The organism is Pseudomonas sp. JUb42, from assembly GCF_024807945.1.
Lineage (GTDB): Bacteria > Pseudomonadota > Gammaproteobacteria > Pseudomonadales > Pseudomonadaceae > Aquipseudomonas.
In genome coordinates this window covers 575,499-633,169 of sequence record NZ_JANUFD010000001.1, presented here as the reverse complement: position 1 = coordinate 633,169, position 57,671 = coordinate 575,499, and the positions used below count along the sequence as shown (strand labels likewise).

The 57,671-nt window shown below is 58.6% G+C and carries 52 protein-coding genes (1 of these 52 only partly in view); 18 read left to right on the top strand and 34 right to left on the bottom strand.

Annotated features, from left to right (window positions below; all coding sequences use genetic code 11):
* Window positions 1–690 carry the 5' portion of an elongation factor P maturation arginine rhamnosyltransferase EarP gene (gene earP / locus M2401_RS02985; protein WP_259099424.1) on the bottom strand. Its footprint begins 444 nt before the window's first position, so only the first 690 of its 1,134 coding nucleotides appear in the window; it begins with the start codon at window positions 688–690; the stop codon falls past the left edge of the window.
* Between the two features lie 108 nt (window positions 691–798).
* On the opposite strand from earP, the gene M2401_RS02980 reads away from it, so the two are divergent.
* The 6 genes from M2401_RS02980 (at window position 799) to M2401_RS02955 (ending at window position 4,703) form a co-directional block, all read left to right on the top strand.
* Window positions 799–1,191 carry a hypothetical protein gene (locus M2401_RS02980; protein WP_259099422.1) on the top strand — a complete coding sequence of 131 codons (393 nt, stop codon included), beginning with the start codon at window positions 799–801 and terminating at the stop codon, window positions 1,189–1,191.
* A gap of 3 nt (window positions 1,192–1,194) precedes the next feature.
* On the top strand, window positions 1,195–1,677 hold the full coding sequence (locus M2401_RS02975) for a GreA/GreB family elongation factor (RefSeq protein WP_259099419.1): 483 nt from the start codon (window positions 1,195–1,197) through the stop codon (window positions 1,675–1,677).
* 123 nt (window positions 1,678–1,800) lie between these two features.
* Entirely contained in the window at window positions 1,801–2,004 is a 204-nt protein-coding gene (locus M2401_RS02970) for a hypothetical protein (protein ID WP_259099418.1), read from the top strand.
* A gap of 159 nt (window positions 2,005–2,163) precedes the next feature.
* Window positions 2,164–2,715 (top strand): DUF1003 domain-containing protein, encoded by a 552-nt coding sequence (locus tag M2401_RS02965; RefSeq protein ID WP_259099416.1) that lies wholly within the window; start codon window positions 2,164–2,166, stop codon window positions 2,713–2,715.
* A gap of 290 nt (window positions 2,716–3,005) precedes the next feature.
* Window positions 3,006–3,545, top strand: coding sequence for a PaaI family thioesterase (locus M2401_RS02960; protein WP_259099415.1), 540 nt, complete (start codon window positions 3,006–3,008; stop codon window positions 3,543–3,545).
* Window positions 3,546–3,572: 27 nt separating this feature from the next.
* Complete coding sequence (locus M2401_RS02955) at window positions 3,573–4,703, top strand: thiolase family protein (RefSeq protein WP_259099414.1); 1,131 nt, start codon at window positions 3,573–3,575, stop codon at window positions 4,701–4,703.
* Between the two features lie 281 nt (window positions 4,704–4,984).
* On the opposite strand, the gene M2401_RS02950 is transcribed toward M2401_RS02955, so the two are convergent.
* The 3 genes from M2401_RS02950 to M2401_RS02940 form a co-directional block, all read right to left on the bottom strand.
* Window positions 4,985–6,481 carry an anion permease gene (locus M2401_RS02950; RefSeq protein WP_259099413.1) on the bottom strand — a complete coding sequence of 499 codons (1,497 nt, stop codon included), beginning with the start codon at window positions 6,479–6,481 and terminating at the stop codon, window positions 4,985–4,987.
* A 90-nt stretch (window positions 6,482–6,571) separates the two neighbouring features.
* A complete protein-coding gene (locus M2401_RS02945; protein WP_259099412.1) occupies window positions 6,572–7,894 on the bottom strand; it encodes an ATP-binding protein in 1,323 nt (440 codons plus the stop codon).
* Window positions 7,891–8,589 carry a response regulator gene (locus tag M2401_RS02940; protein WP_259099410.1) on the bottom strand — a complete coding sequence of 233 codons (699 nt, stop codon included), beginning with the start codon at window positions 8,587–8,589 and terminating at the stop codon, window positions 7,891–7,893. The genes M2401_RS02945 and M2401_RS02940 overlap by 4 nt, the downstream gene beginning before the upstream one ends.
* A gap of 160 nt (window positions 8,590–8,749) precedes the next feature.
* Between M2401_RS02940 and dsbD the strand changes: the two genes are divergently transcribed.
* The 4 genes from dsbD (at window position 8,750) to M2401_RS02920 (ending at window position 12,820) form a co-directional block, all read left to right on the top strand.
* Window positions 8,750–10,504, top strand: coding sequence for a protein-disulfide reductase DsbD (gene dsbD, locus M2401_RS02935; protein WP_259099408.1), 1,755 nt, complete (start codon window positions 8,750–8,752; stop codon window positions 10,502–10,504).
* Window positions 10,504–11,346 carry a TlpA disulfide reductase family protein gene (locus tag M2401_RS02930; RefSeq protein ID WP_259099405.1) on the top strand — a complete coding sequence of 281 codons (843 nt, stop codon included), beginning with the start codon at window positions 10,504–10,506 and terminating at the stop codon, window positions 11,344–11,346. The genes dsbD and M2401_RS02930 overlap by 1 nt, the downstream gene beginning before the upstream one ends.
* Window positions 11,343–12,116, top strand: coding sequence for a thiol:disulfide interchange protein DsbG (gene dsbG / locus M2401_RS02925; protein ID WP_259099402.1), 774 nt, complete (start codon window positions 11,343–11,345; stop codon window positions 12,114–12,116). The genes M2401_RS02930 and dsbG overlap by 4 nt, the downstream gene beginning before the upstream one ends.
* Before the next feature lie 137 nt (window positions 12,117–12,253).
* Window positions 12,254–12,820, top strand: a complete 567-nt coding sequence (locus tag M2401_RS02920; RefSeq protein WP_259099400.1) for a TetR/AcrR family transcriptional regulator — start codon at window positions 12,254–12,256, stop codon at window positions 12,818–12,820.
* Between the two features lie 22 nt (window positions 12,821–12,842).
* Here the strand turns inward: M2401_RS02920 and fabF are convergent, their stop codons facing one another.
* The 20 genes from fabF to mtnA form a co-directional block, all read right to left on the bottom strand.
* Complete coding sequence (gene fabF, locus M2401_RS02915) at window positions 12,843–14,117, bottom strand: beta-ketoacyl-ACP synthase II (protein WP_259099399.1); 1,275 nt, start codon at window positions 14,115–14,117, stop codon at window positions 12,843–12,845.
* 212 nt (window positions 14,118–14,329) lie between these two features.
* Entirely contained in the window at window positions 14,330–14,662 is a 333-nt protein-coding gene (locus tag M2401_RS02910) for a helix-hairpin-helix domain-containing protein (RefSeq protein ID WP_259099397.1), read from the bottom strand.
* Window positions 14,663–14,820: 158 nt separating this feature from the next.
* Entirely contained in the window at window positions 14,821–16,815 is a 1,995-nt protein-coding gene (locus M2401_RS02905; RefSeq protein WP_259099395.1) for a nucleoside-diphosphate sugar epimerase/dehydratase, read from the bottom strand.
* Window positions 16,816–16,932: 117 nt separating this feature from the next.
* Window positions 16,933–17,949, bottom strand: coding sequence for a glycosyltransferase family 4 protein (locus tag M2401_RS02900; protein WP_259099393.1), 1,017 nt, complete (start codon window positions 17,947–17,949; stop codon window positions 16,933–16,935).
* Window positions 17,942–18,922, bottom strand: a complete 981-nt coding sequence (locus M2401_RS02895; protein WP_259099897.1) for an SDR family oxidoreductase — start codon at window positions 18,920–18,922, stop codon at window positions 17,942–17,944. The genes M2401_RS02900 and M2401_RS02895 overlap by 8 nt, the downstream gene beginning before the upstream one ends.
* Before the next feature lie 52 nt (window positions 18,923–18,974).
* Window positions 18,975–20,096: a glycosyltransferase family 4 protein gene (locus M2401_RS02890; protein ID WP_259099392.1), complete on the bottom strand. Its 1,122-nt coding sequence runs from the start codon at window positions 20,094–20,096 to the stop codon at window positions 18,975–18,977.
* 26 nt (window positions 20,097–20,122) lie between these two features.
* Window positions 20,123–21,211: a glycosyltransferase gene (locus tag M2401_RS02885; protein ID WP_259099390.1), complete on the bottom strand. Its 1,089-nt coding sequence runs from the start codon at window positions 21,209–21,211 to the stop codon at window positions 20,123–20,125.
* Window positions 21,212–21,301: 90 nt separating this feature from the next.
* The gene (locus tag M2401_RS02880) at window positions 21,302–22,555 is read right to left on the bottom strand and encodes an oligosaccharide flippase family protein (RefSeq protein ID WP_259099896.1); all 1,254 of its coding nucleotides are present in this window, start codon (window positions 22,553–22,555) and stop codon (window positions 21,302–21,304) included.
* A 1-nt stretch (window position 22,556) separates the two neighbouring features.
* Window positions 22,557–23,777, bottom strand: coding sequence for an O-antigen ligase (locus M2401_RS02875; RefSeq protein ID WP_259099388.1), 1,221 nt, complete (start codon window positions 23,775–23,777; stop codon window positions 22,557–22,559).
* Window positions 23,778–24,216: 439 nt separating this feature from the next.
* Window positions 24,217–24,459 carry a LapA family protein gene (locus M2401_RS02870; protein ID WP_259099387.1) on the bottom strand — a complete coding sequence of 81 codons (243 nt, stop codon included), beginning with the start codon at window positions 24,457–24,459 and terminating at the stop codon, window positions 24,217–24,219.
* Window positions 24,460–24,480: 21 nt separating this feature from the next.
* Complete coding sequence (gene ihfB, locus M2401_RS02865) at window positions 24,481–24,777, bottom strand: integration host factor subunit beta (RefSeq protein ID WP_003369729.1); 297 nt, start codon at window positions 24,775–24,777, stop codon at window positions 24,481–24,483.
* Window positions 24,778–25,048: 271 nt separating this feature from the next.
* Entirely contained in the window at window positions 25,049–26,005 is a 957-nt protein-coding gene (locus M2401_RS02860) for an NAD-dependent epimerase/dehydratase family protein (RefSeq protein WP_259099367.1), read from the bottom strand.
* Window positions 26,006–26,212: 207 nt separating this feature from the next.
* The gene (gene rpsA, locus M2401_RS02855) at window positions 26,213–27,898 is read right to left on the bottom strand and encodes a 30S ribosomal protein S1 (protein WP_259099365.1); all 1,686 of its coding nucleotides are present in this window, start codon (window positions 27,896–27,898) and stop codon (window positions 26,213–26,215) included.
* A gap of 122 nt (window positions 27,899–28,020) precedes the next feature.
* Window positions 28,021–28,707 (bottom strand): (d)CMP kinase, encoded by a 687-nt coding sequence (cmk, locus tag M2401_RS02850; protein WP_259099363.1) that lies wholly within the window; start codon window positions 28,705–28,707, stop codon window positions 28,021–28,023.
* The gene (locus M2401_RS02845) at window positions 28,704–30,914 is read right to left on the bottom strand and encodes a bifunctional prephenate dehydrogenase/3-phosphoshikimate 1-carboxyvinyltransferase (RefSeq protein WP_259099361.1); all 2,211 of its coding nucleotides are present in this window, start codon (window positions 30,912–30,914) and stop codon (window positions 28,704–28,706) included. The genes cmk and M2401_RS02845 overlap by 4 nt, the downstream gene beginning before the upstream one ends.
* A 28-nt stretch (window positions 30,915–30,942) precedes the next feature.
* Window positions 30,943–32,055, bottom strand: coding sequence for a histidinol-phosphate transaminase (hisC, locus tag M2401_RS02840; RefSeq protein WP_259099360.1), 1,113 nt, complete (start codon window positions 32,053–32,055; stop codon window positions 30,943–30,945).
* A gap of 12 nt (window positions 32,056–32,067) precedes the next feature.
* Window positions 32,068–33,162: a prephenate dehydratase gene (gene pheA / locus M2401_RS02835; RefSeq protein ID WP_259099358.1), complete on the bottom strand. Its 1,095-nt coding sequence runs from the start codon at window positions 33,160–33,162 to the stop codon at window positions 32,068–32,070.
* Window positions 33,162–34,247, bottom strand: a complete 1,086-nt coding sequence (serC, locus tag M2401_RS02830) for a 3-phosphoserine/phosphohydroxythreonine transaminase (RefSeq protein WP_259099357.1) — start codon at window positions 34,245–34,247, stop codon at window positions 33,162–33,164. The genes pheA and serC overlap by 1 nt, the downstream gene beginning before the upstream one ends.
* A gap of 105 nt (window positions 34,248–34,352) precedes the next feature.
* Window positions 34,353–37,130 carry a DNA gyrase subunit A gene (gyrA, locus tag M2401_RS02825; protein WP_259099355.1) on the bottom strand — a complete coding sequence of 926 codons (2,778 nt, stop codon included), beginning with the start codon at window positions 37,128–37,130 and terminating at the stop codon, window positions 34,353–34,355.
* A 296-nt stretch (window positions 37,131–37,426) separates the two neighbouring features.
* Complete coding sequence (mtnA, locus tag M2401_RS02820) at window positions 37,427–38,503, bottom strand: S-methyl-5-thioribose-1-phosphate isomerase (RefSeq protein WP_259099353.1); 1,077 nt, start codon at window positions 38,501–38,503, stop codon at window positions 37,427–37,429.
* 303 nt (window positions 38,504–38,806) lie between these two features.
* Here mtnA and M2401_RS02815 point away from each other — a divergent pair, with 303 nt between their 5' ends.
* The 5 genes from M2401_RS02815 (at window position 38,807) to M2401_RS02795 (ending at window position 43,639) form a co-directional block, all read left to right on the top strand.
* Window positions 38,807–40,159: a TRZ/ATZ family hydrolase gene (locus M2401_RS02815; protein ID WP_259099352.1), complete on the top strand. Its 1,353-nt coding sequence runs from the start codon at window positions 38,807–38,809 to the stop codon at window positions 40,157–40,159.
* A 42-nt stretch (window positions 40,160–40,201) separates the two neighbouring features.
* Window positions 40,202–40,900, top strand: coding sequence for a bifunctional 2-polyprenyl-6-hydroxyphenol methylase/3-demethylubiquinol 3-O-methyltransferase UbiG (gene ubiG, locus M2401_RS02810; RefSeq protein ID WP_259099350.1), 699 nt, complete (start codon window positions 40,202–40,204; stop codon window positions 40,898–40,900).
* A 4-nt stretch (window positions 40,901–40,904) separates the two neighbouring features.
* Entirely contained in the window at window positions 40,905–41,576 is a 672-nt protein-coding gene (gene mupP / locus M2401_RS02805) for an N-acetylmuramic acid 6-phosphate phosphatase MupP (RefSeq protein WP_259099349.1), read from the top strand.
* A gap of 178 nt (window positions 41,577–41,754) precedes the next feature.
* Window positions 41,755–42,495 (top strand): YciK family oxidoreductase, encoded by a 741-nt coding sequence (locus M2401_RS02800; protein WP_259099347.1) that lies wholly within the window; start codon window positions 41,755–41,757, stop codon window positions 42,493–42,495.
* 217 nt (window positions 42,496–42,712) lie between these two features.
* Window positions 42,713–43,639, top strand: a complete 927-nt coding sequence (locus M2401_RS02795; protein WP_259099345.1) for a GGDEF domain-containing protein — start codon at window positions 42,713–42,715, stop codon at window positions 43,637–43,639.
* A 3-nt stretch (window positions 43,640–43,642) separates the two neighbouring features.
* Here the strand turns inward: M2401_RS02795 and M2401_RS02790 are convergent, their stop codons facing one another.
* The 6 genes from M2401_RS02790 to M2401_RS02765 form a co-directional block, all read right to left on the bottom strand.
* Complete coding sequence (locus M2401_RS02790; RefSeq protein WP_259099343.1) at window positions 43,643–46,105, bottom strand: EAL domain-containing protein; 2,463 nt, start codon at window positions 46,103–46,105, stop codon at window positions 43,643–43,645.
* Window positions 46,106–46,254: 149 nt separating this feature from the next.
* A complete protein-coding gene (locus M2401_RS02785; protein ID WP_409033865.1) occupies window positions 46,255–48,111 on the bottom strand; it encodes an ABC transporter ATP-binding protein in 1,857 nt (618 codons plus the stop codon).
* Window positions 48,059–48,661 carry a DsbA family protein gene (locus M2401_RS02780; RefSeq protein ID WP_259099894.1) on the bottom strand — a complete coding sequence of 201 codons (603 nt, stop codon included), beginning with the start codon at window positions 48,659–48,661 and terminating at the stop codon, window positions 48,059–48,061. Before M2401_RS02780 ends, M2401_RS02785 begins: the two co-directional genes overlap by 53 nt.
* Before the next feature lie 36 nt (window positions 48,662–48,697).
* Window positions 48,698–49,648: a rhodanese-related sulfurtransferase gene (locus M2401_RS02775; protein WP_259099339.1), complete on the bottom strand. Its 951-nt coding sequence runs from the start codon at window positions 49,646–49,648 to the stop codon at window positions 48,698–48,700.
* Between the two features lie 124 nt (window positions 49,649–49,772).
* Window positions 49,773–50,066, bottom strand: coding sequence for a BolA family transcriptional regulator (locus tag M2401_RS02770; RefSeq protein ID WP_259099338.1), 294 nt, complete (start codon window positions 50,064–50,066; stop codon window positions 49,773–49,775).
* 16 nt (window positions 50,067–50,082) lie between these two features.
* The gene (locus M2401_RS02765; protein WP_259099336.1) at window positions 50,083–50,607 is read right to left on the bottom strand and encodes a DUF2059 domain-containing protein; all 525 of its coding nucleotides are present in this window, start codon (window positions 50,605–50,607) and stop codon (window positions 50,083–50,085) included.
* Between the two features lie 173 nt (window positions 50,608–50,780).
* Here M2401_RS02765 and M2401_RS02760 point away from each other — a divergent pair, with 173 nt between their 5' ends.
* Entirely contained in the window at window positions 50,781–52,175 is a 1,395-nt protein-coding gene (locus M2401_RS02760; protein ID WP_259099334.1) for a class II fumarate hydratase, read from the top strand.
* Between the two features lie 110 nt (window positions 52,176–52,285).
* Here M2401_RS02760 and M2401_RS02755 read toward each other — a convergent pair whose 3' ends face one another.
* Both M2401_RS02755 and M2401_RS02750 read right to left on the bottom strand, forming a co-directional pair.
* Complete coding sequence (locus M2401_RS02755) at window positions 52,286–52,900, bottom strand: tRNA-uridine aminocarboxypropyltransferase (protein ID WP_259099333.1); 615 nt, start codon at window positions 52,898–52,900, stop codon at window positions 52,286–52,288.
* A gap of 11 nt (window positions 52,901–52,911) precedes the next feature.
* Window positions 52,912–53,805: a LysR family transcriptional regulator gene (locus M2401_RS02750; RefSeq protein WP_259099330.1), complete on the bottom strand. Its 894-nt coding sequence runs from the start codon at window positions 53,803–53,805 to the stop codon at window positions 52,912–52,914.
* 183 nt (window positions 53,806–53,988) lie between these two features.
* Here M2401_RS02750 and speB point away from each other — a divergent pair, with 183 nt between their 5' ends.
* Window positions 53,989–54,939 carry an agmatinase gene (gene speB / locus M2401_RS02745; protein WP_259099329.1) on the top strand — a complete coding sequence of 317 codons (951 nt, stop codon included), beginning with the start codon at window positions 53,989–53,991 and terminating at the stop codon, window positions 54,937–54,939.
* 334 nt (window positions 54,940–55,273) lie between these two features.
* Entirely contained in the window at window positions 55,274–55,621 is a 348-nt protein-coding gene (locus M2401_RS02740) for a hypothetical protein (RefSeq protein WP_259099326.1), read from the top strand.
* 3 nt (window positions 55,622–55,624) lie between these two features.
* Here M2401_RS02740 and M2401_RS02735 read toward each other — a convergent pair whose 3' ends face one another.
* Window positions 55,625–55,747 carry a PA1414 family protein gene (locus M2401_RS02735; protein ID WP_259099324.1) on the bottom strand — a complete coding sequence of 41 codons (123 nt, stop codon included), beginning with the start codon at window positions 55,745–55,747 and terminating at the stop codon, window positions 55,625–55,627.
* Window positions 55,748–55,953: 206 nt separating this feature from the next.
* Window positions 55,954–57,405 carry an NCS1 family nucleobase:cation symporter-1 gene (locus M2401_RS02730; RefSeq protein ID WP_259099322.1) on the bottom strand — a complete coding sequence of 484 codons (1,452 nt, stop codon included), beginning with the start codon at window positions 57,403–57,405 and terminating at the stop codon, window positions 55,954–55,956.
* Between the last annotated feature and the right edge of the window lie 266 nt (window positions 57,406–57,671).

Below are 57,671 nucleotides of genomic sequence, written 5' to 3'. Positions count from 1 at the left end.
ACCCAGCCAGCGCTGCAGATCGCCGAGGATCCGCCCCTCGGGCACGATCAGATGGGTGGCGCGCGGATCTTTCACCAGTAAATCTAGCCAGGTGCCCAGAGCAGGGTTTTCATAGGCGAACAGCGAAATTACCCGCGCTCCAGCGTCAGGCACAACACCCAGGCCCAGCAGGAAATTTCGCTGCATTGCCGCGTCCAGCTGAAATGCCTGACGCTGCTCGACCAATGTCCGCTCGCGCAGCAGGCCACCGGTCGTCGGAAGAAAACCGGGGAAGAAGAAGACCTTCTTCAACCCATTGGATTGCGGTGATGGCAGCCCATGGCAACCGGAAACCCAGGCCTCGGCGCTGAGATATTCCAGATTCAGCCACAGCGGCCGCACAGGTCGTTGCAGCATGGCCTCCATATAGGCAGGTGGCAGGCGACAGGCAAAGGCCTCGATCACTACGTCGGCACAGTCCGTCGCGGTCCAGTCCGGCGACCAGCGGCAAACGCTGACACCGTCCTGCCATTGCTGCGCCGCCTCGGCATCAGCCCCCGGACACAAGCGGGCAAACGCCGTCAGGTCGTCGATCCACAGGCGCACGGCCAGATCGTGCTCGGCGACCAATTGCCGGGCCAAGCGCCAGGTCACGCCGACGTCACCGAAGTTGTCGACCACCGAACAAAACACATCCCAAGAAGCTTTCATCCAGGGCTCCTCGTGAAAAATGCCGATTGTCCGTCAGAACAACCCGCAGCCACCAGCCTTATGCTCGTGCGACAATCCGCTTCAACTGCCAACACCAGGAATGCCGCCATGCCGTCCACAAGCCGTCGCGAGCTGAATGTTGCCGTCCCGCCACTGAAACTGATCGGCTGCATCGCCGTCGGTATCTGGCTCGGATTCCTAGCCGTACTGCTGACCTGCGCCCTGCTGTACAAGGCCCTGCCCGCCGCGCAGACCCAGGTCGTGACGAACGCCGTCAGCCAGTTGAGCAAGCCACCGGCACCGCCGCCCGAGCCCGCCAACAGCATGTTCGAGAAATACGAGCAGAACCTGCGTGAGAGCGAAGCCCGCCAGGCCCGCGAGCAGGCCCAGGCCGAGCAGCAAAAAAGCTTCAACGGCCCCAAGTGCAATTTCTGGTTACAGCAGGACCGCACCGCGCCCAGTGAAAAAAGCCGGGCCAATGTCAGTCAGTTCTGCGGATAGACCATGAGCAAGCAAGCCGTTCATCAGTTGATTATCGAAAAACTCAAGGTCGATCTGGACGTCGCCCAGCGTGCCGCCCAGACCGCTTACGAGACTGCAACCCACGAAGAAAATATCGCCGAAAACAAGTACGACACCCTGGGCCTTGAGGCCTCGTATCTGGCGGCGGGCCAGGCACGACGGGTCGAGGAAATCCGCCAGGCGCTGCTGGCCTGGCAACAACTGGGCCTCAAGCCGTTCGATGAGCAGCGCGGCATCCAGAACGGCGACCTGATCACCCTCGAAGACGACGACGGCCACCCCCGCCGCCTGTTCCTCGGCCCCGACGGCGCCGGGCTGAAAGTCCATCTCGACGAGAGCCTGATCACCGTGATCACTGCCCGTGCGCCCTTGGGGCAAAACCTGCTGGGCAAGTTCGAAGGCGATGTCATCGATATCAGCGTCAACGGCAGTCGACAATCCTATGAGGTGACACAGATAGTGTGACCGGCTCTTCATTTGCAGGGTTGCCCGGCTCAAGTTTTTGTGGGTAAGGTGCCGTTGTCGCAAAACAATGGTGACAGGGACTACAGAGCCAGCATTAGGGACTCACAACCAAGGAGATTTTTCATGACAAACGTCATCACCTTTCCTGACGCTCATGAACGAGATCGCCTCAAGTCGAGTGAGCAAGGGTTGCGGTACCTGAACAAGAAAGAGCGGCAACTGATCGATCAGCTGCGTTTGACCAGCCATGCCGGGCGGCAGTACGTCTACGACTACGCCAGCATCATGCAGGTTTCCAGACCGTTGCACCCCGACCCCATCGATTGAAGGCCTGACGGCCACTCTCGATACGCGGTTGCGTCATCTCTCCCTGCCGGGCGGGGACACTTGACTGCGTCCCGCGCATGAAGCTTTTGTCAGCCGGTATCAAGGACGCTGCTGCGAGCCTTATAGTGGCCGCTTGTCCTTGAGCCTTTGGTAACCGTCATGAGCGCCGCAACGCCAGATCCCAGCCAGTCCCCTCGCTCGACCAAGACCGTCGTTGATCATTTGCGCTTCCATAAAGGCCATGCCCATCTGACGCCCACGTTCGGCAATGACGCCTTTGCCCTTAAAGCCGAAGCATTTGCCCGCTTCTTCGGCACACCGACCTTCCTCGGCGCACAAACCCTGCTGGTACTGCTCTGGGTCGGCGCCAACCTGAGCGGGCTGGTCAAGTTCGATCTCTACCCCTTCATCCTGCTGAACCTGGCTTTCAGCCTGCAATCGGCCTACGCCGCCCCACTGATCCTGCTGGCACAAACCCGCCAGGCCGCCCGGGACAAGGCCAATGCCGATGCTGATGCGCAACACCGCGAAGCCTTGGCCGTGGCCAACCAAGAGCGCCTGGCCATTGCCGAGCAGAACTCTGCGCAGATGCTCCAGTTGCTGGAGCAGAACACCCGCCTGACCGAGATGACCAAGTCCCTGACAGAACGCATCGAAACCCTGACCCTGGATATGCACAAGCATTTCGTCAAAAGAGATGGTTCGTGCTGAGGTTGTTTAACTCAATGCTCTGAAGAGACGAACTGTGGGAGCGAATTCATTCGCGAAAAAGATCGAACATCCGCCAAATCCTTATCGCCTGAATTGCCGTCTTCGCGAATGAATTCGCTCCCACAATAATTGGCCCTGGCTAAATCCCCTTTTCTTCCATTGCGGCATGCACGCATGTCGTCGGACATTCATCACTTTTATATTGCACCCATAATAAAAAAAGATAAATTATGCTCATAATCTGAACAGACTCCATCCCTTGCCCAGCAACCCGATAGGAAGACCCGCGCATGCAAACCCTCGACCGGGAAGAAAAGCTCGCCCTGTGGCTTGAAGAAGAACGTCTGATGCGCGCCCGCCTGGGCAAGCCGGGGACTATCACCCTGGCTGAAGTGGCTCGACTGGACCCCAAGGAGTACCTCGACGGTATCGGCCGTGGCGAATATCCCTCGCCGCCCATCGGTGACTTACTGGACTTCATCCCCCTGCACTGGACGCCCGGTCTGTTCGTTTTCCAGGGCACCCCGGATGCGCGGCATTACAACCCTCTGGGCAGCGTCCATGGCGGCTACGCGGCAACGTTGCTGGATTCGTGCATGGGCTGCGCCATCCACACTCAACTCAAGCAGGGCCAGGGCTACACCACTCTGGATCTGCGCATCAGCTATGTCCGCGCCATGGGCGAGAGCACCGGGCCCGTGCGGGCCGAGGGCAAAGTCGTGCACCTGGGCCGCTCCACCGCCCTGGCCGAAGGCCGATTGTACGATGTCGATGGCCGGCTTTATGCCACCGGCACCACCACCTGCATGATTCTGGATATGAACAGATAACCCCCGGACATCCCCTGGAGAACCGCCATGCAATCGATCGTTATCGCTGGTTTCGCCCGCTCGCCTTTCCATTTCGCGAAAAAGGGCGGCCTGATCAATCTGCGCCCGGATGACCTGGCGGCCCAGGTGCTGCGCGGGCTGGTGGATAAGCTCGACCTCGACCCGGCCACCCTCGAAGACGTGATCATGGGCTGCGCCTATCCGGAAGCGGAACAGGGCATGAATATCGCCCGTATTGCCAGCTTGCGCGCCGGTTTTCCCAATACCCTGGGCGGCGCGACCATCAATCGCTTCTGCGGCTCGTCCATGAGCTCGGTACATTACGCCGCCGGGCAGATCCTTCTCGGCGCAGGCGAGGCCTTTCTCTGTGCCGGGGTCGAGTCCATGACCCGGGTACCCATGGGCGGCTTCAATATCTCGCCCAACCCGACCCTGATGCAGGACATGCCCGAGGCGTACATGCCCATGGGCTTTACTGCCGAAGAGGTCGCCAAGCGCTTCGCTATCGGTCGCGTCGAGCAGGAAGCCATGGCCGTGCAGTCCCACGCCAAAGCCGCCAGCGCCCGTGACGCCGGGCTGTTCGTCGATGAAATCGTGCCGATCATCACCCCCGATGGCCTGGTCAGTGAAGACGGCTGCATCCGCCCCGGCACCAGCGCTGAAGGCCTGCGTGGCTTGAAACCAGCCTTTGGCGGTACCGTCACTGCGGGCACTGCCTCGCCCCTGACTGATGGCAGCGCAGCGGTATTGGTCTGCACCGAGGACTTTGCCCGCAATCATGGCATGAATATCCTCGCGCGGATCAAGGCCGTCGCCGTGGCCGGTTGCCCGCCGGAAATCATGGGCATGGGCCCGGTCTACGCCACGCGCAAAGTCCTGCAACGTGCTGGCCTGAGCATCGACGATATCGACCTGGTGGAACTTAACGAAGCCTTCGCCAGCCAGTCCCTGGCCTGCGTGCAGGAGTTGCAACTGGATATGGCCAGGGTCAACCTCGACGGCGGCGCCATGGCCATGGGTCATCCACTGGGCGCGACTGGCGCACGCATTACCGGCAAGGCGGCATCACTGCTCAAGCGTACCGGCGGGCGTTTTGCCATTGCGACCCAGTGCATTGCCGGGGGACAGGGTATTGCGACCTTGCTTGAGGCGGTTTAAATAATTGCAGACACCTCTATATCTGTAGGAGTGGCAGCGGTGTCCCTGACGTCGAGCGGTCGAGCAACAAACACTTGGCAAGGGCAGGAGCCAATCTGGTGGGAGCGAATTCATTCGCGAAGAGGCCAGTGCATTCGACGCATTTGTGTCGTCTGACATATCGCTTTCGCGAATGAATTCGCTCCCACTGGATTTTGGCCATTAAGCAAGTTTTGCGTTGTTTGATAAGTCCGCCTTGAGTTGCGAGATCGTACTCCCGGCTAAAGCCGGTTCTATGGGGCTTACATCCACCCCAACCATTTCCAGTAAGTCAACGCAAAGCCCAGCATCGACAGATAACCGATCACCGTCACCGGTATGCCGATCCTGGCGAACTGACGGGCGGTGAAGGTTTCAGTACCCAGGCAAACCATGTTCTGCGGTGCGTTGATCGGCAGGATAAACCCGTAGCTGACGGCAAACCCCAGCAGCATGGTCATGCCCAGGCGATTGAAATCGCCGGGCAGGGTCTGCAGCACCGCAATCAGGATCGGCAGCATCGCCGAAGTCAGCGCCGTGGCACTGGCGAACCCTAGGTGAATGAGGATCAGGAAAGCGCCAAGAATGGCAAATACCCCCACCTGCCCCACTTGATCCAGCCCGGTATGGGCCACCACCTGGCCGCCCAGCCATTGCCCGGCATGGGTAGTCAGCAGCGCAGTACCCAGGCTGATACCGACACCGAAGACAATCACCGTGCCCCAGGGAATGCGCGACTGCACATCTTTCCAGGTCATCACCCCCCAACGCGGCAACAACAGCACCACTAGTCCGGCGTAGGTAGTGGAGGTAGTGTCGAAGCTATGCAGCTTGCCTTCAGTGGCCCATAACAGCAGCAGCGCCACTGAGACCGTCAGCAGACGTTTCTGCGCGCCGCTCATGGGGCCGAGATCGTTGAGGGATTGCTGGACCGCCTCTTTGCCACCGGCAATGCTGTCGCTCTCCGGCGGCAGCAACTTGAGCACCAACACGACCAGCACCACAGACATGAAGATCGCCCAGGGCGCCCCCGCCACCAGCCAGTCGATCCAGCTGACCCGCTGCCCGAGCATCTTGTCCATGAAGCCGGCTGTCAGCAGGTTCTGCGCGGCGGCGGTCTGGATGCCGACGTTCCAGATACTGGTGCCCTGGGCCACGATAATCATGATCGCGGCAGCGATATTGGAACGCTTGTCGACGCCAAAAGCCGCAATCACTCCCATCATGATCGGCACCACGCAGGCACTGCGCGCGGTGGCGCTGGGCACTACCAGGCTGAGCAGGATAGTGACGGCGACTGCACCGATCATGATGCGCCGGGTACTGGTGCCAATACGGGCCAGGGTCAGCAGGGCGATGCGTCGATCCAGCCCGGTATGGGTCATGGCCGCAGCAATGAACAGCGCCCCCGCCACCAGGGCCAGGGCTGAATTGGAGAAACCAGTCAACGCCATGGTAATGGCCGCGGATGAGCCGTAGATCACCGCAGGATCCTGCAGAGTCGGGGCAGTGCCCAGCAGGAATGCCATGAGCGAGGTAATCATGATCGCACTGGCTTCGTAGGAAACAGCTTCGGTAATCCAGACCACCACCGCAAACGCCAGAATCGCCAGCATGCGCTGGGCTGCCACCGGCAACTCCTGTGGCAATGGCAGGAACAGCACCACCACCAACGCGACAACGGCAATCAGCAGGCCAATGGGCACCTTGGCTCGCGAGGGTGGCTCGGCGGGCAAGACATCGGGGGTATTGGTCTTCACGCTGGCAACTCCTGCACGTTTTATCGCTTGGCGTTGCAGGTTAAGCGGATACCCCCTCCGCCCTGTTGATACGTGTCAAGCACAAGGCTTTCAAGGCTGTTTGCGCAGCGGCAGACACAGCGTCACTCGCAGGCCGTCAGGCTGACTGTCGAAGGTCAGCGAGCCATCGCAACGCTGGACAATCGCCTGCACGATCGCCAGGCCAAGGCCGGAGCCGACACCCTGCCCCTGACGCCAGAAGCGCCGAGTCAGATGCTGCAAGTGCTGCTCAGGAATGCCGGGGCCATGGTCGCGTACGCTGAAGCAGGCCTGGCCGGAAGCAGTGCTCAAGCTCAGCTCGACAGCAGTCTGTGCCGGGGTGTGACGCAGGGCGTTTTCCAATAGGTTACGCAGAGCGGCGATCGCCAGTACCGAAGGTATCTCCAGCATCTGCGTCGACAACGGCTGGGCAACGTGCAGGGCGATGCCCGCTTCGTCCTGGCAGGTATCGTGAATTGCCAGGCGCGCGGCGTCTTCAGCAGTGCATTGCACACCGTCGTCAAACGAAAGGCTGCCTTCGACCCTGGCCAGCAACAGCAGCTGTTCCAGGGTGTGGTGCAGACGGTCCGCACCCTCTTCGGCGTGGGCCAGGGAGCGGTCCCGGGCTTCGCCTTCAGTCATGCGCGCTACTTGCAGATGGGTCTTGATCGCGGTCAACGGGCTGCGCAACTCATGGGCGGCATCGCCGGTCAGGCGCCGCTCCCGCTCCAGGGTCTGGGCGATGCGCTGAAACAGTTGGTTCTGGGTATCCAGCAACGGCTGCAACTCACTGGGCAGCCCCGCGACGTGCAGCGGCTCCACCGAATCGGCACGCCGCCGTTTGAGGGCATCGCGCATGCGGTGCAGCGGCGCCAGCCCCTTGCCGATGCCCAGCCAGAGCAGACCCAGGCTGCCCAACAAGGCGGCTAGTACCGGCAAGGAAGCGGCCAGCAGCACCGAGTTACGCAGTTGATCGCGCTCGGCCTGACGGTCCGCCGTAGTAATGCGCAAGTCGCCAACAACCAGGGTGTAACTGCGCCAGTGCTCACCATCGATCAGTCGGTCGGAAAAACCGGCGTCTTCGCCACTGAGGCTCTGCTCGGGAGACGAGTGATTGCGCGCCAGCAGCTCGCCACGCAACGAATTGACCTGGCAGGCCATGCTACTGACGATGCCGAGTTTTTCCGCACTCAAGGGCGTGTCACCGGCCTGGCCGGGCATGGGCAGTTGCGCCAGCATGCCGCCAACCATTCGCGCCGAGGCGGTCAGGCGCTGGTCGAGGGACTCCATCATCTGATCGCGCAGATCGCAGAGCATCCAGATGCCCGCCGTCAGCCAGATCACCACGAACGCCGAGCCAAGGGTCAGACTCAGGCGCACCCGCAGACTGGTCATCGCTGCCCCTCGCCGCTGGCGCCGTCATCGTCACCCTGGGCGGCACCCAGGCGGTAACCGAGGCCGCGCACGGTCTCGACAATGTTATTGCCCAACTTGCGCCGCAGATGGTGGATATGCACGTTCAAGGCATTGCTTTCCACTTCGTCGCCAAAACCGTAGACGCTGTCCTTGAGTTGCTCGCCGGACAGTACGCGGCCGCGATTATGCAGCAAGGCATGCAGCAACGACTGCTCGCGCCGGGACAGGTCCACCACCTGTCCGGCAAGCAGGGTTTCACGGCTGCTCGGGTCGTAACTGAGGGCGCCATGCTCGATCAGGTTGGTGCTGCGCCCGGCCATGCGCCGGATCAGCGTATGCAGGCGGGCGCTGAGCTCACGCAGATCAAAGGGCTTGAGCAAGTAATCGTCGGCACCGGCCTGCAGGCCGTCGACGCGGTCGGTCACGCTGTCCCGCGCAGTGAGGATCAGCACCGGCAACTCAACGCCCTGCTGACGCAATTGGCGCAGTAGCTTGAGGCCATCTTCGTCGGGCAGACCCAGGTCCAGAACCATCACATCGAAATGCGCCGCCTGCAAGATCGCCCGTGCCGCCGACGCCGTCGCCACGCGGTCGACGGTCAGGCCCTGGGCATTGAGCCCGGCGACAATACCGCTGGCAATCAAGTCATCGTCTTCACAGAGCAATACGTGCATGGCAGAACCCGGAACAAAGAGACAGAGTGGAACGCAACTGGATTAAGGCGCGATTATGACTCATGGCCCGCAGGCACGTGGGTCTGGGATACTGGATGTTAATAAACGGTTAATCTCCTTGTCTCACCCTCTTCGGGACTCTGCTCAATAAGGCTGCTCCATGCGTCGTCTGCTGCTGTTGCTGTTCATCTTTCTGCCCCTGCTGGCCCAGGCAGCCCTGCCGGGCAACGATCCTTTCGCCAAGAAGCCCGACTTCCTCACGGTGGACCAGGCTTTCATCCTCACCACCGAGCGCGCAGACAACGGCGATATGGTGGTCAACTGGCGGATCGCTGACGGTTATTACCTGTATCAGCAACGTCTGAAATTCGATGGTCTCAGTCCGGCGGACAAACCGGTCCTGCCCCAGGGCGACGACCACGAAGACGAGTTCTTCGGCAAACAGCAGGTCTACCGGGAAAGTGTCGAAGTGCGTATTCCCGCTGCCGTGACCGGCCAGGTCAAGCTGGGCTGGCAGGGTTGCGCCGATGCCGGCCTGTGTTATCCGCCGCAGAGCAAGGTGCTCGATCTGGGCAGCGGCAAGAGCGCCACGGCGACGGTTGAACAAAGCGTCGGCCAGGCTCCGGATCAGGCCCTCGCTGGCACCCTGCAACAACGCTCCCTTGGCTTGAGCCTGCTGGCGTTCTTCGGCCTCGGCCTGTTGCTGGCCTTCACCCCGTGCTCGCTGCCGATGCTGCCGATTCTCGCAGGGGTAGTGGTAGGCAGCGGCGCTCGCCCTCGGCGCGGTTTCGCCCTGGCCAGCAGCTACGTGCTGAGCATGGCGCTGGTCTATGCCGGGTTGGGCGTGGTTGCGGCGCTGCTGGGCGGCAACTTGCAGGCAGTGCTGCAACAGCCCTGGCTGCTGGGCAGTTTTGCGGCGTTGTTCGTGCTGCTGTCCCTGCCCATGTTCGGCTTCTTCGAACTGCAATTGCCGGGTTTCCTGCGTGATCGTCTGGAACAGGCTGGACGTCAGCGTCAGGGCGGCAGTCTGCTGGGTGCTGCTGTGCTGGGCGCGCTGTCGGGGTTGATGGTCGGCCCCTGCATGACCGCACCGCTGGCAGGCGCGCTGCTCTACATCGCCCAGAGCGGCAACGCTGTGCACGGTGGTCTGGTGCTGTTTGCCCTGGGCCTGGGAATTGGCCTGCCGTTGCTGCTGGTGGTCACCCTGGGCAACCGTTTCCTGCCCAAACCGGGTGCCTGGATGGATATCGTCAAGGGCGTGTTCGGCATGTTGCTGCTGGCCACGGCGCTGATCATCGCCAGGCCGCTGCTGGCCGAAGCGCTGTGGGTCGGGCTCTGGGGTGGATTACTGCTGATCGTCGCCTTCAGCGCCATTGTCCAGGCCCGTCAACTGCGCCACGGCGCCATGATCTTCGGCCCCGGCGGCCTGATCCTCGGCATCTGGGGCGTACTGATGCTGATCGGTGCCGCTGGCGGCGCCGATGATCCCTGGCAGCCGCTGAAGGTCTATCGCGCTGGCTCCGCAGTCAGCAATGAGAACCATCAAGACGCCTTTATCACCGTCAGCGATCCCCAGGCCCTGCAGCGTGAACTGGATACGGCGCAAAGCCAGGGTCAGTGGGTATTGATCGACTATTACGCGGACTGGTGCGTGTCCTGCAAGATCATGGAAAAACAGGTTTTCGCCAAACCTGACGTACTCGGCGCACTGAATGGCGTGCGCCTGTTGCGTCTGGACGTCACCGCCGACAACGCAGCCAGCCGCGAGCTGCTCGGTCGCTACAAGGTCCCAGGGCCGCCGAGCCTGTTGTGGATCGGCCCTGACGGCCAGGAGCGTCGCGACCGTCGGATTACCGGCGAAGTCGGTGCAACAGCCTTCATCCAGCAGTGGCAGGCGACCCGGGAGCGCGGCTGATGCTCAGCATTGCCATCGGCCCCTTTGCCCTGGCGGTCAACCATCTGCTGTTGCTGCTGGCTCTGGGCCTGGCCTCGGTCGTTGCCTGGTGGAGCGCTCGACGCAGTGGCGCGAACAATCCGGAATCGGTGCAGTTCAGCCTGTTTTTGCTCGGCCTGCTGGTCGCCCGTGTGGCCTTTGTAATCGCCTATTGGTCGCAGTATCGCGACAGCCCCTGGCAGGCCGTGGATATCCGCGATGGCGGCTTTCTCGCCTGGGTCGGCGTGCTGACCATCATCGTTGGCGGCGCTCTGTACGGCTGGCAGCGGGCCAGGTCAAGACGGCCACTGGCGCTGGGCCTGGGTAGCGGCCTGCTGTTCTGGCTGCTCAGCCAGTTGGCGCTGTCTTTCTATCAGCAGGGCGCGGCACTGCCGGACCTCACCTTGCGCAACGCGAATGGCGAGCCCGTGCGTCTGGCCGACTACAAGGGCCGCCCGCTGGTGATCAATCTCTGGGCCACCTGGTGCCCGCCCTGTCGCCGGGAAATGCCGGTTTTACACGCCGCGCAGCAGCAACGCGACGATGTGGTGTTCCTCTTCGTCAATCAGGCCGAGAGCCCCAAGACCGTCGCCGATTTTCTCGATACCCAAGGCCTGGCACTGGATCACGTCTTGTTCGACGACGGCGAACTGGCCCAGCAGGTAGGCGCCATGGCCCTGCCGAGCACACTTTTCTATACCGCCGAGGGGCGCCTGCAAGGCAGCCACCTGGGTGAACTGTCCAATGCCAGCCTGACCCGCGCGCTAGAAAGCGTGACGGGGTCGGCCGCCGCTGTTTCCGCCTCTCCAAGGACCACTCCATGACGCTGACCCGTATTCTGTCGACTCTGGCCCTGGCTGCCATCACCCTGCAAAGCCCGTTATTACGCGCAGCAGAAGAGCTACCGGCACCGATCAAGGCGCTGCAAGCCAAGGGCGCGCATATCGTCAGCAGCTTCGACGCGCCCGGCGGCCTGCGCGGTTACGCCGCCGAGTACAACAAACAAGCGATTGCCCTGTACCTGACCGCCGATGGCGAGCATGTATTGGCGGGCAATCTGTACGACGCCAAAGGCCAGGACCTGAGCCGCGCACCTTTGGAGAAACTGGTATACGAACCGATGTCCAAGGAGATCTGGGCAAAGCTTGAGAAAACCACCTGGATCGCCGACGGCAGCCAGACCGCACCGAAGATCGTCTATCTTTTCAGCGACGCCAACTGCCCGTACTGCAATATGTTCTGGGAACAGGCGCGGCCCTGGGTCAAGGCTGGCAAAGTGCAACTGCGCCACATCATGGTCGGTATCATTCGTGAAGACAGCGCCGCCAAGGCCGCTGCCCTGCTCGCCGACAAGAACCCGGAAGTCGCCCTTACCAAACACGAAGCGGCAGGTCGCGGCAGCACACTGAAGCCCCTGGCCAAGATCCCGGCGGATATCCAGGCCAAGCTCGATGGCAACATGGAGTTGATGAACCAGATGGGCCTGTCCGCCACACCGTCGATCTTCTATCTCGATGACAAGGGCCAGATGCAACAGATCCAGGGCGCGCCCCAGGGCAAGGCATTGGAAGAAATGCTCGGGCCCAAGCCCTGAGTACCGACAGGGCCGAATTCGCACGGCACTAGCTGACCAATGGCAGGCAATGCAGAAAATGAATACTGCATTGCCCCTGTTTTCCATGTGAGAATGTCGCTCAACATTTTACGAATTCTTGCAGGAAGACTCATCGCATGCGTTACGCGGAAGATCATAAAGCCCAGACTCATCAACGTATTCTGCAGGAAGCTTCGGCCCGTTTTCGCCGTGACGGCATTGGCGCGACCGGCCTGCAACCCTTGATGAAAGCACTGGGCCTGACCCATGGCGGTTTTTATGCCCACTTCAAATCCAAGGACGAACTGGTCGAAAAAGCGCTGCGCTGCGCTGTCGATCAATCCAAGGAACGCACCGCGCAGACTCTCGACAAGGAAGACAGCCTCAGCGCCTTTCTCGATATGTACCTGTCCCCGACTCACCGCGACAGTCCGGAAAAAGGCTGCCCGTTGCCGACCATGTGCGCCGAACTCGGCCAGCGTGGCGAACCCAGTGCAATCACTGATGAAATGCTCAAGGTGCGTATCGCCGCACTGGAGAAGACCATGGCCGACAAGCCCGACGCCGATGCCCGCAGCCTGGTCATGATGTCGACCATGATCGGCGCCCTGACCATGGCCCGCAGTGTTCAGGACAAAGCATTCTCGGAGCAGATTCTGAACACCACCCGGGAGTGGCTGAAACAGGACTTCAACAAAGCCTGATCCAGCCCCCCCGGTCATCCCGTCAAGGGTGCCAGCGACGCAACAGCACGCTGGCATTGACCCCGCCAAAGCCGAAGCCGTTGGACAGGGCGTATTCGATATCCATCGGCCGCGCTGCGCCATGCACGATATCCACGCCCTGCGCCGATTCATCCGGATTTTCCAGATTCAGGGTGGCCGGAGCAATCTGGTCACGAATCGCCAGTGCGGTGAAAATCGCCTCGATCCCCCCTGCGGCGCCAAGCAAGTGACCGGTGGCCGATTTGGTCGACGTCACGGCAATCGCGTTCTGCTCGCCAAACACCGATTTGATCGCTGCCAACTCGCCCTTGTCACCGACTTGGGTGGACGTCGCATGAGCGTTGAGGTGCTGGATTTCAGCAGGTTGAATGCCGGCCTGACGGATCGCCGTCTGCATCGCCCGTCGTGCACCGCTGCCGTCTTCCGGCCCGGCGGTCAGGTGGTAGGCGTCGGCGCTGGTGCCGTAGCCGACGAGTTCAACGATAGGTTGCGCGCCGCGGGCCAGTGCATGTTCCAGGGACTCGATGACCAGGATCCCCGCGCCCTCGCCCATGACGAAGCCGTCGCGATCACGATCAAACGGCCGCGAGGCCCGCGCCGGAGTTTCGTTGAAGTCGCTCGACAGCGCCCGGGCTGCAGCAAAACCACCGAGGCTGACGCGATCGATGGCCGCTTCTGCCCCGCCACAAATGGCGATGTCCGCCTCGCCGCACTGAATCAACCGCGCTGCGTCGCCAATGGCTTGCACACCAGCGGCGCACGCCGTTACCGGCGCGCCCAGAGGCCCTTTGAAGCCGTGCTGGATCGAGACATGACCTGCGGCCAGATTGACCAGAAACGACGGGATAGTGAACGGCGACAGACGCCGTGGCCCGCGGGTATCCACTGTGCGTACCGCGTCGGCAATGGCACCGAAACCGCCAATACCGGAAGCAATGATCGTCGCCGTCCGCTCCTTGGCTTCGTCGCTTTCAGGGGCCCAGCCAGCCTGGGCAATGGCTTCTTTGGCCGCTGCCAGGGCAAACAGAATGAAGCGGTCCATCTTTTTCTGCTCTTTGGGCGCCACCGCCGCATCGGCATCGAAACCGGCTTCGGCATCATCCGCGAGCAAAGGCACCGGGCCGCCGACCTTGCCAGGGAGGTCAGCAACAGTTTCTTCCGGTAGTTGGACAATCCCTGAACGGCCTGCCAACAGGCGCTGCCAGACAGCTTCTACGCCACTGCCCAATGGCGTCACCAGACCCATTCCAGTGACTACGATTCGACGTCCACTCACTTGCAACTCTCCTGGGCCATAGCGGCCTACGGGTATAAACTCATAATATTACGACAATAATTTAATTAAATACTATGTCGATGAGCCCATCCTGTGTCAAGGCTGATGACATTTCATCGATCGGATCGGTGTGTGAACCATAGGCGAAAAACGCCCTGAACGAACAAGGCCGATCAAATGATCGGCCTTGCCCAGGAACGAATGAAGCGCTGTCAGTTGATGGATAGTTTGTCGCGATTCTTCTCCAGGATCGCCTTGCCGATGCCTTTGACTTCTAGCAACTCATCGACCGAGGTGAAAGCGCCGTTCTCCTCGCGGTAGGCCACGATGGCGGCGGCCTTGGCGGCACCAATTCCGGTGAGCCCTCGCTGCAGTGTTTCTGCGTCTGCGTTGTTGATACTGAGCTTATCGCTTGCCGGAATCAGGGCAGTCGCACTGACGGCGGAAGCGCTTGCCGGCGCTGGAGCAACCGGTGCCGCATTTACGGCAACCGTGGCGCTGCTGAGAAATGCAAACAACAGGGAGGAAATAAAAGCCTTACGCATAAATGAAGCTCCATCTATCTAATCAAGGTTTAAGTACAACTTTCCAAAGCTGCCCCTGAAAACTAGACCAAGATTAAACCCTGTCAATGAAGCTATAAGTTTCTGCTTATTTCACTTAAACCCACTTACAACCAGGCATATTAATTCACAATTAATATTCAGGACTCCTGACTGCGCTCCTGATATATCCAGTCAACAATCTCTCCATCTGGCGCATAACCATTTACGGTTTCTCGCAGCAACTGCCGGACCGTGGTGTAATCGTCTTCCTCAACCGCCGCCAATAAGCGCGACAACTGGGTTTTCAACAGATCCCAGGACAGGAAGTCTTCGTGGGCGCTCATGATCATCGGATGTTGCGTGGCGACGACATTGTCACCGATCAACAACTCCTCATAGAGTTTTTCACCTGGCCGCAAGCCACTGAACTCGATGGCGATATCACCTTGAGGATTCTTCTCCGAACGGATGCTCAAGCCGGAGAGATGCACCATTTTCTCAGCCAGTTCGACGATTTTCACCGGCTCACCCATATCCAGCACGAACACATCGCCACCCTGCCCCATGGAGCCCGCCTGGATCACCAACTGCGCCGCTTCAGGGATGGTCATGAAATAACGGGTAATGCGTGGGTGAGTCACCGTCAGCGGGCCACCGGACTTGATCTGCTTATGGAACAACGGAATGACCGAGCCCGAAGAGCCCAGTACGTTGCCGAAACGAACCATGATGAAGCGGGTTTTATTGACTTGATAAACCCTGCCCTTGTCACCAAACATGACTGGAGCAGTTTCCCGGCTCAGGGCTTGCAGGACGAGCTCGGCCAAACGCTTGGTGCTGCCCATCACATTGGTCGGCCGCACAGCCTTATCGGTGGAAATCAGCACGAAGTTGGCAACACCCGCCTGCAACGCCGCCTGGGCAGTATTAAGTGTACCGACGACATTGTTGATAACGCCTTCGGCAATATTGTGCTCGACCATCGGCACATGTTTATAAGCGGCCGCGTGATAAACCGTATCGACACTCCAAGTCTTCATCACATCAAGCATCTTCGAGTGATTGCGCACTGACCCCAGAATGGGCAACAACTTGACCGACAATGACTCACGGGCAATACGTTGTTCCAGTTCAGAAAGGATGGTGTAAAGGTTGAACTCGCCGTGGTCGAACAGCAACAGCGTCGTCGGCTTGAGTATCAGAATCTGCCGACACAGCTCCGACCCAATCGAACCGCCAGCACCGGTCACCAACACCGTCTTGCCTTTGATGCAATGCTCCAGCAAGTCGTCCTGGGCAGGCACCGAGTCACGGCCCAACAGGTCAGCGATATCCACTTCCTGAAGGTCATCGACCTTGACCCGGCCCGCAGCCAGATCCATGAAACCCGGCACGCTGCGTACATGCAGCGGGAATCCCTCCAGATAACCTAGGACTTCGCGACGACGACCACGGGTCGAGGACGGGATGGCCAGGAGGATTTCCTGCGCGCCCGTGACATCGATCATGCGTTGAATATGCTTGGGCTTGTACACCTGCAGACCGGAAATAACCCGATTCGAAATCGATTCATCATCGTCAATGAACGCCACCGGACGCATCAGACGTCCCATGCGCAGCGCAGCAACCAATTGATTGCCTGCCGCACCGGCACCGTAGATCGCCACTTTGAGCAAGCCGTCGTCGCGGTTGGCAAACGGCATATGCTGGGCAGCCGAAAACCAGTCGCCGAGAAAATACTGGCGCATGGCCAAACGAAGGCCGCCGATCATGACCATGCTCAACCACCAGTAGTTGAACATGATGGAGCGTGGCACCACAGCCTGATGGTTGCTGTAGGAATACACCACGATACCCAGTATCAAGGCTGAAAGACTGACGGCCTTGATGATGGCAATCAGTGCATCATTACCAAAATAACGCATGACCGCGCGGTACATGCCAAAACGAATGAACAGAGGAATGGCGACAATCGGTGCGCTGATAAACAACCAAGTGTGTTTGTCCAAGGGATTGATCAGATCATCAATCCCCAAGCGAACGACAAATGACATCCAAAGCGCGATCCAGACCAATACAACGTCAGCAGAAACCTGAATTATTCGCTTTTGTCGGCGCGGCAACGCCAATAAAAAAGCTCGTAATCTATTCATGACCCCTTCAAACACCTCTAGTCCTCTCTCTTGCTCCCTCGCCGGAAATACAGGACACCGGCAGCGGCTAAGCAGAATATTGTTGCAATTTATATCAAAAACGAAATGTCCGTACGCTCAAATGCGTTCCAGCTCACCCGCCCGGAATTTAAGGGCCAGGAGGACTAAAGGGAGGTAGGCAATACATACTCCCAAAAGGCCATCACCACCCATGCAGGCTACCCATAGCGCGATGGGAAATAGCCACAGCACGTTGATCAGCCCGACACCCAAAGTAACCGGCAAATGTTTGCCAAAATGGCGTGAAGCAAACTGATAAGCGTGACTGCGATGCGCCTCATAAACCTTGTCCCCGCGCAACAGACGGCGAATCAGAGTCAAGGTTGCATCAACAATGAAGACACCCAGCAGAATCAACCAGGCCCAGAAAAAGCGGGGCTCGGCCCAGGCGCCTTGCAGCGACAGGACTCCCAGCGCGATACCAAGGAAACCACTGCCGGCATCACCCATGAAAATCCGCGCCGGAGGGAAATTCCAGAACAGGAAGCCGGCAACGGCGGCCGCCAGCAACAGTGGCGCCCAGGCCTGATCATTGAAGCCTGTCAGCCCATAGATGACGCCAACCCCACAACACGTCGTAACCGCCTCGATACTGGCAATCCCGTCGATGCCATCCATGAAGTTGTAAAGATTAAGCATCCAGACCAAGTAGAAGGCGGCCAATACATGGCCAATAACGCCCAGATTGATCGAGGCGCCAAAAAGGTTCAGCGGCGCCAGCCCCCCCAACCAGAACAGGGCCCAGGCGGCAGCCGCAAAATGACCGAGCAGGCGCCAGCGGGCAGCGATATGTCCGTGATCATCCATAAAGCCGATGACCGCAACCAAGCCCCCGGCGCCAAGAATTGCGACCACCGCAGACACCGGCATCAGGTGCTGCCAGCCCAGGATCACAACAGCCAGCAGGAAAGCGACAACGATAGAAACACCACCACCTCGCGGTGTAGGAATCGAATGAGAGCTCCGAGCGTTAGGAATATCCATCAGGCTTTTCGACAACGCGTAACGACGAAGCCCGCCCGTCAGAATCAACGACAGAACACCTGCCGAAACAACCCACCACCACTCACTCATCGTTTTTATGTTCCAGGAAATAATGCGCCGTTGCTTTCATTGCGTCCTCCACCCTAACCGGTGGCGTCCAGCCGAGCATCGTACAGGTTTTGCCTATATCGACCTGCAAGGAACCGCACAGACGCTGGGAAAAAGAGACCTTTCCTACAGCTGCTGCGGCAACTTTTAACATCCACATCGGTACAGGGAGCAAACGTGCGGGCTTGTCCAGTGAGCGGGCCATGTGTTGCAGAAGCTCGGTGGTAGACAGATCGTTGCCATCGCTCACCAGAAAAGTCTGGTTGGCTGCGGCCGGATGGTGGATGCAGGTCGCGATAAGATCCACCAGGTTATCCAGGGCAACCAGACTGCGTTTGTTATGGATAGCACCCAGTGGCAGCGCAATACCCTTGTCCAGCCAGCGCATCATGCTGAGGAAATTGGCTTTTACTCCGGGGCCGTACACCAGCACGGGGCGGATGATCACCACTTCCATGCCGGTACGGGCGGCGATTTCACGCAGCCCTTCTTCGGCCTGGGCTTTGGACACGCCATAAGGGTCGCCTGGATTCGTCTGTTGGTCCGCGGTAAAAGGCGCACCAATCTGCGTTGCTTCACCGTTTACCTTGATCGAGCTGATAAAGATAAAGCGCTTTACCCCGGCTGCGGCGGCCTGTTCGGCAAGATTGAGTGTGCCGGCGACATTGACCCGTCGGTATTCGGCTTCCGGGCTGGCGGCTGTGTCGTTCATGACGTGGACGCGAGCGGCGGTGTGGATGACAACTTGGGCATCGGCGACGAAAGGAGTCCAAAAGGTATCCGGTTCCATAGACGGGATTGTCACCACCTCGATGCCACTATCAAGTGCACGATACTCGCTGCGGACGGCAACCCTCAGGGCATAGTCCGAGCGCCCACTCAGATGGCCCACGATCCCACGACCGACAAAACCGGTAGTCCCTGTTATCGCGACTAGCCTTTTGACATAGCTCATAATTCCCTCCCAGAATACGCGGAGGAGATATTTGCTTACCAAATGTAAAAACTCAATCGAAATATGAGAGAAGACGGGCATTGACTTTCTCCGCATCAAAACGCTCTCGTGCTATCGCATAACTTTCCAGGCCCATCTTTTCAATCTTATCTGGGTGCTCGATAAAGTAACGCATTTTCTCCACAAGCGCAGGGACTGAGAACGGCGGAATCAGAAAACCGTTTTTGCCATCTACCACAGTTTCCCGGCAACCAGGTACATCAGTAGTAATAACGGGACGACCAATAGCCATGGCTTCCTGCGTGCTTCTCGGGACGCCTTCACGATAGGAAGGAAGTACGAAAACACTGGAGCGGTGCAACCACTCATTTACATTATTGACATGGCCGGGGTGTATAACAAAACCCTTACTAACTAACTCATCCAGCTCTTGAGTAGATAAAGCTCCTGGATTTTCCTTATCGAGAGCGCCTAACATAAAAAACTTCACAGCCGGGTATTGAATTTTTATAAGTCGGGCCGCGGCGACAAACTCAGCCACCCCTTTTTCGGCTAATAACCGACCGACGAAAATAAAGCTAACCGGGGAAAGAGGTGGAACCGTATAAGGATAGTCTTCAAGATTCAAGCCGATCCCCCCAAGCACAGAGCTTAGTTTTACTTTTATCCTGTGCCTTACCAACAAATCTTTAGCATCATCAGAATTCAATAAAACAAGTCGCTCAGCAAAGCGAAAAGCAAATCGATACAACAGTATTTGTACTCTGCGTAAAAATGCTCTCTTGAGATTATTTTTTCCAGGATGGTCAGTAAATGCATATCCCAACCCCTCCAGCATCACTATGCAGCGATCAACTCCTGCCAGTTTCGCGGCAACAGTGCCAAATATCACGGGCTTGGCGAAGTAACTAAAGACTAAATTCGGCGCGAAAGCTTTTATTATCCTGGCCAATTTCAGGCAATTCCAGAGATCAGCAAGCGGATTCATTCCCGCACGGCTGAATGTATAGTCGACAGGCACGGCGCCCAAGGCAACTACTTTTCGTCGGGTAGCGTCGGAATAATCAATAGCCAGGGCATACACCTGATAACCTCGCAGAATCAACATTGATATCAAATCAGATCGAAAACCCAACACGCCACTCGCGGTGGTTCCTATTAACATAACTCTCATATCAATTTCCGTATCACTCCCAGGAATCAGCGTGACTCATATAGATGAAGCCAATTTGCAACAACATTATCCAGTGAGAAATTTTCAATAACTCTCGCTCTGGCTCGCAGGCCCAAAACTCGTTTCTCTTCATCAGAAAGGCTCAGCGCCCTCGCGATGCCTTTCGTCAGCGAAAGCACATCCCTGGGCGGAACTACAAATCCTTGGTCGCCGATAACTTCCCGCACTCCGCCACAGTCGGTGGCCACCACCACCCGCTCGGTCGCCATAGCTTCTGCTACCACGAGCCCAAACCCTTCCCAGGCGGAAGAGAGTACGTAGATATCCGCAGCATTATAAAAAGCGTCGACATCACTTCGCGCACCCCAGAACGTTATTTTTTCTGTGACGCCCAGCTCCTCGACAAGCGCCGTCAGCGCCACCCGCTCGCATCCCTCACCAACAATCCACAACCGCAGCGTTCCATCGTTGCCACTCAAGGCCGCGAAACAAGCAATTAACGTTGGAAAGTCCTTCGCCTCTGCCAACCGCCCCACAGATAAAATTACCCTATCGGTTTCCTGTGCACCGGCTATACGACGAACATGTTCCCGTTTAAAGTCATCTCTCTTGAATATGGTCGTATCAATGCCATTGAAAACAACCTGCATTTTACCTTTGGGGCAGGCCCGCAACTTCTCAAATGCCTGTACTGCCTCAAGACTGACATTCGTGGTGACATCAGCAAGTCTATCGGTCAGCCTATACGCCAGCATTCGAAGCATGCCACCTTCGTAGGTGTTGTGCGCGGTGCAAATAAGCCGGGGGAACTTTATTGTAAGCCGTGCAAGCCTCGATAAAATATTGGCATGGATCATATGGCCATGAACTACATCTGGCCGGAAGTCGGCGATCAATTTTCTAAGGGCCAGGTAGCCATTGAAAACACCGAAGATTGTCTTTTTAATATCAAGCCCGACGACATGAATACGGGAAACGTCTACAGGCACCCCGTGCTCACCGGTAAAATAACAAATACAAATCTCGTGATATTCTGCTAACCGCTGTGCAACAGCCGAAAGTTGTGTTTCTGCGCCGCCAACCCCTAACCCTGTAATAACATAGAGTATTTTCACAATCAAGCCTCATGCATCGCTTAACATCCTCTACCTCGGACATATAAATTATTTGACTTAGCCACCTGCAACTACACGTCCAGCAAACGACTATACGTTTGACCTACCCCCAAGAACAACATCGAAGACCGTTCGACCACAGAGCAGCATCTTACTGATATAGATCACCATCCCCATAAAAAGAATTATCTCCGCCAAAATAAACCCAAAGGCTGCACCTTTGGCCCCATACAAAAAGCAGAACAAAAACACTCCCAACACTGCAAACAACGAGGAGCATAAAGTTAAAATACTCAAAAATTTATCTTTATTCATTGGAATAAGGACAGTCAACCCTATGGCTTGATTAACCATACGAAGCGGCACAACCCAAATAAATACCTTTATGACCTCCGCAGATGACTCAAATCCAGGCCCTAGCGTAATACTCATCAAATACTCACCAAAATGCCCGACTAGAACTGCAACAACCCCTCCCGAAACGCCTAAAAAAACGGTGATAAGCATAGGAAGAAATAACGATGGGCATAACCCTTTGAACAGCCGGATCGTTAACGGAAATACGCCTACTAGAATTGGCCCGGCAAGGCCTGATAACCCTCGGACAATTTTCTCGGCTGGCACATATGAGGCCAGCACTTGCGCGCCGCCAATGGAGGATACGAGCGCCGGCCCTGAGTTCAACAATACATTATTGCTACTTTTGTAGATAAACACATGAAAGCTTGATCTGATCTGAGATTTGGCACCTTGAAAACTGAAAGTAACGTCACGAATCCAGCGTAGACACATTAGATTGGCCAAGAGAGTATTTAAAAAAGCACACCCCGCCATCACCCCTAAAGCAGCACTTGCGCCTGAACCCTTGCCTAAAAGCAGCAGCAATACGGCCAAGCCCATCAAGCGGACTAAAAGATCCGCTATCAAAAATCCAGCAAGGCATTCTTTACCTTGAAACAGCCACATAGGACTCAGCCCAAACGCCAGAAAATACAATACGCCAAAAAAAATCAGCTCTGCATTGATACTCGAATAGTTGGTCCCTACCAGTACTCCGACGACTAATAACAAAGGCAACGCGATAACGAGCTTTGCCGACAATATATCGCTAAATACTTTAGAGATTAAATCTCCATCGTCCGGAGATAGCGCCACTTGCCGCTCGCCACTGATTCCGAAGCCGAACTCCATGAACAAAGAAGCCAATATCGCAATAGATTGTACCATTACCACTGACCCATACGATTCGGCGCCAAGGCTTCTGGCTAGAATAGGGATTTCTATAATGGGGATAAGGTAACTGAACAGTTGAACCACAAACAGTAGACTGACGTTACCAAGCAACCTATTCAACGATAGCTTTCCGGGTCGTAAAAGCCGTAGCCGGTGCAGACAATGAAAATTGCCATGAGACCATCACTATCCATATACCCCACTCTGAAAGCTCCGAACTCAGCGAATGCAACATCATCGTCAATCCGTAACCCGCGACTCCCAGCATGGCGACAAAACTCATTTCTGGGTTTTTATCATTTTGGCAGGCGACATTTCGCCTGGAAGCATAAATAACCAACGGCGCAACCATTAAAATCACCAACCCGCAGAACCCCAAAACGCCTAAATCAGCCAGCGCGGCCAGATAGGCATTATGCACGACCATTGGCTTGCCAAATACCAGTGAACTTGAATCACCGAAGCCGCATCCAAATAGATAGCATCCTTTGAGATTAGAAACTCCATCTGCAAGCATCTGCAAGCGGGTATTATCAACCGTAAATAGTCTGTCAAATATGGCAAAATCAACTAGATATGCCAGACCCATCAACGCAACCAAACCGAGACACACGGAAACTAAAAAACTCCAAGATACTTTAGCCGATGTGGTTTTATATTTTTTCACAATCAAAATCAGACAAAGGATGGAAAATAATAAAAAGCCCGTTCTGCTTGAGTCCGCAAACAATATATAGATCGACATAAGCACAATAGCGAAATCAACAGCATTAAAGCGGCCTTTGACCAACCCATTTGTCAGTATGAAACCGACAAAGAAAACTGCGCTGCGCCATAACACACCAGGATCGGCATATTGGCTACCTTCACGCCCGTCACCCAAGACGACATAGTAATCTTTGAAAATAAACTTACAGGCTACAAATACAAGAAATGCCAAAGCCACCGACAGCCTGCTGATCATTAATATCCGTTCACCTGAGACTTGCTTCGCATTTACAAAAACGATAACAAACACACAATATATGCAAAAAAACTTAGCACCCTGATAATATGAATTATTATCCTGGTTTGCATACCCTGCGACGAGCAGCCCGAGGATTAATAGCGCAAATCCGCCAGTCATAATCTTTATGATTTTATAATCAGGCAATCCAAACGCCCTGACAACATTGACTGTACCGATACACGCGATACAAGCCCATAAAGCCCAGTAACCCAGTGGAGTGACTATATTCCTCAGTGCGCCTAGCACGATCAGTAAGCAGCTAATCAACATCACAAAGAAGGGAACTGATAACTTTTTTTGCAACACCATACAATATTTATTCATAGCTGAATACTGATCTCAATCACGCTTACAAGCAAAGTCGCTAAACCCCTATACCCAGGATTTAAACCCAACCGTGCACCCCGCACTAGACGGATAGCATTCTGCGCCTGAACGAATTATTTGCAACGGGCGATTATCAGCTGTTCCGTGGCAATTCTGTCTACCCATACCGTCATTAACCAACGAATACGGGCGTTTCAGAAAGATGCCGAACAAGCACCTACATCGACTAGCAACTATTCACTCAAAATTTGTAGCTATTTCCTACAAAGAATGATGAAAATTCCAAGCTGAAGATAGCCATTGCATATTCAAACTTGATCAGAAGGGGGATAAAAATAAGAAAAGCCCGATACGAGAGGTCGGGTGAAGTTAATATTCACCCAATATTGAACGCTGATGCGTGAAGCTCGAAGAGCTCAAATAATGAGGCTGTTACTCAGACAGATCGCTGCGACTGCTTGCGTCGCTTGCGCAGCCCTACCGACCACCCTAGTAGCGGCCCGATCAGCATGCCGATCAACAGAGCGACGATGACCGGTACAGCCAGGACCAGTTCGGGAGACGACCAGCCAAAGAACACCAGCGACACGATCTGCCGGTTTTCAAGCACGAATACGATGGTTGATACGATTAGCAGCAATGCGATGATCGCTGTGAGAACCCGCGTGAGCATGCGCATTTTCAACTCCTGTCGGGAGGCCTAGAGCCCCTCTTCCTCGTCTTCGTTGACACGATCACGCAACTCTTTGCCTGGCTTGAAGTGCGGAACGAATTTGCCGTCGAGGCTTACCGACTGGCCGGTTTTCGGGTTGCGGCCGACCCGGGGTGCCCGGTAATGCAGCGAGAAACTGCCAAAGCCGCGAATTTCGATGCGATCGCCTGTCGCCAGGCACTGCGACATCTGCTCAAGCATGGTCTTGATGGCCAGCTCGACATCCTTGGATGAGAGCAGCCCCTGATGGGTGACAATTCGTTCGATCAGCTCCGACTTCGTCATATTTTTCCCTTCTTTTTCAAGCAGCTAGGAGAGCGCTCCGAAGGTTTTAGCATGACCTGAAGAATTTGAACAGCCCATCTATTGACTTATGTTGGCAAAAGTTTTGGCCCAGCCAATGAGATGCCTGAAACCTTGAGGCAGGTCGCAATCGACGGGGCTGGAAGATTTCATGCTTCATCGGTTCTATGACCCGCTGGGTAAACAAGCCCTCAGCCCCCTCACGACCTAAGAGCGCGACACAGAGCGCCTACGTGTGGCAGCCGCTGACGTCCTAACGATGGACTGCTGATGCGTACGTCTTGCCTACTTCGACCAGCGCACTATAGGTATCAGAGTGGGGTTGATAACCCAGCGCTTGGGCTTTGGAACAATCAACTGTCAGCGAACCACATAGCTGAGTGTAAAGCTCCTGTTTACCAATGAGCGCAGAAGCAATCCCCAGGATGAACCCAGGTATCGGAACGCTTAGAAACCTGCGCTCCATGCCACAAGAGAGCGCACGAAGCATTTCGTGTGTCGAAATATCGGCGCCATCAGATACCAGGAAGACCTGACGACTTGCATCGGGACTCTCCACCGTCATGGCGATGAAGCGATTCAGATTGTCGACGGATATTATGCTTCTTGCGTTCTTGACCAACATGAACGGGCTGGGCAGTCCTCGATGGACGACTCGGAGCAAGGTTTTAAAATTACCTGGCGCATCAGCTCCGTAGACCAAGGGTGGCCTGATAATGACCCAATCCATGCTTTCTGAGGCCAGTAAGCCCTGCAGTGAAACTTCGGCGTCATATTTAGAAATGGCATAGTCGGCTAGAGGATTGACAGCGCAGACCTCGTCAAATCGCTTATGCACGGTAGTTTTGCCATTCACACCGATAGTGCTGAGGAAGACAAACCGTTTTACACCGCAACTAAGGGCCCGCTTAGCGACTCGCAATGTCAGATCGTGATTAGTTTGGCGATATAGAATTGACGCATCATTCTTTTTATTAAGTATGTGTGCCCGACCGGCAAGGTGTACCACGCAATCTATGCCTTCAAGGCTCGCACGCAAAAAGTGTTCATCATGCAAATCCCCTCGGCGGTATTCAACACCTTCTACGCAGCCTGTAGGCCCCCGTGTCACAGCCCTCACACTCATTCCCTGGTCAACCAACAACCGGCATAGATGCCTACCGATAAAGCCGGTGGCTCCAGTAATTAGAACTTTAGAGCTAACTGACACAATTATGACTCCCAACCGACTTTTCTGACGAGCCGAAAAGTCTAAGGGAAGGTTAATTTGTTTTTTGTAGGAGTCTTCTGCAAGACCTGTCTGACAGCGCTGATTCGCTCAAGGTAATAAACTGTGATTCACCATTTTTACGACGTTAAAAATCGCGCCCACAAAAAAGGGCGACCGAAGTCGCCCTTTTCCATGGTCAAGCAGAACTTAGTTCTGTTTTTCCATTTGTGCGCGCAACAGGTCACCAAGAGTGGTAGGACCAGTGTTTTCAGCGGTGTCAGGCTTGCTACGCAGGCTCTGGATCGCTTCTTTCTCGTCTTCAACATCTTTCGACTTGATGGACAAGCTGATTACGCGGCTCTTGCGGTCAACGCTGATGATCTTGGCTTCGATCTCTTCGCCTTCTTTCAGAACGTTACGCGCGTCTTCAACGCGGTCACGGCTGATTTCGGAGGCTTTGAGGGTCGCTTCGATGTCGTCGGCCAGGGTGATGATGGCGCCTTTGGCGTCAACTTCTTTCACGATACCGCGGACGATTGCGCCTTTGTCATTGACAGTGACGTACTCGGAGAACGGATCGCTTTCCAGCTGTTTGATACCCAGGGAGATGCGCTCGCGCTCTGGATCAACAGACAGGATGACGGTGTCGAGCTCGTCGCCCTTCTTGAAGCGACGTACGGCTTCTTCGCCCACTTCGTTCCAGGAGATGTCGGACAGGTGAACCAGGCCGTCGATGCCGCCGTCCAGACCAATGAAGATACCGAAATCGGTGATCGACTTGATGGTGCCGGAGATTTTATCGCCCTTGTTGAACTGGCCAGAGAAATCTTCCCATGGGTTAGATTTGCACTGTTTGATGCCGAGGGAGATACGACGACGCTCTTCGTCGATGTCCAGAACCATAACTTCCACTTCGTCGCCGACTTGCACGACTTTCGAAGGGTGGATGTTTTTGTTGGTCCAGTCCATTTCGGAAACGTGTACCAGGCCTTCCACGCCTTCTTCCAGCTCTGCAAAGCAGCCGTAGTCGGTCAGGTTGGTTACACGCGCGGTAACGCGGGTGCTTTCCGGGTAACGAGCTTTGATAGCAACCCATGGGTCTTCGCCCAGTTGCTTCAGGCCCAGGGAAACACGATTGCGCTCGCGATCGTACTTCAGGACTTTTACATCGATCTCATCGCCAACGTTGACGATTTCCGATGGATGCTTGATACGCTTCCAAGCCATGTCGGTGATGTGCAGCAGGCCATCGACGCCACCCAGATCGACGAATGCGCCGTAATCGGTGAGGTTCTTGACGATACCTTTGACTTGTTGGCCTTCCTGCAAGGATTCCAGCAGAGCTTCGCGCTCGGCGCTGTTCTCGGCTTCCAGGACGCTGCGACGGGAAACGACAACGTTGTTGCGCTTCTGGTCCAGTTTGATGACCTTGAATTCGAGCTCTTTGCCTTCCAGGTGAGTCGTGTCACGCACAGGGCGGACGTCAACCAGAGAACCAGGCAGGAACGCACGGATGCCGTTAACGTCGACAGTGAAGCCGCCTTTAACCTTACCGTTGATAACGCCCTTGACCACTTCTTCAGCTGCGAAAGCCGCTTCCAGAACAATCCAGCACTCAGCGCGCTTGGCTTTTTCGCGGGACAGCTTGGTTTCGCCAAAGCCGTCTTCGACCGCATCCAGAGCAACGTGAACTTCGTCACCGACCTTGATGGTCAGCTCGCCAGCGTCGTTGTAGAACTGCTCGAGCGGGATGACACCCTCGGACTTCAGGCCAGCGTGTACAGTTACCCAGTCACCGTCGATGTCGACAACGATACCGGTAATGATTGCGCCCGGCTGAAGGTTGAGGGTTTTCAGGCTTTCTTCAAAAAGTTCTGCAAAGCTTTCGCTCATTTTAATTCCTGTTGATCAAGGGCGAAGAATACGCCCATCTGCCACGCTCCAGACAACGTGGGTTTCGTTCATATGAAAGGAAGCCTGCGGGACTCGGTCTGGTCTCCCACATGGCTCCTTGGTCACCCGGCGATATCGCGAAGGGCGATTTCACTACGGATGCGTTCCAGCACCTGCTCGATAGACAACTCGGTAGAATCCAGCTGGATGGCGTCTTGCGCCGGCTTGAGCGGGGCTACCGCTCGCTGGGTGTCACGCTCGTCGCGCGCACATATCTCTTCTAGCAGACTCGACAGACTAACATCATCGCCCTTGGCTTTCAACTGCAAGTAACGACGACGTGCACGTTCCTCGGCGCTGGCGGTGAGGAAAATCTTCAAGGGGGCGTCAGGGAAGACCACCGTACCCATGTCCCGGCCGTCGGCTACCAGCCCCGGCTCTTCCTGGAAGGCACGCTGGCGCTGCAGCAGCGCATCGCGCACCGCTGGCAACGAAGCGACCTGGGAAGCACCGCTGCCGATCTGCTCGTTGCGGATCGAATGGGTAACGTCTTCGCCTTCAAGAACGATGCGCTGACCACCGCCCGCAACCGTCTCGAACTGTACGTCGAGGTGGGCGGCCAGCAGCTTGAGGGCTTCTTCGTTGGTCAGGTCGACACCATGATTGCGGGCGGCGAATGCCAGCAGGCGATAAAGCGCGCCCGAATCGAGCAGACACCAACCCAGGTGCTTGGCCAGCAGGCCGGCAACGGTTCCTTTACCGGATCCGCTAGGCCCATCGATAGTGATGACTGGAGCCTTGGCTTTCACGAATGCACCTCCTGCACGACACCAAGACCAACCTGTGCGCACAGCTCAATAAAATTAGGAAAGGACGTGGCGACATTAGCGCAATCATTTACGCGAATGGCGGCACTCGCCCGCAAAGATGCAACACTGAACGCCATGGCGATACGATGATCGCCACGGGCATCGACTTCACCGCCACCGATGGCACCGCCATCAATGATGATGCCGTCCGGCGTCGGCTCCACTTGCACACCCAGTGCCAGCAGCCCATCGGCCATGGCCTGGATACGGTCGGATTCCTTGACGCGCAATTCTTCGGCACCACGCAACACGGTGCGCCCTTGCGCACAGGCCGCTGCGACGAACAGCACCGGAAACTCGTCGATCGCCAAAGGCACCAGGGCCTGAGGGATTTCGATGCCTTTCAGGCGGGCCGAGCGCACGCGCAGGTCCGCTACTGGCTCACCACCGACTTCGCGCTGATTCTCCAGGGTAATATTACCCCCCATCAGCCGCAGAATCTCGATCACGCCGACCCGGGTCGGGTTGATGCCGACATGCTCCAGCAGCAACTCCGAACCCTCGGCAATCGACGCCGCGACCATGAAGAAGGCTGCCGACGAAATGTCAGCTGGCACTTCGATATGGGTCGCTGTGAGGTTATGCCCGGACTCCAGGGTCGCCCGATTGGCTTTGACACACACCGGATAACCAAAGCCACGCAGCAGGCGCTCGGTATGGTCGCGAGTGGTAGCAGGCTCACTGACGCTGGTCTGCCCATCAGCATACAGACCGGCGAGTAGCAGGCAGGATTTGACCTGGGCACTGGCCATGGGCATCTGGTAATTGAGCGCCTTGAGCTTGTGGCCACCGCGAATGACCAGCGGCGGCCGCCCGTCAGGTGCCGTCTCGATCACTGCGCCCATTTCGCGCAGCGGCCCGGCTACACGCTCCATGGGGCGCCGCGACAACGAGGCATCGCCGGTCAGGGTCGTATCGAAACTCTGCGCCGCGAGCAAACCGGCCAGCAGGCGCATGGACGTTCCGGAGTTGCCGAGGTAAATCGGCCCCGGCGGCGATTTCAGGCCATGCAGGCCGACGCCATGAATGGTCACGCGGCCATGATGCGGGCCTTCAATGACCACGCCCATATCGCGGAAGGCCTGGATGGTCGCCAGGGCATCTTCACCCTCAAGGAAACCTTCGACCTCGGTGGTGCCTTCAGCCAGGGAGCCAAGCATGATCGCGCGATGGGAAATCGATTTATCCCCCGGCACGCGAATACTCCCGTTGACTCTGCCGCCAGGGCCCGCCAGGAAACTGATATTGCGGGTGTGGGCAGCCGGCTCTACATAAGCCCGCCGCGCCAGGATCTTGCCGAAATGCTCCCGCGCCACCCGTGCCCGGGTAAACACGCCGAGCAACTGGTGACCGTCACCGGCATCGATGGCATCGCGCAGCACGTCCAGGTCGCTGCGGAACGTATCCAGGGTGCGCAGCACCGCCTCGCGGTTGGCCAGGAAGATGTCGTGCCACATTACCGGGTCACTGCCGGCGATTCGGGTGAAATCACGAAAACCTCCAGCAGCGTAACGGAAGATATCCAGGTTTTCGTTACGTTTGGCCAGGGAGTCCACCAGACCGAACGCCAATAGGTGCGGCAGATGACTGGTCGCGGCGAGGACTTCGTCATGCCGCTGGACCTGCATATGCTCGACGTCCGCACCCAGCTCGCGCCATAACCGGTCAACCACCGCCAGGGCGTCGGGATCGGTCTCGGGCAGCGGGGTGAGGATGACCTTGTGCCGTTTGAACAACTGCGAATTCGACGCTTCCACTCCGCTCTGCTCGGACCCGGCAATCGGATGCCCCGGCACGAAACGCGATGGCATGGCGCCAAAGGCCACACCGGCGGCACGCACTACATTGCCCTTGGCGCTGCCGACATCGGTCAGCACTGCATTGCCCAGATCCATGGTTGCCAGCAGCCCCAGCAACTTTTCCATGGCCAGGATCGGCACTGCCAGTTGAATGACATCAGCGCCGCGACAGGCGACAGCAATGTCTTCTTCACAGCGATCAACTACACCGAGTTCTACCGCCAGACGCCGCGATTGCGGGTCCAGGTCGACACCCACCACTTCGCCGCACAGCCCGCTTTCACGCAGGCCCTTGGCGAAGGAACCACCAATGAGGCCAAGACCGATCACCACCAGGCGCCCGATCATAGGTTGGCCTGATTGCACTGAGATGACATCAACCACGCGCCAGAACCTTGGCCAGAGCCTCGAGGAAGCGAGTGTTTTCAACGGGCAGACCGATACTGACGCGCAGATGGTTGGGCATACCGTAACCGCCGATCGGACGAACAATCACGCCTTCGCGCAGCAGCCCTTGATAGACCGGCGCCGCTTCACGCTCAAGGTCGATGGCAATGAAGTTGGCCTTCGAGGGAATCCATTTCAGACCCATCAGGCGCAAACCGCCTTCCAGCTGTTCCATGCCGACTTCATTGAGCTGACGACTCTTCTCAACATACTCGGCGTCGTCCAGCGCAGCGCAGGCAGCAGCCAGGGCCAGGCTGTTAACGTTAAAGGGCTGGCGCACACGATTGAGCACGTCAGCCACTTGCGGCGTCGACAACGCATAGCCGACGCGCAACGAGGCCAGGCCATAGGCCTTGGAGAAGGTGCGCGAAACCAACAGGTTGGGGAAGTCGGCCAGATAGTTGAGACCATCCGGCAGCTCGGCGCCTGCGGCGTATTCGATATAAGCCTCGTCCAGCACCACCAGCACGTCTTTCGGCACCGCAGCGAGGAACGCGGCGAGCGCCTCGGGACCGAACCAGGTGCCGGTCGGGTTGTTCGGGTTGGCGACGAATACCACGCGGGTATTGCTGTCGATGGCCGCGAGCATGGCCGTCAGGTCATGCCCCCAGTCCTTGGCCGGCGCAACGCGAGCATCAGCGCCGACCGCCTGGGTAACGATTGGGTAGATAGCGAACGCATACTCACTGAATACCGCGTTCAACCCCGGAGCCAGGTAAGCACGGGCAACCAGCTCGAGAATATCGTTGGAGCCATTACCCAGAGTGACCTGGCTGGCCTGCACGTTACAACGCGCAGCGAGGCGCTGCTTCAGATCGAAGCCGTTGCCATCCGGATAGCGGGTCAGTTCGGCAAGTTCGCTGCGAATCGCTTCGAGCGCCTTGGGACTGGCGCCCAGCGGGTTCTCGTTGCTCGCCAGCTTGATGATCTGCGCCGGGTCCAGGCCCAGCTCACGCGCCAGCTCATCAACCGGTTTGCCCGGAACATAAGGCGATAGTTTTTGCACGCCCGGCTGAGCCAGGGCGAGGAAGTCGACGCTCATGTATCGCCCCTGTCAGAGAACCGCTTTCGGGTAGGAACCCAGTACCTTGAGTGCAACCGCTTCCTGGCTGATCTGCTCCAGTACGGCCTTGACCAGTGGATCGCGGTGATGACCGACGAAATCGATAAAGAACACGTAGGTCCATTTACCGCTGCGCGAAGGTCGGGTCTCGATACGGGTCAGGTCGATGCCGTTCTCGTGGAAAGGCACCAGCAGCTCGTGGAGCGCGCCGGGCTTGTTGCTCATCGAGACAATGATCGAGGTCTTGTCGTCACCGGTCGGCGGCACTTCCTGACTGCCGATGATCAGGAAACGCGTCGAGTTGTCCGGACGGTCTTCGATCTTCTCGGCAATACGCGTCAGGCCGTACAGGCCTGCAGACATGTCACCGGCAATGGCAGCGGAGTTCCACTCACCCTTGACCCGCTTGGCTGCTTCGGCGTTGCTGGCAACGGCGATGCGCTCGACATTCGGGTAGTGCGCGTCCAGCCACTTGCGGCACTGGGCCAGGGATTGGGCGTGGGAGTAGATGCGGCTGATGCTCTCGGTCTTGGTGTTTTCGCCCACCAGCAGATGGTGGTGAATGCGCAGCTCGACTTCGCCACAGATGACCATGTCATGTTCGAGGAAGCTGTCGAGAGTGTGGTTGACCGCACCTTCAGTGGAGTTTTCCACCGGGACGACACCGAAGTTAACCGCACCGGCGGCAACTTCACGGAACACTTCGTCGATCGCCGCCATAGGGCGGCTGATCACGGCGTTGCCGAAATGTTTGATCGCAGCAGCCTGGGTGAAGGTGCCTTCAGGGCCGAGGTAAGCCACTTTCAGGGGCTGTTCCAGGGCCAGGCACGACGACATGATTTCGCGGAACAGCCGCGCCATCTCTTCGTTGCTCAGCGGGCCACGGTTACGCTCCATGACGCGCTTGAGCACCTGGGCTTCGCGCTCGGGACGGTAGAACACCGGCACCTCGCCTTCAGCCAGGGACGCCATTTTCACCCGCGCCACTTCCTGGGCGCAGCGGGCGCGCTCACTGATCAGCTCCAGGACTTTCTCGTCCAGACTGTCAATGCGGACCCGCAGGGCCTTGAGTTCCTGTTCGGACATTAGCCGTGTTCCTTCTCGAACTCAGCCATGTACGCCACCAGCGCATTGACTGCGTGGATATCCACCGCGTTATAGATGGAGGCACGCATGCCGCCCACCGAACGGTGGCCCTTGAGGTTGAGAAGACCGCGCGCTTCGGCACCGGCGAGGAACGGCTTGTCCAGGCGATCATCGGCCAGACGGAACGGCACGTTCATCCACGAGCGATCGGACTTGTTGATCGGATTGCTGTACAGGCCGCTGGCATCGATGAAGTCATACAGCGTGCGCTGCTTGACGTCATTGAGCTTGGCAATGGCTTCGACGCCGCCCTGCTCTTTCAGCCACTCGAAGACCAGGCCGGACAGATACCAGGCCAGGGTCGGCGGGGTGTTGTACATCGAGGCGTTATCGGCCGCGACCTTATAGTTGAGCATGGTCGGGCAGAGCGAACGGGCACGACCCAGCAGGTCTTCACGAATGATGTTGACCAGGATGCCGCTCGGGCCGATGTTCTTCTGGGCACCGGCGTAGATCATGCCGAAACGCGAGATATCCACCGGGCGCGAGAGAATGTCCGAAGACATGTCAGCGACCAATGGCACGTCGCCAGTCTCAGGAATCCAGTTGAATTCCAGGCCACCGATGGTTTCGTTCGGGGCGTAGTGAACGTAGGCAGCGTCTTTGGACAGCTTCCACTCGTTCTGGCCGGGAATGGCGAAATAGTCGTAAGGCTTGGCGCTGGCCGCGACATTGACGTGGCCGTAGCGCGACGCTTCTTCAATGGCTTTCTGCGACCAGATACCGGTGTCGATATAATCGGCAGTGGCGTCTTCGGGCAACAGGTTCAGCGGAATCTGGCTGAATTGTTGGCTGGCGCCACCTTGCAGGAACAGCACTTTATAGTTGGACGGAATGTTCAGCAGGTCACGCAGGTCCTGCTCAGCCTTATTGGCGATGGACACGAACTCATCGCTGCGATGGCTCATTTCCATGACCGACAGGCCTTTGCCATGCCAATCCAGGAGTTCCGCCTGGGCGCGCAGCAGAACAGCTTCAGGAAGCGCAGCAGGACCTGCGCAGAAGTTAAAGGCTCGCTTGCTCATATCCACTCTCACTACGGCCCCGAGAACACCGACACCGTATCGGGCTCTCAGGCGGGTTCATTCAGACCGGGGGCGTTGCCCGCCCCCTTCAACTCAAGGATTTGCTCAGTCCTGCGGTGCTTCGTCGTCCGCAGCACCATCGGCCTGCAGTTCGTCACCGGCTTCGTCAGCATCGACGGAGGCCGACAGATCGCCTTCCAACGCCTCGTCGTCCAGTTCGTCGCCTTCGACTTCCGATGGCTCCTGCACACGCTCCAGGCCTACCAGTTTCTCGTCGCTGGCCAGCTTGATCAGGGTCACGCCCTGAGTGTTACGACCGAGGCTGGAAACTTCGTCGACACGGGTACGGACCAGGGTGCCCTGATCGGAAATCAGCATGATCTCCTCGCCGTCGAGCACCTGCACCGCACCGACCAGACGGCCGTTACGCTCGTTGCTGACCATGGCGATAACGCCCTGACCGCCACGCTTGTATTCAGGGAACTCGGAAATCGCCGTGCGCTTGCCATAGCCGCGCTCGGAAGCGGTGAGGATCTGGCTGCCTTCTTCCGGGATCAGCATGGAAATAAGCTTCTGCCCTTCCGGCAGACGCATGCCGCGCACACCACGAGCGGTACGGCCCATGGCACGGACATCGGATTCCTTGAAGCGGGTAACCTTGCCACCGTCGGAGAACAGCATGATTTCCTGCTCGCCATCGGTGATGGCGGCGGAGATCAGGATGTCGCCTTCGTCCAGCTCAAGGGCGATCAGGCCGACGCTACGCTGACGGCTGAACGCCACCAGCGGGGTTTTTTTCACGGTACCGTTGGCGGTGGACATGAAGATGAACGGCGCCTTCTTCTTGTCCGCGGCCTTGATGCGCGCCTTGCGCTCTTCTTCGGTCTCGTTGCTGTTTTCGGCGTCGTCGAGTTCGCCATCGATGACCTCGTCTTCCTCGTCGGCCTGCTTGCGCATGGCTTCCAGGTCGACCGGCAACATGGTGGTGATGTACTCGCCTTCACTCAGCGGCAGCAGGTTGACCAGCGGACGGCCACGGGCAGCGCGGGACGCTTCCGGAATCTCGTAGGTCTTGAGCCAGTACACCTTGCCCTTGCTGGAGAACATCAGCAGGGTGGTGTGGCTGTTGGCGACCAGCAGGTGAGCGATGTAGTCCTCATCCTTGACGCCGGTAGCCGATTTACCTTTACCACCACGACGCTGAGCCTGATAGACCGCCAATGGCTGGGTCTTGGCATAGCCGCCGTGGGAAATGGTCACGACCCGCTCTTCTTCGGTGATCAGGTCACCGAGGGTCAGGTCCAGGCGCGCATCGAGAATTTCGGTGCGGCGCACATCGCCATATTCGGCACGGATCAGTTCCAGCTCTTCGCGGATGACTTCCATCAGGCGCGTGGCGCTGTTGAGGATGCGGATCAGCTCGCCGATCTGGGTCAGGATTTCCTGATACTCGCCCAGCAGCTTCTCGTGCTCCAGACCGGTCAGACGGTGCAGACGCAGCTCCAGAATGGCCTGAGCCTGTTCCGGCGAGAGGAAATACTTGCCGTCACGCAGACCGTATTGCGGATCGAGGTTTTCCGGGCGGCTGGATTCGGCGCCTGCGCGCTCGACCATTTCCACCACGGCGCTGGATTCCCACGGCGTGCTGATCAGGCCTTCCTTGGCTTCGGCCGGGGTCGGCGAAGCCTTGATCAGCGCGATGACCGGATCGATGTTGGACAGGGCAACCGCCTGGCCTTCAAGGATATGGCCGCGCTCGCGAGCCTTGCGCAGTTCGAAGACGGTGCGGCGGGTGACGACTTCGCGGCGGTGACGGACGAAGGCTTCCAGCAGATCCTTGAGGTTGAGGATCCGTGGGCGGCCATCGATCAGCGCAACGATGTTGATACCAAAGACGCTTTGCAGCTGGGTCTGGGCGTAGAGGTTGTTGAGGATGACCTCAGGCACTTCGCCACGACGCAGTTCGATCACGACGCGCATACCATCCTTGTCGGATTCGTCGCGCAGCTCGGTAATACCTTCGAGTTTCTTTTCCTTGACCAGCTCGGCGATCTTCTCGATCAGACGCGCCTTGTTCAACTGGTACGGCAGTTCGGTGATGACGATCTGCTGGCGGCCGCCGACCTTGTCGATGTCTTCGACCATGGACCGGGCACGCATATAAATGCGCCCACGACCGGTGCGGTAGGCTTCGACGATACCGGCGCGACCGTTGATGATCGCTGCGGTCGGGAAGTCCGGGCCGGGAATGAATTCCATCAGTTCGTCGATCGTCAACTCAGGATTGTCGATCAGCGCCAGGCAACCGTCGATGACTTCACCGAGGTTGTGCGGCGGAATGTTGGTCGCCATGCCCACGGCGATACCGCTGGAGCCGTTGACCAACAGGTTGGGAATACGGGTCGGCATGACCGCCGGGATCATTTCGGTGCCGTCGTAGTTCGGCACCCAGTCCACGGTTTCTTTGTGCAGGTCGGCCAACAGTTCGTGGGCCAGCTTGGTCATGCGCACTTCGGTGTATCGCATGGCCGCGGCGTTGTCGCCGTCCACCGAACCGAAGTTGCCCTGGCCATCTACCAGCAGGTAGCGCAGGGAGAAAGGTTGTGCCATCCGTACGATGGTGTCGTAGACGGCCGTATCACCGTGAGGGTGATACTTACCGATGACGTCACCGACCACACGGGCGGATTTCTTGTATGGCTTGTTCCAGTCGTTGCCCAGTTCGCTCATTGCGAACAGAACACGCCGGTGCACGGGCTTCAAGCCATCGCGCGCATCCGGCAATGCCCGTCCGACGATTACGCTCATCGCGTAGTCGAGATAGGACTGCTTCAGCTCGTCTTCGATATTGACCGGGAGGATTTCTTTGGCCAGTTCGCCCATGAGAAGCCTGATTCCTTTTTCTGGTGAAACCTCGTGTCATCCATGCGGGACGAACGAAGCTCGCCGCTAGCGGCCTGTGCCGGATAGCGACTTACGACAAATCAACGAGTTATGCCCTGGATCTGTGCAGTGGGGACCACTCTTGCAAGCACTCCCGGAAACCGCCGGATGTTAGCACAAACGCCGTCATGGACCTATCCCTTGAAGGCGCTGAAAATGAGCGAGGCGACCAGAAGACGCCTGATACGCGCTCACAGAGCCGCACAGGCGCCTTCATGGCAATTGGCCGGGCCATTTTAATGCAGGTGTTTACGGCTCATCAGCAGGGCCATCTTCGCTGCATCAGGGCGCTCGACGATGCCTTTTTCGGTCACGATGGCATCGATCAAGTCTGCCGGAGTCACATCGAACACCGGATTGAAGGCTTCTACATCCGCGCCGACCCGCTGCCCGCCCACTTCCAGCAATTCGCGACCGTCGCGCTCTTCGATGACGATGTCATCGCCGCTGGCGGTTTCCATGTCAATGGTCGAACTCGGCGCCACCACCATGAACCGCACACCGTGGTGCATGGCGGCTACGGCCAGTTGATAAGTACCGATCTTGTTCGCCACGTCGCCATTGGCGGTGATACGGTCGGCGCCGACGATGACCCAGGTCAGGCCTTTGGTGCGCATCAAGTGAGCCGCAGCCGAATCGGCGTTAAGCGTGACCGGGATGCCTTCGTTGGCCAGTTCCCAGGCGGTCAGACGCGAGCCTTGCAGCCAGGGCCGGGTTTCATCGGCGTAGACCCGCTCGATCATCCCTTCCAGGTGCGCCGCACGGATAACGCCCAGGGCAGTACCGAAGCCGCCAGTGGCCAGAGCCCCGGTATTGCAGTGGGTAAGCACGGTCTGCAGATTGCCCTGATGCTTGCGGATCAGCTCGGCGCCCAGTTGGGCCATGGTCAGGTTGGCTTCGCGATCACTCAGATGAATAGCCACCGCCTCGGCTTCCAGCACCGTCAACGGATCATCAGTGGGCTTGAGCCGTTGCAGGCGATCGCGCATGCGGTTGAGCGCCCAGAACAGATTGACCGCAGTCGGCCGTGATGCCGCCAGTATGGAAAAATCCTCTACCAGCCCGGCCGCCCAGTCACCACCGGCCGCGATACGGGCGCGGGCACCCAGCACGATGCCATAGGCCGCGCTGATACCGATGGCCGGCGCGCCGCGCACGACCATCGAGCGAATCGCCTCAGCCACCCCAGCGGCACTGTTATAGGCGTGCCAGGTTTCCTCGAACGGCAAAACCCGCTGATCCAACAGGTAGAGCGCGTCGTCTCGCCAATCGATGGCCTTCACTTTCTCTGCAGCCAACAGTCGATCGCGCATTACACACCCCACTCTCTTATCAAACACAACATAACCATCTGAATTGAAATACGATTTTGTAGGAGCTGCCGAAGGCTGCGAATAGGGCTGCCTGACTAGATCGCTTTCGCAGCCTTCGGCAACTCCTACAGGTCCGGTGTTTGCCACAACAAGGCGTAACGCCTGCTTCACGTTATGAAAGCCTGCACGCAAACCTTTGCAATTCGCAAACAAGGGGCCAAAAGCCGCCGATTATAGCGAGCCGTCCGGCAAGACGCTCGGGTATACTTCGCCGTCCCTATAAATAAGCCCGGAAGCCTTGCCATGCCGAACACCAACGCTCCCCTCGACCTGCTGCTCCTGCCCACTTGGCTGGTGCCGGTCGAACCCGCCGGCGTGGTGCTCAAGGAGCATGGCCTGGGCGTTCGTGATGGGCGCATCGTCTACATCGGTCCCCGGGCCGAGGCTTTGAAACAGCAGGCTGTCGAGGTTCGCGAGTTGCCGGGCATGTTGCTCAGCCCCGGCCTGATCAATGCCCACGGCCACGCCGCCATGACCCTGTTTCGCGGCTTGGCCGACGACCTGCCACTGATGACCTGGCTCGAAGAGCATATCTGGCCCGCCGAAGGCAAATGGGTTGATGAGGCCTTCGTCCGCGACGGCACCGACCTGGCCATCGCCGAGCAGCTCAAGGGCGGCATTACCTGCTTCTCGGACATGTACTTCTACCCCAAGGTGGCCAGCGAGCGCGTGCACAACAGCGGCATGCGCGCGCAGATCACCGTACCGGTGCTCGACTTCCCGATCCCCGGCGCACGCAATACCGACGAAGCCTTGCATATCGGCGTCGAACTGTTCAATGACCTGGCCCATCACCCGCGCATCACCGTCGCCTTCGGTCCGCATGCGCCTTACACCGTGGGCGACGACAATCTGGAAAAGATCCGGGTCATCGCCGACGAACTCGACGCCATGATCCAGATGCACGTCCATGAAACGGCCTTCGAAGTCGAACAGGCTGTGGCACAGAATCAGGAGCGCCCGCTGGCCCGCCTGCACCGTCTCGGCATGCTCGGGCCGCGCTTCCAGGCCGTTCACATGACCCAAATCAGCGATGACGACCTGGCTTTGCTGGTAGAAAGCAACTCCAGCGTGATTCATTGCCCGGAATCCAACCTGAAACTGGCCAGTGGCTTCTGCCCGGTGGAGCGCCTGTGGCAGGCCGGCGTCAACGTTGCAGTGGGCACCGACGGCGCGGCCAGCAACAATGACCTGGATCTGCTCGGCGAAACCCGTACCGCAGCACTGCTGGCCAAGGCGGTCGCCGGCTCGGCCACCGCCCTGGACGCCCATCGCGCCCTGCGCATGGCGACCCTCAACGGCGCCCGCGCCCTGGGCCTGCAGGCCGAGGTCGGCTCCCTGGAGATTGGCAAGGCCGCCGACATGGTCGCCTTCGACCTGTCCGGCCTGGCCCAGCAACCGGTCTATGATCCGGTATCGCAACTGATATATGCCACCGGCCGCGATTGCGTCAGCCATGTGTGGGTGGCAGGCAAGGCCTTGCTCGAAGAGCGTCGCCTGACCCGCATGGATGAACAGGCGCTGGGCCAGACCGCCCGGGCCTGGGGCCTGCGGATCAGCGGCCTGGCCGAACAAGACGGCCCACACCCGCGTTGAGCGGCCGGCCTAACCGAATTCTGAGTTTAAGAGGACACTCCCATGAGCAACGTCGACCACGCTGAAATCGCCAAATTCGAAGCCCTTGCCCATCGCTGGTGGGACCGCGAAAGTGAATTCAAGCCGCTGCACGACATCAACCCGCTGCGAGTCAACTGGATCGACGAACGGGTCAATCTGGCCGGCAAAAAGGTCCTCGACGTCGGCTGCGGCGGCGGCATCCTCAGCGAAGCCATGGCTCAGCGCGGTGCCACCGTCACCGGCATCGACATGGGCGAAGCACCCCTGGCCGTGGCCCGCCTGCACCAGTTGGAATCCGGCGTGGAAGTGGAATACCGGCAGATCACTGCCGAAGCCCTGGCTGAAGAGATGCCCGAGCAGTTCGACGTGGTCACTTGCCTGGAAATGCTCGAGCACGTGCCGGATCCGTCGTCGGTAATCCGCTCCTGCATGCGCATGGTCAAGCCCGGCGGCCAGGTGTTCTTCTCCACCATCAACCGCAACCCCAAGGCTTACCTGTTCGCCATCGTCGGCGCCGAATACATCATGGGCCTGCTGCCGCGTGGCACCCACGATTTCAAGAAATTCATCCGTCCTTCCGAACTGGGTGCCTGGAGCCGAGCGGCGGGGCTTACGGTCAAGGACATCATCGGCCTGACCTACAACCCCCTGACCAAACACTACAAGCTGGCGTCCGATGTCGACGTCAACTACATGATCCAGACGTTGCGGGAGGCATGACAGCATGCGCTTGAGGGCAGTTCTCTTCGATATGGACGGCACGCTGCTCGACACCGCGCCGGACTTCATCGCCATTTGCCAGGCCATGCTGGCCGATCGCGAATTACCGCCAATCGCCGACAAACTGATCCGCGACCAGATCTCCGGCGGCGCCAGGGCCATGGTCGCAGCGACCTTCGCCATGTCCCCCGAGGCCCCGGAATTCGAGGCCCTGCGCCTGGAGTTTCTGGAGCGCTATCAGGTCGGTTGCGCCGTCCATAGCCATCTGTTCGACGGCATGGCCGAGCTGCTGGCCGACATCGAAAAAGCCAACCTGATCTGGGCCGTGGTGACCAACAAGCCGGTGCGCTTTGCCGAACCGATCATGCAGCAACTCAAGCTGGCCGAGCGCTCGGCCCTGCTGATCTGCCCGGACCATGTGACCCGCAGCAAGCCGGACCCGGAACCGCTGATCCTGGCCTGCCGCATGCTCGACCTGGACCCGGCCAGCGTGCTGTTCGTCGGTGATGACCTGCGCGATATCGAGTCCGGCCGCGACGCCGGCACCCGCACCGCCGCCGTGCGCTACGGCTATATCCACCCCCATGACAACCCGGATCACTGGGGTGCCGATGTGGTGGTGGATCACCCGCTGGAGCTGCGCAAGGTGCTGGATAACGCGTTGTGCAGTTGTTGATACGGTGCTCATCAACACCTTATAAGTAACTGAGTTCTTTGTGGGAGCGAGGCTTGCCCGTGAAGAACGATAACGCAATATGTCTGGTTCACCGCAGCGACTGATTCGCGGGCAAGCCTCGCTCCCACAGTGGTTGCTGTGGGACGACGCCAATCATCTATTTTCACCGAGGTACCCCATGTTCGACTACTCCGCTCGCCCTGAACTGCTCAAGGACCGGGTAATTCTGGTCACCGGCGCCGGACGTGGCATCGGTGCCGCTGCCGCGCTGACCTACGCCGCCCATGGCGCCACCGTGTTACTGCTGGGCAAGACCGAAGCCAACCTGACCCAGGTCTATGACCAGATTGAAGCCGCTGGCTACCCACAACCAGCGGTGATTCCGTTCAACCTGGAAACTGCCCTGCCCCATCAGTACGACGAGCTGGCAGCGATGATCGAAAGCGAATTCGGCCACCTCGACGGCCTGCTGCACAACGCCTCGATCATCGGTCCGCGCACGCCCCTGGAACAGTTGTCCGGCGAGAACTTCATGCGCGTCATGCACATTAACGTCAACGCCATGTTCATGCTGACCAGCACCCTGCTGCCGCTGCTCAAGCTGTCCCAGGACGCATCGGTGGTATTCACCTCCAGCAGTGTCGGGCGCAAGGGCAAGGCCTACTGGGGCGCCTATGGCGTGTCGAAGTTCGCCACCGAAGGCCTGATGCAGACTCTGGCCGAAGAAGTCGATGGTGTCGCGCCAGTGCGGGCCAACAGCATCAATCCGGGGGCGACCCGCACCAGCATGCGTGCCCAGGCCTATCCGGGGGAGAACCCGCTGGATAACCCGCTGCCCGAGCAGATCATGCCGGTGTACCTGTACCTGATGGGCCCCGACAGCGCTGGCATCAACGGCCAGGCTTTCAACGCGCAATAAGCCCTCTCGCTGCTTGGCGGCAGTAATCTGTCGCCAAACGGTGCGGCGACCGTTTTCTGCCCCTCTCCTCGCCAACAAACTGCCAACGCCAATTCAATGGCAGTTCCGCCAAAGCGCCAAGCCCTTGATCCTGCGGCAGTTAATTTAATTTTCCGTAGATGGCACGACTTTCGCTCTACCTCATTCAAGACAGCAACACTTGCTGAGGAGTGCAACCATGAGTTCTCCCGTCCAGACCAACATCATTGATTTCGACCTTGCCCGCTCCCAGCGCAAGAGCAGTGCCGTGGGCCATTTCAGCCTGGCGGCACCGATCAATGTGGCGCAGTTGCGCCAGCATCTGGACCAGCGGTTGCAGAGCAGCCTGGAAGCCGAGCGCATCCTCACGCTGTTCTTCAAACATGTGCAGCATTTGATTCCCCTGGACGGCCTGACCTATCGCCATGAACAAAGCGATGTGAAATTGCGCCTGGGCGGCAATGGTCGGCACAGCGTCACCTATAGCCTCAGCTACGAAGGCCAGTCCCTCGGTGAACTGGGCCTGCAACGCAATATGGGGTTCCTGGAGCGCGAGCTGGCCGACCTTGAAGCGCTGTTGGCCTGCCTGCTGTTCCCGATCCGCAATGCCCTGCTGTATCGCGCCGCGACTCAGAGCGCTCTGCGTGATCCGCTGACCGGCACCGGCAACCGCATCGCCATGGATCAGAGCCTGAGCCGGGAGATAGAAACCGCCGCCAAGGAGCTGCGCCCTCTGTCGTTGCTGATGCTGGATATCGATCACTTCAAGCAGGTCAACGACACCTACGGCCATTGCGTCGGCGATGAAGTACTCAAGTCCATCGCCAACACACTCAAGGCGCAGCTGCGTAATTGCGATCAGGTGTTCCGCTTCGGCGGTGAAGAGTTCCTCGTCGTCCTCGCCGACACCGGCCGTGACACTGCGGCAATGCTCGGTGAGCGCCTGCGCAAGGCCGCCCAGACACTGATCCACCCGGCAGTCGGGCGCCCCGTGGAGCTGACCATCAGCCTCGGTTGCGCAACGCTGCTGCCTGCCGAGTCCGCCGACAGCCTGCTGCGCCGGGTCGACAGCGCGCTGTACGTCGCCAAGCGCGGCGGGCGCAATCGCCTGAGTATGGCCGGCTAAGCCTCAACCGAATGCCCCCGGCACGCTGGCGAGCCTGGTCACCGGCCGCGCCGGCCGTGCGTGCAGGCACTCGCAGGTGAACAGCCGGGGTTTTTCGATCAGATAGCCCTGTGCGAAATCGACACCGATCTCCTGTAAAGCCGCCTCGATCTGTGGAGTTTCGACAAACTCGGCGATGGTCCGCTTACCCATCACATGGCCAATATGGTTGATCACCTCGACCATGGCCCGGTTGATCGGGTTATCGAGCATGTCCTTGACGAAGCTGCCGTCGATTTTCAGGTAGTCCACCGGCAGATGCTTGAGGTAGGAAAAGGTTGACATCCCAGCGCAGAAATCATCCAGAGCGAAGTAACAGCCCATAGCCTTCAACTCGTTAATAAAGCGAATCGCGCTGCCCAGATTGGAGATGGCCACGGTCTCGGTGATTTCAAAACAAATCATATGCGGCGGAATGCCGAAGGTCTTGAACTGCTGGCGCAGGAACTCGAGAAACTCATCATTGCCAACACTGGCGCCGGACAGATTGACCGCGCAGGTGGCCTTGGGCCCAGCATGGCCCTCGCGCAAGCACTTGGCGATCACCCGGAACACACTGCGCACCACCCAGCGATCCAGGGAACTCATGATGCCGTAGCGCTCGGCGGCCGGGATGAAGCTGTCGGGCAGGATGATGCGCCCGGTTTCATCGCGCAGGCGCAGGAGGATTTCCACATGGCCACCGGCATGCTCGGGATTATCGTCCAGGGGCGCAATGGCCTGGGCATACAGGATGAAACGGTTCTCCTCCAGGGCCATGTGCAGGCGTTGAATCCAGGCCATTTCGCCGAAGCGACTGGACAGCTCAGAGTCATCAGGGTGATAGACCTGCACCCGATTGCGGCCCTTTTCCTTGGCCATGTAACAGGCCATGTCCGCTGCCCGCAGGCTGGCCTCCAAAGTCGCCAGGGCCGGTGAGCCATGAACCAGGCCGATGCTGACCGTGGTCACGAAGGGCCGGCCTTTCCAGACGAACTGCAGGGTCTGCACGGACTGGCGCAGCACCTCGGCCATCTTTTCGGCGATCTGCGGTGAACAGTTGGGCAATAGCACACCAAATTCATCACCCCCCAGGCGCGCCAGGGTGTCGCCTTCACTCAGGCATTGCTGCAACACCGTACAGATATGCCGCAGCAGCTCGTCCCCGGCCGCATGGCCGCTGGTGTCGTTGACCAGCTTGAACTGGTCCAGGTCGAGAAACATCAGCGAGTGCCGTCCCGGCTCTACCAACTGATATTCCAGAGCCCGCTCCAGTCGAAACTCGAACTCGCGGCGATTGGCCAGCCCAGTCAGGGCATCATGGCTGGCCTGCCACGACAGGTTGGCGATGTATTGGCGCTCGCGGGTCATATCATGCAGGACCAGCACCGTGCCGCTGGCGCCCTCCTCGGTACGGATGGGCGAGCCGACCAGCGCCACGGCCACCGTGGTGCCATCCAGACGCTGGATCGATTTGAAATGCTCGCTGCCCGCGCCCAGCTTGCCCGCCAGAATATGCTCGACCAGGGTTGCGCCTTCGCGCTGATCGTTCTCGTCGAGCAGGTTGAACAGCGCCGCCAAAGGCAAACCGAGAGCCTGGGTGTGGGTCCAGCGGGTCATGCTTTCAGCGGCCGGGTTCATATAGACGATGGCCCCGGCGACATCCGTGGTGATCACCGCATCACCGATGGATTGCAGGGTGGTTTGTGCGCGATCCTTTTCCAGCTGCAAGGCATCGGCAAAGGCGCGGCGCTGGGCCAGCAGCTTGTGGGTATGGCGCAGGGCCAGAAGAATCAGGCCGATCGCCGTCAATAGATTGAACAGCAGCAATGCCCGCAGGATCGCCCGTGAGCCCTCGCCCAGAGCATCGCTAAACGCTCGTGCGGCGGGCGTGACACCCTCATTGATAGCAACGATCTGCTCGCGCCAGTCAAGCAGATCGGCCGGGCTTGCCTGATTGCTGGCGATGCGCTCGTGCATGTCCCGGGCAAGGTGATCCAGGCGCAGCATGTATTCGTCGCCAATCTGCCAATGGCCGATGGCGGTGCGCATATAGGTCAAATTACGGAAGTTCAGATACAGCCAGATCAGCCCCGACGCATCCCCCGGATGGTTACCACCTTGCAGGATGCCCGTGCGCGCGGCGTCGAGATCAGGGGTTTTCTGCTCCAGGGCCATGCGGAAATCATGGTCGCCCTGGGTGATGGCCATGGCCTGGCGATAACGCAGGTAGTCGGCCTCATTACGGCTGTTGGCATACAGCGACAGGTAATAGATGGCGTCTTTCTGGCCCTTGGACCACAGGCTCTCACCGGCCACGTAACTGCGCACGCCCGAAAGGGTGTAAAGGCTGACGCAGCCCAGCAGAGTCTGGAACAGGATGACGGCAATGAACGGCCATACGATGCCCAGCAGACTAGGGGTGGCAAAGATCCGCTCTGACTTCATGGGCTCCCTTCCGACGGCTGGTCCTGAGCTCTGAGCCTAGGACATATCCGCGAAGTGGAGTGTCGTTTTTGTCAAATTTGACAAAGTGACAGAGCGGACACCGGTGACCGCGCTGACGTGAGATGGCGATTCAATGGCGCAGGTGCAGGTCAGACTTGCTGCAAGTGTCCGTAAAGCTTGGCATAAAGGCCGCCGTCAGCGATCAGTTGCTGATGACCGCCCTGCTCGGCGATGCGCCCGCCATCGAATACCAACACCCGATCGGCCTGTTTCACCGCCGACAGACGGTGGGCAATGATCAGGGTCGTGCGCGCACTGAGAAAGCGCGCCAGGGCCTGATGCAGGTTGTATTCAGTGGCGGCATCCAGAGCCGACGTGGCTTCGTCGAGAATCACCACCTTGGGCTCGGCCAAGACCATCCGGGCAATCGCCAGGCGCTGGCGTTGGCCGCCAGACAGCCGTACACCGGAACGTCCGACGATACTGTCCAGGCCGTCAGGCAAGGCACGAATGGTCGCCTCCAGCTGCGCGATCTCAAGGGCACGCCAGCAGGCTTCATCGCTGCGCTCGCGGCCCATGGTCAAGTTGGCGCGCACGCTGTCGTTGAACAACGCAGGGTGTTGCAGCACCACGGCAACGTTGTCACGAATGGTTTCCAGACCGATATCCTGCTGGGTCTGGCCGCCGAAGCTGATGGTCCCGGACTGGGCCGTGTACAGCCCCAACAGCAGTTGCACCAGAGTGCTCTTGCCACCGCCGCTGCCGCCGACAATGGCGACCTTTTCGCCGGGCGCAATCGACAGGTTCAATTGATCGAGCACCTGCACCTCGCCATAGGCAAAGCTCAGCTCGCGAATATCGATGCCCACCGTGGTCTGACCGACGAACGGATCGGAGCCACCGACATACTGCGGCTCATCCTCCCGAGCCAGCAGCTCGTTGATCCGGCTCAGGGCACCGCCCGCCGCGTAATAGGCGTATTGCAGGTTGAGCAACTGCTCGACCGGGCCAATCATGAACCACAGGTAACTGAACACCGCGAGCATCTGGCCGATGGACAAATCAGAGAACAGCACCGTAAGCATCGCCACGGCGCGGAAGATATCGATGCCGAACTGGAACAACAGACCACTGGCGCGGCTTGAGGCATCGCTTTTCCATTGCGAGGCGATGGCGTAATCGCGCACATCCTTGGCCCGCAGGCCGAGCCGGCCAAGGAAGAAACCCTGGCGATTACTGGCGCGCACTTCCTGAATCGCTTCCAGGGTCTCGGTGAGGGCCTGGGTAAAGCGCGACGTGCTGTCGTTCTCCAGTTTCTTCAGGTGCTTGACCCGTTTACCCAACTGCACCGTGGCGTAGATCACCAGGGGGTTGAACAACAGGATCAGCAACGCCAGCTTCCAGTGCATGAAGATCAGGATGGTCGCCGTGCCGGTCAGGGTCAGCATGGCGACCAGGAAGCGACTGAGGGTCTCGCCGATGAACTTGTCGAGGGTATCGAGATCGGTGACCAGGTGCGCGCTCACCGTACCGCTGCCCAGGCTTTCGTATTCACCCAGGGAAATACGCTTGAGGCGCTCGATCAGGCGCACGCGGATACGGTAGACGATGTCCTTGGCCAACCGCGCGAACAGCCGCGCCTGAACCACGTTGAACACCAGGGCACTGAGGCGCAGACAAAAGGTAAACAACAGCATCAGGCCGATATACCCGGCAGCCTTCTGCAGGTTGTCGGGCAACAGGTGATTCATGAAGCGCAGGGCCGAGTCGCCGTGGCCCAGTAGCACTTCGTCCACCAGCAACGGCAGCAGCAAGGGGATCGGCACGCTGCACAGGGTGCCCAGGACCGCCACGCCGTTGGCGATCCACAGGGCTTTTTTGTGGCGCACGACCAACTGGCGAATCTGTGCCCAGTTCAGGCGGTCGCGAGGTGCTGCTGGCGGGATCGATCCATCAGGCACTGACGGCACGCTCCAGCCACCGCCCGAGCAGCGGCGACAATTCATCCAACGATTGATAGCCGTTGGTCAGCAATGCCAGCTGACCATTACGCTCGGCCAGCAGGGTCGGGAAACCGGCGATGCCCAGGTCCTGGACCCAGGCGAAATCCGCTGAGGTATCCGTCAACTGCGCGGCGCTGTCGAAGGCTTCGGCGAATTCGATACGCGGCAGGCCGGCCTGTTCCGCCAGCTCGGCGAGGACCGAGGCCTGGGTCACGTCGCGGCCATCGCGGTAAAACGCTTCCTGAATCCGCTTCACAAGGGCCCAGGCAATGTCCTCGTCAAAAGAGCGGGCGGTGACCACCGCGCGACAAGCCGGCTCAGTGTCGTAAACGAAGCCGTCAGGCAACGCATCATCGAAACGGAACGGCTGGCCGGTGGCTTCATGCACCGCCTGCCAGTGATTGAGGATGTAGCGCCGGGTCGAGGGGTCCAGTGCTGCACCGCTACCGGTGCGCAAACCACCCATGACCAGATGCAGCGGAAAGCCCGCCGCCCTCGCCTGCTGCACCAGGGCTTCGGCGACTGGCGCGAACCCCCAGCACCATGAACACATCGGGTCCATTATATAAAGCAGGCGGTCGGACATGGCTCAGGCCTCGTTTTGACGATAGTTATAGCCGATCGGATGGGGCTGGTTGCGCGCCTTGGCCAGTTCGATCTGCTTCTGCCGATCGATGGCGCTGCGGCGGGTCTTCTCGCTCAGGCTATCCCAGCAGTGCGGGCAACTGATGCCGGGCGAATAGTGTTCGCTGGCGCGCTCTTCGACACTGATCGGGGTACGGCAGGCGTGACACTGATCGTAGTCGCCTTCGCTGAGATCGTGGCGCACGGTGACGCGATTATCGAAAACGAAACAGTCGCCGCGCCACTGGCTCTCTTGCTCTGGGACCTCTTCCAGGTACTTGAGAATCCCGCCCTTGAGGTGGTAGACCTCTTCGAAGCCCTCGCCGAGCATATAGCTGGAGGCTTTTTCACAGCGAATGCCACCGGTGCAGAACATCGCCACCTTCTTGTGTACGGCCGGGTCGAAGTGCGCCTTGATGTACTCCGGAAACTCGCGAAAGCTGGTGGTCTTGGGATCGATGGCGCCTTCGAAGGTGCCGATGGACACTTCGTAGTCGTTGCGCGTGTCGATGAGCAGCACTTCAGGGTCGGTGATCAGGGCGTTCCAGTCCTTGGGCTCGACATAAGTGCCCACGGCCTTGTTCGGATCGACGCCGGGCACACCCAGGGTGACGATTTCTTTCTTCAGCTTGACCTTGGTCCGATAGAACGGCTGCTCGTCGCAGTAGGACTCCTTGTGATCGATATCGATCATGCGCGGATCCAGCTTCAACCAGGCCAGCAGGCCATCGATACCTTCGCGGCTGCCGGAAACCGTGCCATTGATGCCCTCTTCGGCAATCAGCAGGGTGCCCTTGATAGCGTTGTCGACCATGGCCTGCAACAGCGGCTCACGCAGTTCAACGTAATCGGAAAGGGTGACGAATTTGTACAGCGCGGCAACAACGATAGGCGCCGTGACGGGTGCTTCGGACATGTGTAACTCCAGGTGGTGACCCTCGCAAAGGGCCTACCGGATCGAAAAAAAGCCAATAAAAAACGCGCCGGGTCGCGGCGCGTTGCGGATTCTAGCAAAAACCGGAGCGTTGCAGGCAGCCCGATTAGTGCCCACCGGCACAGGTCGGTGATGCCGGGGCCGCACCGGTCTTCGCCCACTCTTCAGGCGTATAAGTGTGCAGCGCCAGAGCGTGGAACTCGCCCATCAGGCCACCGAGCAGGCCGTAGACCTTCTGGTGGCGCTTGACGGAGCTGAGCCCCTCGAACTGTTCGCTGACCACGGTCGCCTTGTAGTGGGTCTGCTCGCCACGGCTGTGCATGTGGCTCTCATCGAGCACATGCAGGTAAACCGGTTGAAACACGGCAAGAGCCGACTCGATACGCGTTTGCATGGTCATGACAGATTTCGCTCAATCAGGGCTTCTTGGTTGCCTTGGCAGGCGCGGCAGCAGGCTTGAGCTGGGCGGTCATATCGTCCAGCAGCTTGTCGACCACGGGACCGGCGACCTGGAGTTTTTCCTGGGTCATCTGGATGGATTTCTGACCCAGCACCGGCGAAGTCGCCAGGACTTTCTGGCCCAGCGGCGACTGGTAGAACGCCACCAGATCTTTCAGCTCGCTTTCGCTGAACGCAGAGGCGTAGAGTTTGACCATGTCAGGCTTGAGCTTGTCCCAGCCGATGGCTTGGTCCAGAGCGGCACTGGCCTTGGCCTGATAGGTTTCCAGCACGGCCTTTTTCGCGTCGGTACCGTTGGCCTCGGCGAAACGCTGGTTGAACATCTGCTGTACTTGCATGTAGGCCGGGGTGGCCAGTTTGTCGGCGTGCACCAACTTGAGGAATGTTTCTGCATTGGCATTTTGGCTGGCAGCATCGGCAAGAACCTGGCCGCTGGCACAAGCCAGAACCACCGCAGCACAAATAGCACGAAGACGGGTCATCGAGTTTCCTTTATAGCAGGCGAGGCATTACCCCAAGGCCGACCATTCTGCGCCCATGAACCCAAAGCGCTCAAGCCCCCGGCCTTATTGGTGATGCAAATCATTCTCAAAATTGAACCCAAACCGCTCAAGAACGCCTAAACTGCACGTTCAACTTTTCAGGAGTGAATCCAGTGAGCCGTATTGAAACAGACAGCATTGGTCCGATCGATGTCCCCGAGGACGCCTATTGGGGGGCCCAGACCCAACGCTCGTTAATCAACTTCGCCATTGGTCAGGAACACATGCCGGTGCCGGTGCTACACGCCCTGGCACTGGTCAAGAAGGCCGCCGCGCGGGTCAATAACCGCAACGGCGATCTGCCTGGCGATATCGCCCGCCTGGTCGAACAGGCTGCCGATGAAGTGCTCAGCGGCCAGCTCGACGCACAGTTCCCCCTGGTGGTCTGGCAGACCGGCAGCGGCACCCAGAGCAACATGAACGTCAACGAAGTGATCGCCGGTCGCGCCAACGAGCTGGCTGGCCAGGGCCGCGGCGGCAAGTCGCCGGTGCACCCGAACGACCACGTCAACCGTTCCCAGAGCTCCAACGACTGCTTCCCTACGGCCATGCATATCGCTGCCGCCCAGGCCGTGACCAGCCACCTGCTGCCCGCTATTGCCGAGCTGTCCAGCGGCCTGGCCGAGCAATCGGCGCGCCACATGAAACTGGTCAAGACCGGCCGCACCCACATGATGGATGCCACGCCGATCACCTTTGGTCAGGAACTCTCGGGCTTCGTTGCCCAGCTCGAATACGCCGACAAAGCCATCCGCGCCACCCTGCCGGCCATTTATGAACTGGCCCAGGGCGGCACCGCCGTCGGCACCGGGCTGAACTCACCGAAGGGCTTCGCCGAAGCCATCGCCGCTGAACTGGCTGCGCTGTCGGGGCTGCCGTTCGTCACCGCACCGAACAAATTCGCCGCCCTGGCCGGCCACGAGCCGATTGCCGCCCTGTCCGGCGCCCTGAAAACCCTCGCTACAACCCTGATGAAGATCGCCAACGACCTGCGCCTGCTGGGCTCGGGCCCCCGCGCCGGTCTGGCCGAGGTCAAGCTGCCGGCCAACGAACCTGGCAGCTCGATCATGCCCGGCAAGGTCAACCCGACTCAGTGCGAGGCCCTGTCGATGCTCGCCCTGCAGGTCATGGGCAACGACGTCACCATCGGTTTCGCCGCCAGCCAGGGTCACCTGCAACTGAACGTGTACAAGCCGGTGATCATCCATAACCTGTTGCAATCGATCCGCTTGCTGGGCGATGGCTGCAGCAACTTCAACGAACATTGTGTCGCGGGCATGGAGCCGGACGCCGAGAAAATGGCCGAGCACCTCGAGCGCGGCCTGATGCTGGTGACCGCCCTCAATCCGCATATCGGCTATGACAAGTCGGCGCAGATCGCCAAGAAAGCCTACAGCGAGGGTCTGACCCTGCGTGAAGCAGCCTTGCAACTGGGCTTCCTGACCGATGCGCAGTTTGAAGAGTGGGTGCGTCCGGAGAATATGCTGGAAGCGGGCAGTAACGGCTGATCCCTACACAACCCGTTGGAGCCGGGCTTGCCCGCGAATCAGGCAATGCGGTGTCTCCGGCATACCGCGTCGAGGCTTTCGCGGGCAAGCCTTGCTCCAACGGACCAGGCTCAGTCAGTTGAAGATTGCTTCATCCGCGCATGATTACGGCTATAGGTGTCCTCACCCATAGCCGCAATCTGACCCTCGATCAACGCCTCGAAAGGCCGCAGCAACGCGGCAAATGACGCCGGAGCCTCCAGCGTCTGCAAGGCATGAACGATGGCTTCCAGCGTCGACAGCGCCTCGGCATCCGGTGCCTTGCGCAGGCGATAACGCGACACCCCAACCTCTCCCAGCGTGACCCGTGGCAGCGCTGCCAACAGCGGATTGCAATGCAGCAACTTGCGCGCCTTGCGCCAGGTGCCATCCGGAACCACCAATAAGGTTGGCAGGCTATCGGCGCCATCAGCGATCAAGGGTTGTGCCTGCTCACCGGGAAACAGCAGGTGCGCCTGATAGCCCGGCTGATTGAGCAATTGCGGCAGATCCTCGAACACCTCCCCCACTCGCAACTGCGCGTTACGCAGGCCCAGGGTCGCCAGGCGCGCAGTATTGAGGGCGTGATTGACTTCACTCGGGTGCTGCAATACCAATACCCGAGTGCGACTGTCCAGAGAGGGAATCAGCGCACACAGGCAGTGGCTTTGCGGGCGCAGGCAACGTTCACAGCGAGCACGGGACATCGAAACCTTCCTCAGACCGGATTGAGCTGCGCTTTGAGCAGGTCGCGAAACGTCTGGATCAGCGGCTCCCGGCTGCGCCCCCGACGCACGATCATGGAAAAAGGCGCCTGATAACCGAAGGTAGCGGGCAGCAATACGCGCAGATGGCCGGAATCGACCCAGGCCTGAGCGTAATGCTCCGGCAGATAACCGATATAAGCCCCCGACAGCACCAGAATCAGCTGCGCCTCCATACTTTCCACCGTCGCCGCGCTGTGCTTGAAGCCATGGCGCGCTAGCTCGGCCTGGCTCCAGTAGCCACGGCCGACCATGCGCTGCTGGGCAATCAATGGCTCGGGAATGCGCCGCTCATTGAACAGCGGATGGCGATTACTGCAATACAACCAGTGCTGTTCGCGATACAGCGGCTGATACAGCAGGCCATTCATGCGCGTGGAAAACGAACCAATGGCCAGGTCCAGACGATTGTCGAGCACCCCCAGTTGCAGCTCATAAGGACTCATCACCGACAAGTGCAAGTGCACCGCCGGATGCTCTTCGCTGTAGGCACCAATCACCTCGGCGAAGGGCAAGGCCCGGTCACTGACGGTGGAATCGAGCACGCCGAGGTTGAGAGTGCCGCGCAATTCGCCTTTCAGAGCCGCCGCATAGAGCTCGAAGCCCTCCAGCTCGCCTAACAGGCGCAGGGTTTCCTGATGAAACAGCTCGCCTTTGCTGGTCAGGCTGAAGCCACCACGGCCGCGATGACACAGGACAATACCCAGGGCTGCCTCGAGCTGGCTCATGTAGGTACTGATGGCCGAAGTCGACAGGTTGAGTTCCTGCTGGGCGCTGGCGAACCCCTGATGGCGGACCACGCTGACAAAAATGCGCAGCAATTTCAGATCGGGTAGAGCACTGGCCATGGAGGTCCTGCAGGAGGAGAGCATCAAGAAAGGGCCGTCCATTCTAACCACAATACCCATGTGAAGCAGCGTCGGGCGGCATCAGTTCAGAAATTTCTAAACTGATTATTTGCTCCTTGGGATTCCTTCCCCGCCCCCCGCTTCGCAGAATCGCCTCCATCCAAACCATGCTGAGGCAATCCCGTGGAAAAGATTTTTCACCAACCACTGGGCGGCAACGAAATGCCGCGCTTCGCCGGTATCGCCACCATGATGCGTCTGCCCCACCTGCAGAGCGCCGCAGGCCTGGACGCCGCGTTTGTCGGTGTACCCCTGGACATCGGCACCTCGCTGCGCGCCGGCACCCGCTTCGGCCCGCGGGAAATCCGCGCCGAGTCCGTGATGATCCGCCCTTACAATATGGCCACCGGTGCCGCCCCTTTCGACTCGCTGTCGGTAGCGGATATCGGTGACGTGGCGATCAACACCTTCAATCTGCTCGACGCCGTACGCATCATCGAAGAAGCCTACGACGAGATCCTCGAACACGGCGTCATTCCCATGACCCTGGGCGGCGACCACACCATCACCCTGCCGATCCTGCGGGCCATCCACAAGAAACACGGCAAGGTGGGGCTGGTGCATATCGATGCCCACGCCGACGTCAACGATCATATGTTTGGCGAGAAGATCGCCCACGGCACCACTTTCCGCCGCGCGGTGGAAGAAGGCCTGCTCGATTGCGACCGCGTGGTACAGATCGGCCTGCGCGCCCAGGGCTATACCGCTGAAGACTTCAACTGGAGCCGCAAGCAGGGTTTCCGCGTGGTCCAGGCCGAAGAATGCTGGCACAAATCCCTTGAACCGCTGATGGCTCAGGTACGCGAGAAAGTCGGTGGCGGACCGGTCTATTTGAGCTTCGATATCGACGGTATCGACCCGGCTTGGGCACCGGGCACCGGCACCCCGGAAATTGGCGGTCTGACCACCATTCAGGCTATCGAAATCATCCGTGGCTGCCAGGGCCTGGACCTGATCGGTTGCGACCTGGTGGAGGTCTCACCGCCTTACGACACCACCGGCAACACCTCGCTGCTCGGGGCCAACCTGCTGTACGAAATGCTCTGTGTCTTGCCGGGTGTTGCGCATCGCTGAAAGCATTCCACACCCTGACAGCTTGAAAATCCCGCCCCACCTCCGACGCCGCGCTGTCACGCAGCACATACTCGGCAGGGCGGGATTAAATCTGGTGGGAGCGAATTCATTCGCGAAGAGGCCAGTGCATCCGATGCATCTGTAGCGTTTGAAATACCGTTTTCGCGAATGAATTCGCTCCCACAGGATTTCGGTTCCTACAAATACTCCCCCAACTCCCTCCGTCCAGCGCCTGCGCGCCCCCCAGCCAAAAGCTTGAACTAATCTTGACTGTCTCTCCCTCCGTTTTCAGGCAGTAGGGTCTAGCCTGCGAATAGCCGCGACCGGGGTTTGCATGAACCGCGAGGAAATCAAACAGAGGGTGTTCGATACATTGGGCATCATTCTGGTCGACAAAACCGCCATCCACGAAGACTCAACCTTCAAGGACCTGGCCCTGGACGATGAAGATGTAGAAAAGCTGTTGCTCAGGCTGGGCAGCGAGTTCGGCTTTGTCTTCCCAGATGCGATACGGAAACGCGCAGGCGATGCGCCAGACCATGTGACATTACCCACGCTGGTCGACTTGATCGTGCTGATGCGGCGGGAAGAGCAGCCGGAAGGATCCGCTCATACGCAGAGGCATGAAGGACGTGCGCGCACCGCCAGACGAGCAAAGCGGCGCGCAAGGAAGAAAGGGTAAGTGTCAGCGGCGTTGGCGACGTCGGTCGTCTTCGGTTCGCACGGGGATCGGTTGCAGCTTGGGTCGTTCGATCAAGCCCAGGGCAACACCCAGATCATGCAGCCATTCTTGCAATTTGTCGTTCATAAGGCCCCCTTGGGGAAATACACGGACATCAACTTCGAAATCCTGCCCTGGACATCATAGTGCTATCCCGCACTTTACGCCTGCTACCGGACGTCGCGGGAAAATATTTCATGCCTTAATGTGACAGCTTGTAGAACGCCAGTGCGTGATCGTGCGACCAACGGCAATCTTTCTTGCCCCGCGGACAGACCGCAGGGCAATGCGAATCAGTTACTGATTGCCGGGGCCAAGGCACTGCCTTCATGGGCCTGGCTGCGACGCGCCATGACGAAGAAGAACAGCCCACCCAGCAGACAGCCGGTAAACCAGGAGAAGTTGGCCACCGGTTGCAACGCCGGGGTAAAGGTGATCGCCACACCGATAATGGCCGCCAGTACCAGCGCCCTAACCGCCGTCCAGTTGACGCCATTGGTGTACCAATAGCGCCCGCTCGGGCCGTCGTTGAACAGCGCATCGACATCGATCTGCTGCTTTTTGATCAGGTAATAGTCCACCAGCAAGATGCCGAACAGCGGCCCGATGAAGGCCGCGAGGATATCCAGGGTGTAGTGGATCACTTCCGGGTTATTAAACAGGTTCCACGGGGTAATGAAGATAGAGGCCACGGCGGCAATCATGCCACCGGCACGCCAGCTGATCTTGCTGGGTGCGACGTTGGCGAAGTCAAAGGCCGGCGAGACAAAGTTGGCGACAATATTGATACCGATGGTCGCGGTCACGAAGGCAAAAGCCCCGAGCAGCACCGCTACATCGTTATCGATACGGGCCACGGTAGCAATCGGGTCATGCAGCATTTCACCGAAGATTGGCAAGGTGCCGGAGACGATAACCACGGTCACCAGGGAAAATGCCAGAAAGTTTACCGGCAGCCCCCAGAAGTTGCCGCGTTTGACGTCAGCCATGGTCCGGGCATAGCGACTGAAGTCGCCGAAGTTCAGAGTAGGACCCGAGAAGTACGACACGACCAGCGCCGTCGCCATGATGATCTGGGAAACTGCCTGCCAACCCGTCAAGGATTTTTCCGACAGGGTAAAGCTGATATTGCTCCAACCCGCCTTCCAGACGATCCAGCCCGCCAGCAGAAACATCACCGCATAAACCACCGGACCTGCCCAATCAATGAAACGCTTGATCGAGTTCATGCCGGTCCAGAACACCAGCGCCTGCACGACCCACAGCCCCAGGAAACCGAACCAGCCCAGGTAAGAAAGGCCGGCAAAGTGAGGCTCGTTGTACACCGCCATCTGTGGGAGAAAACGCAGTACCACGATGATCAGGGCACTGGAGGCCAGATAGGTCTGTACGCCGTACCAGGCCACCGCGATCAGGCCGCGAATGACTGCGGGGACGTTGGCCCCGAACACACCAAAGGCCAAGCGGCAGATCACCGGGTATGGCACTGCGGCCTTCTGGCTTGGACGGGCCACCAGGGTTGCCACCAGTTGCACGATGCAGATCCCGGCCAGCAAGGCGATCAGCACCTGCCAACTGGCCAGCCCCAGGGCGAACAGGCTGGCGGCGAAGACGTAACCGCCCACGCTATGCACATCGCTCATCCAGAAGGCGAAAATGTTGTACCAACTCCACGTCTGCGGCACGGGCCCCAGGTCTTCGTTATATAGGCGGGGGCTGTAGCCCTTGGGCATTGGCTCGGTCATCGCATTTCTCCCTGAGAGGATGAGCAACGTCCCGTAACTGGCTGTAAAACAGACTGCGTACGGGAGTCGCTACTGGTTGTATACGAATTGATACGCAGAATGCGTGCCATTCTGCTTTTTCAAGGAGTGAAGCGACCGCCAAACCGCGTTCTTGCGAGGGGTTTACTTAGGGTAATGGCGCTTTGAAACTACGATTTATCACTGTAAATGCTCGTTGCTAGTGCAGTATTGCCTATAAAAGGTGCATTTTTTGTTTGAATGAAAAG

Excerpts from the sequence above, each read along its gene's own strand:
- M2401_RS02910 (WP_259099397.1), bottom strand. The coding sequence starts at position 14,662 with ATGCGTAAGGCTTTTATTTCCTCCCTGTTGTTTGCATTTCTCAGCAGC.
- dsbD (WP_259099408.1), top strand. The coding sequence starts at position 8,750 with ATGCGTCGTCTGCTGCTGTTGCTGTTCATCTTTCTGCCCCTGCTGGCC.
- M2401_RS02900 (WP_259099393.1), bottom strand. The coding sequence starts at position 17,949 with ATGAGTGAGTGGTGGTGGGTTGTTTCGGCAGGTGTTCTGTCGTTGATT.
- M2401_RS02785 (WP_409033865.1), bottom strand. The coding sequence starts at position 48,111 with ATGAATTGTCGCCGCTGCTCGGGCGGTGGCTGGAGCGTGCCGTCAGTG.
- M2401_RS02845 (WP_259099361.1), bottom strand. The coding sequence starts at position 30,914 with ATGATCGGGCGCCTGGTGGTGATCGGTCTTGGCCTCATTGGTGGTTCC.
- M2401_RS02875 (WP_259099388.1), bottom strand. The coding sequence starts at position 23,777 with ATGAATAAATATTGTATGGTGTTGCAAAAAAAGTTATCAGTTCCCTTC.
- M2401_RS02765 (WP_259099336.1), bottom strand. The coding sequence starts at position 50,607 with ATGACCCGTCTTCGTGCTATTTGTGCTGCGGTGGTTCTGGCTTGTGCC.
- M2401_RS02960 (WP_259099415.1), top strand. The coding sequence starts at position 3,006 with ATGCAAACCCTCGACCGGGAAGAAAAGCTCGCCCTGTGGCTTGAAGAA.
- ubiG (WP_259099350.1), top strand. The coding sequence starts at position 40,202 with ATGAGCAACGTCGACCACGCTGAAATCGCCAAATTCGAAGCCCTTGCC.
- M2401_RS02775 (WP_259099339.1), bottom strand. The coding sequence starts at position 49,648 with ATGTCCGAAGCACCCGTCACGGCGCCTATCGTTGTTGCCGCGCTGTAC.
- mupP (WP_259099349.1), top strand. The coding sequence starts at position 40,905 with ATGCGCTTGAGGGCAGTTCTCTTCGATATGGACGGCACGCTGCTCGAC.
- M2401_RS02975 (WP_259099419.1), top strand. The coding sequence starts at position 1,195 with ATGAGCAAGCAAGCCGTTCATCAGTTGATTATCGAAAAACTCAAGGTC.
- M2401_RS02920 (WP_259099400.1), top strand. The coding sequence starts at position 12,254 with ATGCGTTACGCGGAAGATCATAAAGCCCAGACTCATCAACGTATTCTG.
- dsbG (WP_259099402.1), top strand. The coding sequence starts at position 11,343 with ATGACGCTGACCCGTATTCTGTCGACTCTGGCCCTGGCTGCCATCACC.
- M2401_RS02790 (WP_259099343.1), bottom strand. The coding sequence starts at position 46,105 with ATGAAGTCAGAGCGGATCTTTGCCACCCCTAGTCTGCTGGGCATCGTA.
- mtnA (WP_259099353.1), bottom strand. The coding sequence starts at position 38,503 with ATGCGCGATCGACTGTTGGCTGCAGAGAAAGTGAAGGCCATCGATTGG.
- M2401_RS02970 (WP_259099418.1), top strand. The coding sequence starts at position 1,801 with ATGACAAACGTCATCACCTTTCCTGACGCTCATGAACGAGATCGCCTC.
- M2401_RS02795 (WP_259099345.1), top strand. The coding sequence starts at position 42,713 with ATGAGTTCTCCCGTCCAGACCAACATCATTGATTTCGACCTTGCCCGC.
- M2401_RS02965 (WP_259099416.1), top strand. The coding sequence starts at position 2,164 with ATGAGCGCCGCAACGCCAGATCCCAGCCAGTCCCCTCGCTCGACCAAG.
- M2401_RS02930 (WP_259099405.1), top strand. The coding sequence starts at position 10,504 with ATGCTCAGCATTGCCATCGGCCCCTTTGCCCTGGCGGTCAACCATCTG.
- M2401_RS02905 (WP_259099395.1), bottom strand. The coding sequence starts at position 16,815 with ATGAATAGATTACGAGCTTTTTTATTGGCGTTGCCGCGCCGACAAAAG.
- pheA (WP_259099358.1), bottom strand. The coding sequence starts at position 33,162 with ATGTCCGAACAGGAACTCAAGGCCCTGCGGGTCCGCATTGACAGTCTG.
- M2401_RS02780 (WP_259099894.1), bottom strand. The coding sequence starts at position 48,661 with ATGTGTTCATGGTGCTGGGGGTTCGCGCCAGTCGCCGAAGCCCTGGTG.
- ihfB (WP_003369729.1), bottom strand. The coding sequence starts at position 24,777 with ATGACGAAGTCGGAGCTGATCGAACGAATTGTCACCCATCAGGGGCTG.
- M2401_RS02815 (WP_259099352.1), top strand. The coding sequence starts at position 38,807 with ATGCCGAACACCAACGCTCCCCTCGACCTGCTGCTCCTGCCCACTTGG.
- M2401_RS02755 (WP_259099333.1), bottom strand. The coding sequence starts at position 52,900 with ATGTCCCGTGCTCGCTGTGAACGTTGCCTGCGCCCGCAAAGCCACTGC.
- M2401_RS02770 (WP_259099338.1), bottom strand. The coding sequence starts at position 50,066 with ATGACCATGCAAACGCGTATCGAGTCGGCTCTTGCCGTGTTTCAACCG.
- M2401_RS02730 (WP_259099322.1), bottom strand. The coding sequence starts at position 57,405 with ATGACCGAGCCAATGCCCAAGGGCTACAGCCCCCGCCTATATAACGAA.
- M2401_RS02890 (WP_259099392.1), bottom strand. The coding sequence starts at position 20,096 with ATGAGAGTTATGTTAATAGGAACCACCGCGAGTGGCGTGTTGGGTTTT.
- M2401_RS02940 (WP_259099410.1), bottom strand. The coding sequence starts at position 8,589 with ATGCACGTATTGCTCTGTGAAGACGATGACTTGATTGCCAGCGGTATT.
- M2401_RS02895 (WP_259099897.1), bottom strand. The coding sequence starts at position 18,922 with ATGAGCTATGTCAAAAGGCTAGTCGCGATAACAGGGACTACCGGTTTT.
- hisC (WP_259099360.1), bottom strand. The coding sequence starts at position 32,055 with ATGAGCGTCGACTTCCTCGCCCTGGCTCAGCCGGGCGTGCAAAAACTA.
- M2401_RS02800 (WP_259099347.1), top strand. The coding sequence starts at position 41,755 with ATGTTCGACTACTCCGCTCGCCCTGAACTGCTCAAGGACCGGGTAATT.
- M2401_RS02740 (WP_259099326.1), top strand. The coding sequence starts at position 55,274 with ATGAACCGCGAGGAAATCAAACAGAGGGTGTTCGATACATTGGGCATC.
- rpsA (WP_259099365.1), bottom strand. The coding sequence starts at position 27,898 with ATGAGCGAAAGCTTTGCAGAACTTTTTGAAGAAAGCCTGAAAACCCTC.
- M2401_RS02980 (WP_259099422.1), top strand. The coding sequence starts at position 799 with ATGCCGTCCACAAGCCGTCGCGAGCTGAATGTTGCCGTCCCGCCACTG.
- gyrA (WP_259099355.1), bottom strand. The coding sequence starts at position 37,130 with ATGGGCGAACTGGCCAAAGAAATCCTCCCGGTCAATATCGAAGACGAG.
- M2401_RS02955 (WP_259099414.1), top strand. The coding sequence starts at position 3,573 with ATGCAATCGATCGTTATCGCTGGTTTCGCCCGCTCGCCTTTCCATTTC.
- M2401_RS02945 (WP_259099412.1), bottom strand. The coding sequence starts at position 7,894 with ATGACCAGTCTGCGGGTGCGCCTGAGTCTGACCCTTGGCTCGGCGTTC.
- M2401_RS02870 (WP_259099387.1), bottom strand. The coding sequence starts at position 24,459 with ATGCGCATGCTCACGCGGGTTCTCACAGCGATCATCGCATTGCTGCTA.
- M2401_RS02750 (WP_259099330.1), bottom strand. The coding sequence starts at position 53,805 with ATGGCCAGTGCTCTACCCGATCTGAAATTGCTGCGCATTTTTGTCAGC.
- M2401_RS02735 (WP_259099324.1), bottom strand. The coding sequence starts at position 55,747 with ATGAACGACAAATTGCAAGAATGGCTGCATGATCTGGGTGTTGCCCTG.
- serC (WP_259099357.1), bottom strand. The coding sequence starts at position 34,247 with ATGAGCAAGCGAGCCTTTAACTTCTGCGCAGGTCCTGCTGCGCTTCCT.